Source organism: Parendozoicomonas sp. 209JJ7-1 (assembly GCF_058147085.1).
The window spans coordinates 1-57671 of the sequence record NZ_JBYVJU010000002.1; the positions used below are offsets into that span (position 1 = coordinate 1).

General features: G+C 47.1%; 52 protein-coding genes and 1 tRNA gene (1 of these 53 running past the window's edge). 27 read left to right on the forward strand and 26 right to left on the reverse strand.

What is annotated here, in order from left to right; genetic code table 11:
• Positions 1 to 265: 265 nt before the first annotated feature.
• The 4 genes from ACY2RQ_RS01995 to ACY2RQ_RS02010 form a co-directional block, all read right to left on the reverse strand.
• Positions 266 to 341 (reverse strand) — tRNA-Gly (locus ACY2RQ_RS01995).
• A gap of 68 nt (positions 342 to 409) precedes the next feature.
• Positions 410 to 1657 (reverse strand): UbiH/UbiF/VisC/COQ6 family ubiquinone biosynthesis hydroxylase, encoded by a 1248-nt coding sequence (locus ACY2RQ_RS02000; RefSeq protein WP_490111276.1) that lies wholly within the window; start codon positions 1655 to 1657, stop codon positions 410 to 412.
• 53 nt (positions 1658 to 1710) lie between these two features.
• Entirely contained in the window at positions 1711 to 2616 is a 906-nt protein-coding gene (gene cdd, locus ACY2RQ_RS02005) for a cytidine deaminase (protein ID WP_490111277.1), read from the reverse strand.
• A 117-nt stretch (positions 2617 to 2733) separates the two neighbouring features.
• Positions 2734 to 2907 carry a hypothetical protein gene (locus tag ACY2RQ_RS02010; RefSeq protein WP_490111278.1) on the reverse strand — a complete coding sequence of 58 codons (174 nt, stop codon included), beginning with the start codon at positions 2905 to 2907 and terminating at the stop codon, positions 2734 to 2736.
• Positions 2908 to 3019: 112 nt separating this feature from the next.
• Between ACY2RQ_RS02010 and murI the strand changes: the two genes are divergently transcribed.
• Together murI and ACY2RQ_RS02020 are read left to right on the forward strand one after the other, a co-directional pair.
• Positions 3020 to 3850, forward strand: coding sequence for a glutamate racemase (murI, locus tag ACY2RQ_RS02015; RefSeq protein WP_490111279.1), 831 nt, complete (start codon positions 3020 to 3022; stop codon positions 3848 to 3850).
• Positions 3851 to 3944: 94 nt separating this feature from the next.
• Positions 3945 to 4724: a hypothetical protein gene (locus ACY2RQ_RS02020; protein ID WP_490111280.1), complete on the forward strand. Its 780-nt coding sequence runs from the start codon at positions 3945 to 3947 to the stop codon at positions 4722 to 4724.
• 70 nt (positions 4725 to 4794) lie between these two features.
• Here the strand turns inward: ACY2RQ_RS02020 and uvrD are convergent, their stop codons facing one another.
• On the reverse strand, positions 4795 to 6978 hold the full coding sequence (gene uvrD / locus ACY2RQ_RS02025) for a DNA helicase II (RefSeq protein ID WP_490111281.1): 2184 nt from the start codon (positions 6976 to 6978) through the stop codon (positions 4795 to 4797).
• Between the two features lie 196 nt (positions 6979 to 7174).
• Here uvrD and ACY2RQ_RS02030 point away from each other — a divergent pair, with 196 nt between their 5' ends.
• The 3 genes from ACY2RQ_RS02030 (at position 7175) to ACY2RQ_RS02040 (ending at position 11423) form a co-directional block, all read left to right on the forward strand.
• Positions 7175 to 10063 (forward strand): putative bifunctional diguanylate cyclase/phosphodiesterase, encoded by a 2889-nt coding sequence (locus ACY2RQ_RS02030; protein ID WP_490111282.1) that lies wholly within the window; start codon positions 7175 to 7177, stop codon positions 10061 to 10063.
• A gap of 217 nt (positions 10064 to 10280) precedes the next feature.
• Positions 10281 to 11135: a transcriptional regulator HexR gene (hexR, locus tag ACY2RQ_RS02035; protein ID WP_490111283.1), complete on the forward strand. Its 855-nt coding sequence runs from the start codon at positions 10281 to 10283 to the stop codon at positions 11133 to 11135.
• A gap of 105 nt (positions 11136 to 11240) precedes the next feature.
• Positions 11241 to 11423, forward strand: a complete 183-nt coding sequence (locus tag ACY2RQ_RS02040; protein ID WP_490111284.1) for a PA3496 family putative envelope integrity protein — start codon at positions 11241 to 11243, stop codon at positions 11421 to 11423.
• On the opposite strand, the gene ACY2RQ_RS02045 is transcribed toward ACY2RQ_RS02040, so the two are convergent.
• Positions 11405 to 11923, reverse strand: a complete 519-nt coding sequence (locus tag ACY2RQ_RS02045) for a hypothetical protein (protein ID WP_490111285.1) — start codon at positions 11921 to 11923, stop codon at positions 11405 to 11407. The genes ACY2RQ_RS02040 and ACY2RQ_RS02045 overlap by 19 nt on opposite strands.
• Positions 11924 to 12017: 94 nt before the next feature.
• Between ACY2RQ_RS02045 and znuA the strand changes: the two genes are divergently transcribed.
• The 4 genes from znuA (at position 12018) to ACY2RQ_RS02065 (ending at position 15790) form a co-directional block, all read left to right on the forward strand.
• The gene (gene znuA / locus ACY2RQ_RS02050; protein ID WP_490111286.1) at positions 12018 to 13001 is read left to right on the forward strand and encodes a zinc ABC transporter substrate-binding protein ZnuA; all 984 of its coding nucleotides are present in this window, start codon (positions 12018 to 12020) and stop codon (positions 12999 to 13001) included.
• Positions 13002 to 13056: 55 nt separating this feature from the next.
• Complete coding sequence (locus ACY2RQ_RS02055) at positions 13057 to 13590, forward strand: hypothetical protein (RefSeq protein WP_490111287.1); 534 nt, start codon at positions 13057 to 13059, stop codon at positions 13588 to 13590.
• Positions 13587 to 14588 carry a hypothetical protein gene (locus ACY2RQ_RS02060; RefSeq protein ID WP_490111288.1) on the forward strand — a complete coding sequence of 334 codons (1002 nt, stop codon included), beginning with the start codon at positions 13587 to 13589 and terminating at the stop codon, positions 14586 to 14588. Before ACY2RQ_RS02055 ends, ACY2RQ_RS02060 begins: the two co-directional genes overlap by 4 nt.
• Before the next feature lie 149 nt (positions 14589 to 14737).
• Entirely contained in the window at positions 14738 to 15790 is a 1053-nt protein-coding gene (locus tag ACY2RQ_RS02065) for a pyridoxal phosphate-dependent aminotransferase (protein WP_490111289.1), read from the forward strand.
• Between the two features lie 81 nt (positions 15791 to 15871).
• On the opposite strand, the gene ACY2RQ_RS02070 is transcribed toward ACY2RQ_RS02065, so the two are convergent.
• Complete coding sequence (locus ACY2RQ_RS02070; protein WP_490111290.1) at positions 15872 to 16477, reverse strand: hypothetical protein; 606 nt, start codon at positions 16475 to 16477, stop codon at positions 15872 to 15874.
• A 47-nt stretch (positions 16478 to 16524) separates the two neighbouring features.
• Positions 16525 to 16872 carry a Lar family restriction alleviation protein gene (locus tag ACY2RQ_RS02075; RefSeq protein WP_490111291.1) on the reverse strand — a complete coding sequence of 116 codons (348 nt, stop codon included), beginning with the start codon at positions 16870 to 16872 and terminating at the stop codon, positions 16525 to 16527.
• 813 nt (positions 16873 to 17685) lie between these two features.
• Between ACY2RQ_RS02075 and ACY2RQ_RS02080 the strand changes: the two genes are divergently transcribed.
• Positions 17686 to 17880: a hypothetical protein gene (locus ACY2RQ_RS02080; protein WP_490111292.1), complete on the forward strand. Its 195-nt coding sequence runs from the start codon at positions 17686 to 17688 to the stop codon at positions 17878 to 17880.
• 1089 nt (positions 17881 to 18969) lie between these two features.
• On the opposite strand, the gene ACY2RQ_RS02085 is transcribed toward ACY2RQ_RS02080, so the two are convergent.
• The 4 genes from ACY2RQ_RS02085 to ACY2RQ_RS02100 form a co-directional block, all read right to left on the reverse strand.
• On the reverse strand, positions 18970 to 20178 hold the full coding sequence (locus ACY2RQ_RS02085) for a quaternary amine ABC transporter ATP-binding protein (RefSeq protein WP_490111293.1): 1209 nt from the start codon (positions 20176 to 20178) through the stop codon (positions 18970 to 18972).
• On the reverse strand, positions 20171 to 21070 hold the full coding sequence (locus tag ACY2RQ_RS02090; RefSeq protein WP_490111294.1) for an ABC transporter permease: 900 nt from the start codon (positions 21068 to 21070) through the stop codon (positions 20171 to 20173). The genes ACY2RQ_RS02085 and ACY2RQ_RS02090 overlap by 8 nt, the downstream gene beginning before the upstream one ends.
• Before the next feature lie 13 nt (positions 21071 to 21083).
• Positions 21084 to 22091 (reverse strand): ABC transporter substrate-binding protein, encoded by a 1008-nt coding sequence (locus tag ACY2RQ_RS02095; RefSeq protein ID WP_490111295.1) that lies wholly within the window; start codon positions 22089 to 22091, stop codon positions 21084 to 21086.
• 87 nt (positions 22092 to 22178) lie between these two features.
• A complete protein-coding gene (locus ACY2RQ_RS02100) occupies positions 22179 to 22658 on the reverse strand; it encodes a MarR family winged helix-turn-helix transcriptional regulator (protein WP_490111296.1) in 480 nt (159 codons plus the stop codon).
• 498 nt (positions 22659 to 23156) lie between these two features.
• Here ACY2RQ_RS02100 and ACY2RQ_RS02105 point away from each other — a divergent pair, with 498 nt between their 5' ends.
• Both ACY2RQ_RS02105 and ACY2RQ_RS02110 read left to right on the forward strand, forming a co-directional pair.
• Entirely contained in the window at positions 23157 to 23612 is a 456-nt protein-coding gene (locus ACY2RQ_RS02105) for a hypothetical protein (protein ID WP_490111297.1), read from the forward strand.
• A 51-nt stretch (positions 23613 to 23663) separates the two neighbouring features.
• Positions 23664 to 24119, forward strand: a complete 456-nt coding sequence (locus tag ACY2RQ_RS02110; protein WP_490111298.1) for a hypothetical protein — start codon at positions 23664 to 23666, stop codon at positions 24117 to 24119.
• A 287-nt stretch (positions 24120 to 24406) separates the two neighbouring features.
• On the opposite strand, the gene ACY2RQ_RS02115 is transcribed toward ACY2RQ_RS02110, so the two are convergent.
• Both ACY2RQ_RS02115 and ACY2RQ_RS02120 read right to left on the reverse strand, forming a co-directional pair.
• On the reverse strand, positions 24407 to 25216 hold the full coding sequence (locus ACY2RQ_RS02115; RefSeq protein WP_490111299.1) for an amidohydrolase family protein: 810 nt from the start codon (positions 25214 to 25216) through the stop codon (positions 24407 to 24409).
• 201 nt (positions 25217 to 25417) lie between these two features.
• A complete protein-coding gene (locus tag ACY2RQ_RS02120; protein WP_490111300.1) occupies positions 25418 to 26464 on the reverse strand; it encodes a hypothetical protein in 1047 nt (348 codons plus the stop codon).
• Between the two features lie 259 nt (positions 26465 to 26723).
• On the opposite strand from ACY2RQ_RS02120, the gene ACY2RQ_RS02125 reads away from it, so the two are divergent.
• Entirely contained in the window at positions 26724 to 27608 is an 885-nt protein-coding gene (locus tag ACY2RQ_RS02125) for a ParB/RepB/Spo0J family partition protein (RefSeq protein WP_490111301.1), read from the forward strand.
• Here the strand turns inward: ACY2RQ_RS02125 and ACY2RQ_RS02130 are convergent.
• Positions 27593 to 28918 carry a hypothetical protein gene (locus ACY2RQ_RS02130; RefSeq protein WP_490111302.1) on the reverse strand — a complete coding sequence of 442 codons (1326 nt, stop codon included), beginning with the start codon at positions 28916 to 28918 and terminating at the stop codon, positions 27593 to 27595. The genes ACY2RQ_RS02125 and ACY2RQ_RS02130 overlap by 16 nt on opposite strands.
• A 135-nt stretch (positions 28919 to 29053) precedes the next feature.
• On the opposite strand from ACY2RQ_RS02130, the gene ACY2RQ_RS02135 reads away from it, so the two are divergent.
• Positions 29054 to 30079 (forward strand): alpha/beta hydrolase, encoded by a 1026-nt coding sequence (locus ACY2RQ_RS02135; protein WP_490111303.1) that lies wholly within the window; start codon positions 29054 to 29056, stop codon positions 30077 to 30079.
• Positions 30080 to 30239: 160 nt separating this feature from the next.
• Entirely contained in the window at positions 30240 to 31001 is a 762-nt protein-coding gene (locus ACY2RQ_RS02140) for a cysteine hydrolase family protein (protein WP_490111304.1), read from the forward strand.
• A 357-nt stretch (positions 31002 to 31358) separates the two neighbouring features.
• On the opposite strand, the gene ACY2RQ_RS02145 is transcribed toward ACY2RQ_RS02140, so the two are convergent.
• Positions 31359 to 32684 carry a hypothetical protein gene (locus ACY2RQ_RS02145; RefSeq protein WP_490111305.1) on the reverse strand — a complete coding sequence of 442 codons (1326 nt, stop codon included), beginning with the start codon at positions 32682 to 32684 and terminating at the stop codon, positions 31359 to 31361.
• 481 nt (positions 32685 to 33165) lie between these two features.
• On the opposite strand from ACY2RQ_RS02145, the gene ACY2RQ_RS02150 reads away from it, so the two are divergent.
• Positions 33166 to 33921, forward strand: a complete 756-nt coding sequence (locus ACY2RQ_RS02150; RefSeq protein ID WP_490111306.1) for a hypothetical protein — start codon at positions 33166 to 33168, stop codon at positions 33919 to 33921.
• Positions 33922 to 34025: 104 nt separating this feature from the next.
• Here the strand turns inward: ACY2RQ_RS02150 and glmS are convergent, their stop codons facing one another.
• Positions 34026 to 35855, reverse strand: a complete 1830-nt coding sequence (glmS, locus tag ACY2RQ_RS02155; RefSeq protein ID WP_490111307.1) for a glutamine--fructose-6-phosphate transaminase (isomerizing) — start codon at positions 35853 to 35855, stop codon at positions 34026 to 34028.
• 55 nt (positions 35856 to 35910) lie between these two features.
• Positions 35911 to 37278, reverse strand: a complete 1368-nt coding sequence (gene glmU / locus ACY2RQ_RS02160; RefSeq protein ID WP_490111308.1) for a bifunctional UDP-N-acetylglucosamine diphosphorylase/glucosamine-1-phosphate N-acetyltransferase GlmU — start codon at positions 37276 to 37278, stop codon at positions 35911 to 35913.
• A gap of 249 nt (positions 37279 to 37527) precedes the next feature.
• Here glmU and ACY2RQ_RS02165 point away from each other — a divergent pair, with 249 nt between their 5' ends.
• Complete coding sequence (locus ACY2RQ_RS02165) at positions 37528 to 38268, forward strand: TrmB family transcriptional regulator (RefSeq protein WP_490111309.1); 741 nt, start codon at positions 37528 to 37530, stop codon at positions 38266 to 38268.
• On the opposite strand, the gene ACY2RQ_RS02170 is transcribed toward ACY2RQ_RS02165, so the two are convergent.
• From ACY2RQ_RS02170 to ACY2RQ_RS02190, 5 genes are all read right to left on the reverse strand, one after another.
• On the reverse strand, positions 38263 to 40176 hold the full coding sequence (locus ACY2RQ_RS02170; protein ID WP_490111310.1) for a cytochrome P450 family protein: 1914 nt from the start codon (positions 40174 to 40176) through the stop codon (positions 38263 to 38265). The genes ACY2RQ_RS02165 and ACY2RQ_RS02170 overlap by 6 nt on opposite strands.
• Positions 40177 to 40358: 182 nt before the next feature.
• A complete protein-coding gene (locus tag ACY2RQ_RS02175; protein ID WP_490111311.1) occupies positions 40359 to 42272 on the reverse strand; it encodes a cytochrome P450 family protein in 1914 nt (637 codons plus the stop codon).
• Positions 42273 to 42813: 541 nt separating this feature from the next.
• Positions 42814 to 43839, reverse strand: coding sequence for an adenosine kinase (locus tag ACY2RQ_RS02180; RefSeq protein WP_490111312.1), 1026 nt, complete (start codon positions 43837 to 43839; stop codon positions 42814 to 42816).
• 192 nt (positions 43840 to 44031) lie between these two features.
• Complete coding sequence (locus ACY2RQ_RS02185; protein WP_490111313.1) at positions 44032 to 44577, reverse strand: YaeQ family protein; 546 nt, start codon at positions 44575 to 44577, stop codon at positions 44032 to 44034.
• 265 nt (positions 44578 to 44842) lie between these two features.
• Positions 44843 to 44992 carry a hypothetical protein gene (locus tag ACY2RQ_RS02190; protein ID WP_490111314.1) on the reverse strand — a complete coding sequence of 50 codons (150 nt, stop codon included), beginning with the start codon at positions 44990 to 44992 and terminating at the stop codon, positions 44843 to 44845.
• Positions 44993 to 45172: 180 nt separating this feature from the next.
• Between ACY2RQ_RS02190 and ACY2RQ_RS02195 the strand changes: the two genes are divergently transcribed.
• Positions 45173 to 45790 (forward strand): MarC family protein, encoded by a 618-nt coding sequence (locus ACY2RQ_RS02195; RefSeq protein WP_490111315.1) that lies wholly within the window; start codon positions 45173 to 45175, stop codon positions 45788 to 45790.
• Between the two features lie 79 nt (positions 45791 to 45869).
• Here the strand turns inward: ACY2RQ_RS02195 and ACY2RQ_RS02200 are convergent, their stop codons facing one another.
• Positions 45870 to 46538, reverse strand: coding sequence for an isochorismatase family protein (locus ACY2RQ_RS02200; RefSeq protein WP_490111316.1), 669 nt, complete (start codon positions 46536 to 46538; stop codon positions 45870 to 45872).
• A gap of 366 nt (positions 46539 to 46904) precedes the next feature.
• On the opposite strand from ACY2RQ_RS02200, the gene ACY2RQ_RS02205 reads away from it, so the two are divergent.
• From ACY2RQ_RS02205 to uppS, 7 genes are all read left to right on the forward strand, one after another.
• The gene (locus ACY2RQ_RS02205; RefSeq protein ID WP_490111317.1) at positions 46905 to 47441 is read left to right on the forward strand and encodes an NUDIX hydrolase; all 537 of its coding nucleotides are present in this window, start codon (positions 46905 to 46907) and stop codon (positions 47439 to 47441) included.
• A gap of 304 nt (positions 47442 to 47745) precedes the next feature.
• Positions 47746 to 48453, forward strand: coding sequence for a TIGR04282 family arsenosugar biosynthesis glycosyltransferase (locus tag ACY2RQ_RS02210; protein ID WP_490111318.1), 708 nt, complete (start codon positions 47746 to 47748; stop codon positions 48451 to 48453).
• Entirely contained in the window at positions 48446 to 49507 is a 1062-nt protein-coding gene (locus ACY2RQ_RS02215; RefSeq protein WP_490111319.1) for a methyltransferase domain-containing protein, read from the forward strand. Before ACY2RQ_RS02210 ends, ACY2RQ_RS02215 begins: the two co-directional genes overlap by 8 nt.
• A gap of 14 nt (positions 49508 to 49521) precedes the next feature.
• Positions 49522 to 50427, forward strand: a complete 906-nt coding sequence (locus ACY2RQ_RS02220; RefSeq protein WP_490111320.1) for a radical SAM protein — start codon at positions 49522 to 49524, stop codon at positions 50425 to 50427.
• Between the two features lie 35 nt (positions 50428 to 50462).
• Positions 50463 to 50888, forward strand: a complete 426-nt coding sequence (locus ACY2RQ_RS02225) for an arsenate reductase ArsC (RefSeq protein WP_490111321.1) — start codon at positions 50463 to 50465, stop codon at positions 50886 to 50888.
• 50 nt (positions 50889 to 50938) lie between these two features.
• On the forward strand, positions 50939 to 51646 hold the full coding sequence (locus ACY2RQ_RS02230) for a glycosyltransferase (protein ID WP_490111322.1): 708 nt from the start codon (positions 50939 to 50941) through the stop codon (positions 51644 to 51646).
• A 181-nt stretch (positions 51647 to 51827) separates the two neighbouring features.
• On the forward strand, positions 51828 to 53111 hold the full coding sequence (gene uppS / locus ACY2RQ_RS02235; protein ID WP_490111323.1) for a polyprenyl diphosphate synthase: 1284 nt from the start codon (positions 51828 to 51830) through the stop codon (positions 53109 to 53111).
• A 42-nt stretch (positions 53112 to 53153) separates the two neighbouring features.
• Here uppS and ACY2RQ_RS02240 read toward each other — a convergent pair whose 3' ends face one another.
• Together ACY2RQ_RS02240 and ACY2RQ_RS02245 are read right to left on the reverse strand one after the other, a co-directional pair.
• Positions 53154 to 54485 (reverse strand): metallopeptidase TldD-related protein, encoded by a 1332-nt coding sequence (locus ACY2RQ_RS02240; RefSeq protein ID WP_490111324.1) that lies wholly within the window; start codon positions 54483 to 54485, stop codon positions 53154 to 53156.
• Positions 54478 to 55959 carry a TldD/PmbA family protein gene (locus ACY2RQ_RS02245; protein ID WP_490111325.1) on the reverse strand — a complete coding sequence of 494 codons (1482 nt, stop codon included), beginning with the start codon at positions 55957 to 55959 and terminating at the stop codon, positions 54478 to 54480. Before ACY2RQ_RS02245 ends, ACY2RQ_RS02240 begins: the two co-directional genes overlap by 8 nt.
• A gap of 140 nt (positions 55960 to 56099) precedes the next feature.
• Between ACY2RQ_RS02245 and ACY2RQ_RS02250 the strand changes: the two genes are divergently transcribed.
• Together ACY2RQ_RS02250 and ACY2RQ_RS02255 are read left to right on the forward strand one after the other, a co-directional pair.
• Positions 56100 to 56954, forward strand: coding sequence for a hypothetical protein (locus tag ACY2RQ_RS02250; protein WP_490111326.1), 855 nt, complete (start codon positions 56100 to 56102; stop codon positions 56952 to 56954).
• Positions 56955 to 57257: 303 nt separating this feature from the next.
• Positions 57258 to 57671, forward strand: the 5' portion of a protein-coding gene (locus ACY2RQ_RS02255) for a TetR/AcrR family transcriptional regulator (protein WP_490111327.1). Its footprint extends 216 nt past the window's final position; only the first 414 of its 630 coding nucleotides appear in the window; its start codon is at positions 57258 to 57260; its stop codon lies off the right edge, out of view.

The window sequence follows — 57671 nt, forward strand, 5'->3', positions numbered from 1 at the left end:
TGTTAACTTCTTGAAAATCAATCGGTTAGCCTTCAACGAAGAGTATCTCAACAGTGTTGCCGTTGGCCTTGGCCGGTGACAACGAGGAGCGCATTCTACAGCGTTCCGCTTTGCTGTCAATGCTTGATTCTCTGCAAAGAGAAGAAAGCGTATCGGCGCGTTTGCCTGAGACAGCGAGGCGGCATTATAGAGATATGTTTTTTGGGGTCAAGAAGACCCTTATAAGTATTTGTACAGATACGGGCGGCCTGATACGTGTTAATTATGGAGCGGGAAACGGGACTCGAACCCGCCACCCTCAGCTTGGGAAGCTGATGCTCTACCAGATGAGCTATTCCCGCTCGACGTAATAATTCTGAATAACCACCTGTTCACAAACAAATGACGGACATTAACAATGCGTGTTGATTCAGAAGCCTGGCTTTTCCAAACCCATGGCATAACGCATAACCTTCTTACGACCATAGAAAAAGTTGCCTGCCAGGGTAAGACCAATATTACGCACCAGTTTTAATGGCAGATGATTATTGCTGAACAGATAATAGAACACATCCATCACCCTCTGCATTCTCTGGTTTTCAGGTCGACGCTCTTTTTCATAGGCTGCCAGTACAGATTTATCACCTATTCTGTGACCGGAATTCCATGCATCAGTTATAATGCCTGCCAGATACTCCACATCCTGAAAACCCAAATTGACACCCTGCCCTGCCAGCGGGTTGATAGTATGGGCGGCATCTCCTACCAGTACGACCCCCTGTTTCAGATATGTAGAAGCATGTCTGCGTGTTAACGGGAACCAAGTTCTTTCTACGAGGTTAAGGATGTCCGGCAATTCTTCCGGAAAGTTGTTTCTGACTTCCTGAAGAAAATCTTCTTCAGGCAGAGACATTAACTGCGATACCCCCTCCGGCAGGTTATACCAGACTATGGACGCATAATGCTTTCCACCACAGGAAGCCAGTGGCAGCAGGGCCAAGGGTCCGACAGGAGTAAAAGCCTGCCAGGTGATGTCTAACGGTCCATCGGGGATTTCGATAGTTGCCACCAACGCCCGCTGTTCGTAATCAATGCTGGATAATCCTATGCCTGCGCTTTTCCGAACAAAAGAGTTAGCCCCGTCTGCGCCAATTAATAATTGCCCGGTCAGGGTTGTGCCGTTATCCAGCTCCAGAACCGGACAACCATTCTTTGTTTCGAGGGAGACAGGCTGGGCTGGAGAGATAAGAGTTACATTACCGATTGTTTCCAGCACGTTATGGAGTGCCAGCTGGGTTACCCGGTTTTCAACAATATTGCCCAGCTGTTCGGCATTAATCTCTCTGGCATCAAAAAGGGTCTGATTAAAGCGAGATGAAATCTGCTGACGGGAGAGAGGGTCTTCCAGTTTTTCCCATACAGCCATTCTGCGATAGTGACACAGACGCATGCCTTTTATATGCGTCCATGCGCCAAGGCGATCTAATAACTGCTCACTGGCAGGACTTAAGGCTGATACACGAATATCCGGAGCACTGTCTGCCTGAAAAGGAACAGGCTGAACCGGGTCAATCAACGCAACCTTTATCCCGGCCTGTCCGAGAGCACAGCCCAGCGCGGCCCCGACCATTCCGGCTCCAGCAATCAGAACATCGTACTGCCCGTTTTCATGCCCCACAGCGTTCCCCTTCTCCATGCGAGTTGTGGGCTAACTTTGCATCAGTCGAACAGTCAGCTCAAGTTCGCCTTATAAGTCTCTACCTTTACACCTTCCAGCAGGGAATCCAGTGAGGAAAGGTGACTGGCATGATTGACCAGAGACTCTGCCTCGACCAGAACAACCCTTTTCAACTTAATCTCCTTTCCCAGATTCATAAAGCGAAGCTGTGACCATGCGGAGGTAAATGGTTGAAGGCTGGGATTATAGGCGGCATTTTCTACATAACGTCCACACACGATCTGGCCATCGAGTGTTTCCAGGGCAACGCCTGCATAGCCACGGGTGTAAGGAGCATAACTGGCTCTGGCAGCGTTAAGAGCCTGCAGAATAACGCTATCTTCCGTTGAATACTGCAAATCCACTGGCTTGGCGGAGAGTATTCCTCCCTCTATCCCCAAATCGCCAGGACCAAAGGCTTCAGGCAGATAAGCCTTTAATCGGGCATGATGACCATAACCACTCTTACCAGCCACAGTGATATCTAGATGTTCTGAACAACCCAGCTCATGGAGAAACTGCCGACAATGCCCGCAGGGGGCGGCGTTAACCACCAGGCTCATCAGGCTTTTTTCACCATGCAACCAGGCATTATTTATCGCAGCCTGTTCGCCATGAAGGGTCAGCCCCAGAAAACTATCGCCGAATTCCAGGTTTGCTCCAAGGTACAAGGCTCCTGTGCCTCCACGGACAATAACTCCCACATAAAAGCCGGAAACGGCTGGCACTGCACAGGCTGCCGCTATATACAGAAGCTTTTCCGGAAGATCATCTGCAGACGCACTCAGAAGTGCCGCAAGTTCAACAGCCTGATCGGCAGTTAACATTCCGCCCTGGGTAAACAGCATCCTTTCCAAGAGCGGTCTGGTTTGTACAGGAAAACTATCCAGAACAGCATGGTCAAAAGAAAACAAAGGCATGAAAACAAAACCGGAGAGTTATCGAGAGTAATGAATTAACCGAGAAAACCCTTAAATGCAATAAAAATCAGATAGAAACAGCTCAACCCCAACCTCGGTTCATTTAGAGTTAACCGTTCATATTCCTTGCTCTTGGTTGACAGGCTCTGCCGGTGTCACCATCAGGTGTTTCACCTCCAGCTTTACACTGGCACCAATAAACGGAAAATGAAAGCGGACTCTCCCTGCCTGGACTTCCAGGCTTTCGGGCTTTCGGGCTTTCGGGCTTTCGGCCATCAGAGTTGTAAACATCCACAACTCCCTTGCTGGCAGGCTTGTCATTTTCAAAAACACGAACGGTGATACTATCCCCAAAGGGCACAGGGTATATAAGCAGATTGGCGATCAGGGAATCAACACTAAAATGAGCAGTTTACTTAACCGGACTGATGTTTCTGTGTCTTCAACTTTTCATCCCTTAATCATTATGGATTCCGGGGCCGGCGGCCTGACTGTGTTTGATGAGATCAATCGACTTATGCCCTGGATGCCTGTGGTGTATTGCGCCGACAACGCAGGTTTTCCCTACGGCCCTCGCAGTGAAGATGATATTGTTCAGCGGGTCAGCCATTATCTGGGGATTTTGCAGAAACTTTATCATCCATCCCTGATTATTCTGGCCTGTAATACCGCCAGTACCGCGGCTCTTTCAACCATCAGGGCTGAACTGCCGGTTCCGGTTGTAGGTGTAGTGCCAGCAATTAAAACCGCAGCACAATTATCAAAGAAAAAATGCATTGGCCTGCTGGCTACTCCGGGAACGGTAAAACGTTCTTATACGAACAGGCTTATCGAAAGTTTTGCCAGTGATTGTGAAGTGATTCGTGTGGCTTCAAACCGGCTGGTGCATCTGGCAGAAAACAAATTGATGGGGATTGCTCCTGAACAGCATGAGTTTGATACCATTCTGGAACCTTTCCTCAATGCTCCAGCTATGCCGGACCAAGTCGTTCTGGGTTGCACACACTTTCCTTTGGTGAGGGAAGAACTTAGCATCAGTGCTCCCGATATCAACTGGGTGGACTCCGGAGAAGCTATAGCCCGCAGGGTTATCAGTTTACTGAACAAACCATCTGTACCCATACCTGATGCCAGAGAACATATTGCCCTGCTGACGGCAAAGTGTGATAAGCAAGATGTTCTTGCCTTCTCAATCAAACAAAGAGGATTTGAAACTCTGGAAGTGCTGAATTAACAGCGGGAAAAAGCGGCTTCACTCAGCTAATGCGAATTCTACTGCAGCATCTTGTTTCCCATTGCAGATTGCGCTGCAGATAACTTCCCCATTTATGACTATCCTTCACAGGGCTGTGACTATGGCGGTGATAGTGATTATGAGTAATAACGTTAAACTTTTAACATCCGGAAAATTATCCGGAGCCAAATTAGCAATATGGGATCTCGTTGGCGGAGGCGACACTATTCACTTGCACTGCATAGGCGCACCAAGGGAAAAGTTTTTTGATATAAAAGGTACACTTACCATTGATATTCTGCGCCATCCTTCTGACTTTTCTCTTGATCTCTGCCTTGGTGGGGCCACCGCGACCGGGGATGGATCTTTTCATCGGGACTGTACCATTCCCTGTCTGGATTATGACCTCTACCCACTCCGCAAACTCCCAGGTGAGCTCAGCCCATTTAATGACAGACGGGTTGATGTTGTTGGACGTTTAACACGCACATTTGAAGAAAAGCTGGAACAAGCCAGTTTTTCCTGGGGGGGGAAGCGTGCTAACGGAGTCAACAGAAGGGAAACCCTTATATTTGACACGGTGTCATCATCGTCATATGCCACAGTTACCGGAGAAACCAGACTGTCAAAAGTTATTAAATTTATTGCCAGTAAAAAACCCCATGTGAATCAAGTCGTTGCTGTTCTTGAGTCACCAGGTGTAGAAACCGTATGGACTCAAGAAAGTCTAAAAGAAGCCGCAGATAAAGTAAGAGCAGAGTGCATGAAGATGGTAGTTAATGTAACCAGCTGGACCGGCACAGAGTACGATCCAGGGAATCTTCCCCCAGGGGTAACAACCTCTGATATTGATATTGGTGATGATAGTTTTTAGGGCTGAAAACTCTCAGCCCTAAAAGGATTTCAGACGTAAGTAAAAATACCCCGCTCAAAAGAAGGCATGTTTATGAACAAGCCTCCAGCCTGGCATAGGCCACCATCAGCCATTTACTGCCTTCCGTATCAAAATTAATCTGAACCCTGGCCTGGGCACCTTGCCCTTCAAAGTTCAGCACAACGCCTTCCCCAAACATTTCATGGAATACTCGCTGTCCGAGGTGTAAATCCGTTCCGGGAACATCGGCGCTGGCCATTCCCCGGGAGGTTGCTGTCACGGGGCGACTGATACTGGCATTCAGGCGCACCTCCTCCAGCAGCTCTGGAGGCACTTCCCGCAGGAAGCGGGACGGACGGTTTATGGTATCCTGCCCATGCAGACGGCGATTTTCCGCATAAGTCATATACAGCTGTTCTTTCGCCCGGGTAATACCTACGTAGCAAAGACGACGCTCTTCTTCCAGGCCATCCGGGTCTTCCATAGACATTTTATGGGGGAACAGACCTTCTTCCATACCGGCCAGAAAGACCAGAGGGAATTCCAGACCTTTGGCCGAGTGCAGAGTCATCATCTGAACACTGTCGGCAAACTGATCGGCTTGGGTATCACCGGCTTCCAAGGCAGCATGGGCCAGGAACGCATCCAGAGGGGAGAGCATTTCCTGCTCTTCTTCCGCAAACATATCTTCCGGATCAAACTCCCGGCAGGCGGACACCAGTTCTTCCAGGTTTTCTACCCGCGCCCGGCCTTTCTCACCTTTCTCTTTTTGATACAACTCTACAAGGCCGCTGACCTGAATACAGTGATCCGCAAACTCATGGAGAGGAAGGTCAGCACCAGAAGATGACAAACCATCCACCAGCTCAAGGAAAGACGCTACCGCATTAGACGCTCTGGCGGTAAACAGATTCTGGGTCACCATCTGCCGGGCTGCCCGCCACATGGATACATTCCCGCCACGGGCAACATCCCGAATGGATTGAACGGTTTTCTCACCAATACCCCGTGGAGGAATATTAATAACCCGCTCAAGGGACGTATCATCATCGGCATTACTGGCCAGACGCAGGTACGCCATGGCGTTTTTAATTTCCGCCCGCTCGAAGAAGCGCTGGCCACCATAAATGCGGTAAGGAACTCCGGAACGAAGCATGGCTTCTTCCAGAACACGGGACTGGGCATTGGAGCGGTAAAGAATGGTAATATCACTGCGGGCCAGACCTTTTTCTACACCATCCTGAATGCGGTCACCGATAAACCGGGCTTCATCCACTTCATTAAATCCGGCGTAAACCCGAATAGGCTCCCCTTCCACACCCTCGGTCCAGAGCTCTTTGCCCAGACGACCGGGGTTATTACCAATTAACGTGTTGGCCGCTTTCAGAATATTGCCGGTTGAACGGTAATTCTGTTCCAGCTTGATGGTTCTGGAATTAGGAAAGTCTGTGGAGAACTTTTGGATATTCTCAATCTTCGCGCCACGCCAGCCGTAGATAGACTGGTCGTCATCACCCACCACCATCAGGTTGTCTCTGTCGCCCACCAGGTTTCTTAACCAGGCGTACTGAACGGAGTTGGTATCCTGGAACTCGTCCACCAGCACATAGCGGAAACGGTCACGGTAATGGTCTCGCAGAGAAGCATTAGTGAGCCAAAGTTCATTGGAACGCATCAGCAGTTCCGCGAAATCTACAACGCCTAATTGTTTGCACTGTTCTTCATAGACGACATAAATGCCATGCATGGTTTTTTCGTACAGATCAAAACCAGGCTCGTAGTGATGGGGACGAAGTCCTTCATCCTTTTTGGCATTGATATAATACTGGGCCTGGCGGGGCGGCCACTTTTTATCATCCAGCCCCATGGCTTTCATAATGCGTTTTACGATGCGCAGCTGATCATCGGAATCCAGAATCTGGAAATTTTCCGGCAGGCCGGCTTCCTGCCAGTGCGCCCGCAACAGTCTGTGGGCCAAACCGTGGAAAGTACCAACCCACATACCCCGCACAGGCATATCCAGCATCTGCTCAATACGGCCACGCATCTCCGCAGCCGCCTTATTGGTGAAGGTCACCGCCATGATTGACCAGGGAGAAAACCCTTCCGTCTGCACAAGCCAGGCAACACGGTGCACCAGTACTCTGGTTTTACCACTGCCGGCACCGGCCAGCACCAGCCCGGAACAGGGAGGCATGGTGACAGCTTCACGCTGGGCATCGTTCAGAGAGTCAAGGATTGCAGTGACGTCCATAGATCCGGTTATTCACTCAAAGCGAAAGAGAACCCCAAGTGTAACGAAAACAGCACTGTCTGTTCATCCACTGTGGTTTCAACTTGCCATTACCTGCAGGTTTCGGCTTAATAAGTGTACGGATGCACGAAAACAGCAAGAAGGGTATGGATGCCCATGGTGATAACAAATACCCAGTGCACTTTTCCGGATACGAATGACTGAAGCAGCACAGCAATTCTCTACATCGTTCCCCGATGACCAGAATACGGGCCATTTTGATAACAGTTGGCTGACAACCCGGTTAAGGGCAGAACAGCTCAAATTGCTGCACCGTGGTTCCCTGCGCCTGTTTATTATCATTAGCCTCTGCGTATTCGCATCCTATACTCTGCTCTGGTATCCCGATATTTTTCCCCAAGCATTGTTTCTTCTTGGTGGTTGTATCTACCTCGGGGCTATGCACTCACTTATCAGCCGGACATTCGCCTTCAGCTATCTGGAGCTACCTGAACGACAAACCTTTTGGCTGTTGTTGTTTAACCTGGCAAACCTTGCCGGAAGCTGTGCCCTGACTGCCGGCATCATTCTTCTGGTTCCCCTGGAAACATCGCTGGACCTGATGGTTATCCTGACAGCGGTATCCATTACCATGTTCTCCTGCGCTATCCTTTATGCTAGCTATACTCCCGCATTTTTTACCTTTACCCTGCCCCTGACCTGTGGCCTGTCATGGTGGCTCTGGAATCATCCACAGCAGGACATAAAAATCTGGGCAACGACAGGGCCGGTTTTACTGCTGTTTATGGTTTACCCAGTTTTTTATGCCCACAGGGTTTCTTCAAAAGCCCTGAGTCGCCGGTTTCTTAACCATGCCCTCAGCCAGAAACTGACCACAGAAAACCGCCGCACAGACGACGCCAGACTTGAGCTTGAAAAAACCCGGCAGAATCTGGAACGCATTGTTACTGTCCGCACCCATGAGCTGAAACGAACCAATGAACGACTCAGTAACGAAATTGTCCAGCGGGAAGAAACCAGCAGGGCATTGCGGGAAAGTGAAGAGCGCCTGAGCCAGTCCCTGGAAGCCAGCCGACTCGGACTCTGGGACTGGAACCTCTCTTCCGATGAAATTTACCACAGCCGGTTCCAGGAGCTTTTTGGATACGATATTCAGCAGCTGGATGGCTTTAAAGGCCAACTTGAACATTTGATACATCCGGAAGATGCCGGCTATGTCCGTCAGGCTATCATTGACCACTTCCATGGCAAAAAGGAGTTCTATCTTACCCGTTACCGGATTCGCCATGCTCTGGGCAACTGGGTCTGGGTAGAAGACAAAGGACAGGTAGTAAAATGGAACAGCGAAGGCCGTGCTGCCAGAATGCTGGGCACTCGCAGGGACATCAGCCTGGAGATGCAGCACCAACAGGAAACCCAGCTGGCCATGACGGTGTTTGACAAAGCCAGCGATGCCATTTTCATTCTGAACCCAAAATTCCAGTTTCTTACGGTTAACCAGTCTTTTAAAAACATCACCGGATATTCCGATGACGATGTTATCGGTAAAACCACTCTCGATCTCAGCCCATCAATAGAAATACAGGATTATTACAAAGACTTCCTGGAAAACCTGTCGAGAAAGGGTACTCTGCAGATGGAAGTTATGGTGAAGAGGAAAAACGGTGAAACCTACCCTGTCTGGATTCAGATTAATGAAGTCCGCGACAGTACCGGACAACTCATTCATTATGTTGGCCTTTTCCGTGATCTGACTCAGCATAAGGAAACCGAAAAGCGCCTGAGCTATCTCTCAAACTATGATCCCCTCACCGGCCTTGCCAATCGCACGCTGTTTCAGTCCCGATTGCATGAAGCCCTGGAAATTGCGGCCAAAGAGAATTCTGAACTGGCCCTGATTATGATTGACTTGGACAGATTCAAACAGATCAATGACACCCTCGGCCATAGCACCGGTGATGAACTTCTGCGGCAGGTTTCACAAAGGCTGCTGCGCCATACAGCCAAGGCCCATACCACATCACGTCTCGCCAGTGATGAATTCGCGATAATTATCGACACTTGGACGGACGAGGAAATCCTTCAGGAACTGTCATCGGAAATTATCAAAACCCTGTCCACCCCCTACGACATTAATTCACACGAGCTACTGATTGGTGCCAGCCTTGGTATCAGCCACTATCCCAGCAATGGCCGTGAGATGCAGACCTTGATATCTCAGGCTGATACCGCCATGAACCATTCCAAATACCTGGGTGGAAATACTGTTCAGTTTTATAACGACACCATGCGCTCAACCTCACACGAACGCCTAACATTGGAGTCAGATCTGCGCAGGGCTATTGCGCATGATGAACTGGAAGTGTTCTACCAGCCCAAGATGGATCTGGCAGAAGGTTCAATAACCACAGCGGAAGCACTGGTACGCTGGAGACATCCAGAGAAAGGTTTGATTCTCCCCGATAAATTTATTGCTCTAGCGGAAGAAACAGGTCTGATTAATGAGATTGGTAACCTTGTCCTGAAACAATCTTGCCATCAGGCCAAAATCTGGCTGGATAAAGGTTGGGAAATACGAGTCTCTGTAAATATTTCCGTTGGTCAGCTACGTCATGGCAACCTGGCCGAAAAGGTTTATGAACTGCTTTCAGAGGCGAGCCTGCCCACCCACCTGCTGGAACTGGAAATTACTGAAAGCCTGTTGATGGAAGATATTGAAGAGACCATATATACGCTGACCCTTATTCGCGACCAGGGCATTACTATTACTATTGATGACTTTGGCACCGGGTATTCGTCACTGAGCTACCTGAAGCGTCTGCCTGTTGATACTCTGAAAATTGACCGTTCGTTCATTTCCCAGATCGATACCAACAACAATGACTCAGCAATCACTCGAGCCATTATTGCCATGGCCCACAGCCTTGATTTAAAAGTTGTTGCGGAAGGTGTCGAAAGACGTTCCCATATTCACTTCCTGCAGGAAAACCGCTGTGACGAAGTACAGGGATATTTTATAAGCAAGCCATTATCAGCTACCGAATTCAGTAAGTTTCTGAGCCAACGAATTGCTGTATCTGCCTGAGAACCTAACTCTTTAAAAGGCCTGATATGAACAAAACTAAAAATCTGCCCTCCGGATTTTGGTTTCATGTATGGTTGCATGATCGTCTTTGAACAACTGCCAGACAAAGGTCATTGATTTCACCCAGGAGGCCTGTAAAGGTATAGTGGTAAACTGAATTTTTATGTATAAATTGCGACCAGTTTTACGGCCTACGACACATGGTAATTGCAGGGCAATGCCAACAACAAACCTGCTTAAACAAATAGAAGATAAACGCAGCCGCCTGACACGCTCTGAACAAAAGGTCGCGGATCATATTGAAAAGAATCCGGCCCAGGTAGTGCGCACCAGTATCGCTGAGCTCGCCGCCCAGTGTGATGTGAGTGAGCCGACTATTGTCCGCTTCTGTCGTGCGCTGGAATGTTCAGGCTTTCAGGATTTCAAACTTCGCCTCGCCCAGTCCCTGGCCTCCGGCAATGAATTCTCACGGTTTGTTATTGCCGAAGATGACGATACTAACAACCTTACCCGTAAGGTTTTTGACGCGACCGTCCACAGCCTGCTGGATGTCCGTAACCGCATTTGCACAGAAACCCTCGAAAAAACCATCAGCATTCTCAGCAAGGCCCGGCGCATAGAATTTTATGGCTTCGGCGCTTCCGGCAATGTGGCCAATGACGCCCAGCATAAATTCTTTCGCCTGCAGGTAAACGCCTCGGCCTACTCCGATCCCCATATGCAGTCCATCTCCGCGGCCACCCTCGGACCACAGGATGCGGTTGTCGCCATTTCCCAAACTGGTCGCACCCGTGAACTGTTACACATGGTAACACTCGCCCGTAAACAGGGTGCTCAGGTAATATCCTTGTGCCCCGGAGACAGCCCTCTTGCCGGCCATACCGAACTGACAATTGCCGTAGATGTTCCAGAGGATACAGACATATATACGCCATTAACCTCGCGAATTGTGCATCTTACGGTCATTGATATTCTCGCGATGGGCGTGGCCCGCACACGTGGCCCAGAACTTGCAGAACAATTAGAAAATGTAAAACAGAATCTTCGCACCCTGAGAGTCAGTCAGTCGTAACAATCAGGTGCTAATGTACCTTCATGGATGTACGCAGTTACGGAAAGGACGCCAGAACCAGTAGCTCTGGCCCTACCAGGAAACAGCAATAACAGGGAATCAACTATGACCACTTTCGCAACTTCACAAATCAGCGATAAATATGATCTGACTCCCGGAGAAATTTCTGCCCAGATGCCTGAAAAAGCATCACAGCGCCAGCTTTACATTCGCAGAGCCATAGAAGACAGAAATGAAAAAAAACGTCTGAAGGAGATGTCCGAAGACAGCTACTGGGACAAACTGTAACGGTACACAGGGCTGCTCCACATATCTTTCGCCTGACGACAGTTTTCAGGTAACAACCCGGGAGCAGCAAAAGTATTACTGATCAGAACACACCCCGGAAGCGTATTTTGCAGCCGGGGTAATAATTTCTTCATCCCGCCGGGAAACAGGTAACAGTACACAAGACCTGCCAGAGAATAGCTTTCCTTATAAATACATCCTTTACACACTTCCAGATTATCCAGCCCTGATAACTTCGCTCGTATCCAGCAAAACAGCCAGACCAGAAGATTGTTTTCTATGGCAATCACTTTATTCTCAGGGTAACGCCGGGCCAGATAAACGGAAACACCTCCCCACCCAGCCCCAGCCTCTACAATTTGTCCCGATACCTGGTCGGGCAAAACCTTTATGACCTCATCCAACACTTTACGGGACGAAGGAACCGGGCCAATACCATTAAATACCGCGTAAACAACAATGGTTATTACCAGAAGAAACGACAGGGAAATTATAATCATGGGCTGGTTATCGACCAGTCATTACAAAAGCTAATTTGCAGCCTCCTAAAAAAGTAATAATATAACATTTCAAGTAATCCAGAGCAGAATCCCAATGCAGTTCCTCTCCCACCAGCGTTTTGGAAAACATATCCAACCCCTTGTTTTCATGCTGATAGCAGCCCTGTCATCCACAGCTCAGGCCAGCCAGAATACAGCGCCCAGGGTAATGACCAGTATCAAACCCTTGCAGTTGATTGCCGCCGCGATTACTGAAGGGGTGACCACTCCTGAACTGTTACTGGAACCGGGCGTTTCTCCCCATGATTACAGCCTTCGTCCTTCAGATATCAAACGTATCTCCTCTGCCAGTCTGGTGTTCTGGGTAGGTGCAGATCTGGAAAGATTTCTTGAAAAGCCCCTCGCTACACACAGCTCAGACAAACGGGTAATTGCCTTAATGGATTACCCGGGAGTACAGGTGGAGCCATTCTCAACCGCAGAGAAAGGGACTGACGACGAATACGACAGCCATGATTCCCACGGTCACGATGACCACAGCCATGGCAGCCACGATCCACATATCTGGCTCAGCCCAGACAACGCCCTGGTGATGGCTAAGGCAATGAAGGAAGCGTTAATCAAAGCGGATGCGCCCAATACCAACATCTACAAAGCTAATTACCGAAAGTTCCAGGATGCCTTGAAGAAAACCGACCAGAGCAACCAGAAGAAGCTGGCCTCTGTGCAAAATAAAGAGTTTTTTGTATTCCATGATGCCTGGGGCTACTTCACCCGGCACTACGGCCTCAAAATTGGCGGCGTTTTCACTCTGAACCCGGAGCAACAGCCCGGGGCCAGACATATGGTCGAACTGAGAAAGCGACTGACCGAAGCCGGTAATACCTGCATTTTTCGGGAGCCCCAGTTCCGGCCCGCTTACCTGAAAACCATGACCAGGGGGTTGCCGGTTCGCATTGGCGTGCTTGACCCCCTTGGCAGTGATATTGAAGTCAACGCTGGTGGCTATCTAACTCTTATTGAGCAGCTGACCACTGAAATCAGTGACTGCCTGAAAGCTACCAAAGCCGGACAATAAGTATTCCCCGGGATCTGCCGATGATCCTAAAAGATCAATGGCAGGTCCCGGCCCCATGCTTCCAATCACTCCATCTTCAATCGTCAGAACCCTCTGTGTCTGCATCACAGTTGTGATTTTGGGTAATGGCTGTTCCCACCTTCCCGGAAACTATTTTTCTTCTGACGACGGCCTGAAGGCCACCCTTGTGTATTACACCTTGAAAGGTGAGCGCAGGATTGCCGTTATCACCCCAAGTCAGGTCACCAGTGACCTTCCCCTGCCTGAGGAGGCAGATATCCCTCTACACCAGACCGGAAGACCTTTAATTCCCCTGAGCTTCCGGGCTGACGGTATTTATGCGGAATCCCTCAACGGCTCTCCTGTACACCTTATTCAGGGGAGAAATCTGACAGATCCGATTATGGCCATAACTCCCGACCCCGATACCCGGATTCTCAGCTACATCGCATTGCAGGGACGAAAACCTGTTCTCAAACTACGAACAATCCATAAGGGAGAAGTCGCTGAAAAGAGCGTGATTATGCACCTTGCAGCAGATATAGACAGTTATTACATCAGTGACTTTGAGCACCAGGAGGCCCCATGAGTTCACCAAACCCGCCAAATGGTCCTGTTGGCCCTTCAGCCCCCCCCCCTGCGCCCCCCGCGCCCCAGCCTCCAGGACATACCGGTGGCAAGCGCAGAGTCACTCCGGCCAACCCGAACCATGGACCAAGTGTTCAATCTGGTGTCCAGAATCCAGAGGGGCAACAACCCTCTGGCCAGCCCGTTAACCAGAGAACAGCGACTCCTGCCGCCAAACCACCGTTAGAAGCCGCCTATGACGAAGCCAAGAATGAACTTACTGATGTGGTCTCCCAACTCTGGCTCAGGGATCAGTTAGCCATTATCCAGAAAATTATTGATAACCCGGATATAAAACTGGAACTTCCCTGCAAGATAAAAATCCAGCTTCCGGGAACAAACAAAATTGTGCAGTTCTATCCGGCCAATGATGACATCGGACCGGATCATCGCCCCCAGTACAAAGATTTCCTGGAGTCTTCGTGCAGGAACCTCAGAAAGAGGCTTAAACAGGACGCTCCCCTCAAACAACTATACGACCTCTATAAACAGCGCCGTTCAGAGTTACTGGAAGCAGGCAAGGCTATGATGTACGACAAAGGCCAGTTCTTCCCCTGGCCACCCGAACCATCACCTTACTTTAATGAGATTATGACCAGTGCATTCAGCAGAACACTGAATGATAACGGGATAATCTTTTCCTTCTCCCGGGGAGAACCAGATCCTAACCTGGTCCGCCAGCAACCGTCCCCAGAGCCAGCTCCGAAAAAAGGCAAGAAAAGAAAGGTTAAAATACAGCCCGCTAAGACAACTCTGAAGAACCCCAGCACAGAACTTCGGGTCAATGTATCACCAGATGATCTTCGCAGACACGCAGAGCATGTCCGCCGGGCTGAGGAAGAGGCCCATAGAACAGCGCCCGTTCCTTTAGCTCCCAACTCTTCAGATTCCGAGTTAAGTGGTGATGAAGCGGGGAATCCGGCCAGGCGCAGACCTCCAAATCCCACAGGTGCCCGGTAGAATTCCCGGAACTATCCCATTGGGACCAATGAATATTCTTCCAGATATAGTGAAAAGACTCCTCTCTGGTGCATACTACCCGGGTCTGACTCAGGTTGTATGAGCCAGGCCTGTATACGGACCTTCCCAACATAAAAACGGACAATGGCATGAGCATTTTCAAGGCACATATCCGCCAGATGGGCGCCTATAAGCCACCTTTGGAAGGTCGCAGCCCCGTGCATCATCTGCTTCTGGATTTTAATGAGCGGACCCTGCCGGTCAGCAAGCCAGTTATTGACGCCCTGACCAATTACATCCACAGCGGACGTCTGCAAACCTATCCAAGTTACGGGAATATCACCGCAAAGCTGGCTGATTACTGTTCCGTTGAGGAAAATCAGGTGATGATCACCAACGGCTCAGACCAGGGAATAGACCTGATTATCCGTGCATCCTGTAACGCGGGAGACGAAGCGATTATCCCTGGCCCGACATTTGCCATGTATCACCAGTGCGCGAAGATTGAAAACCTGAATATTATTGAGCCTCAATATTCCCGGGGAGGCGGATTTCCTACCGAGGGAATAATTGCAGCGATTACGGAGAATACCCGGATTATTGTAATCGCAAACCCCAATAATCCCAGCGGCACAGAGGTATCCAGGGACGATATTCTGAAAATTGCGGAAGCGGCTCCAAAATGCACAATTCTTGTTGATGAGTGCTACTTCGAATACACCCGGGCAACCGTTGCCGATGTACTGAAACAATATCCCAACATTGTTATCACCCGCACCTTCTCAAAAACCTGGGGATTGCCGTCTATCCGGTTTGGCTATGTGCTTTCCACGGCAGACAACATTAACGCCCTGCTGAATGTAAGGGGGCCTTACGATGTTAACCAGCTGGCACTGGTGGCTGCGAGCACCGCGCTGGATCATCCAGAATACACCCATAACTACGTAAAAGAAGTTATGGAACAATCCAAACCGCTGTTGGAGAAATGGCTGCAGTATAACGACATCACTTTCTGGCCAAGCAGTGGGAATTTCCTCTGGATATTTCCTGACAATCCGGAAAAGATGACCGAAGTGCTGAAAAAAAACCATATCCTGATCCGCCCCAAAAATGATGCCCAGGGCAATAAAGGATTAAGAATCACCATAGGCACTCTGGAGCAGACAAAAGACCTGATTCAGGCTTTGGAGCAATCTCTTTGATTTTCCCTCTCTAACCCCCTGTTTTTTATTTCCCGATAGTGCCCAGCCCGATAGTGCCCAGGGGCATTACCGGGCCAGAGTTTACTCCTTATCTTTCAAATCATCCTGTAATGATGACAGTGGATAACCGTTACCGCTTGTCACCATAAAATAGAATGTCCAGCTATCACGGAACAGGCCACTGTTCTTTACCAGGAACAGATCAAGGTGACGTTTATCCCCTTTATATTTAATCCGGGTATGGGTGCCGTTCTGTACAGGAGTTGCCTCATAGACAACCTCCAGTTTTTTCTCAAAGCATCCTTTTACCCGATTGGTCACTTCCCTCATAAAGTTGATTCCGGCCTCTTTCAGAGGAAAGCTGCGGGTACAGATCAGGCTGTAATTGGTCCGCCCCCACTGCCATATCTGACACTCCTGGCCGGCAAGGGTCAGGGTGGTCTGCCAAGTGGTGACTTTATTAAAGAGCTGAGGAGAGTTTCGGTGGCCTTTAAAATCTGTATGGCTGCTTTCTACCACTTTCTTTAAATCAGAGCAGCCTCCACCTGCATTGGCCCATGCTTCCGGAACCATACCGATAACCAGTAAAGCGATAAAAAACGTGCAAAATGGCAGGATATAAAAACGGAAGGAGAATCTCATAAACAGGAGAGATAACGGAGCAGGACTGAAAACACCACGCAACATAACCATTGCCCCTCACAACAGAGTGACTTCAAGGTAGTGCAATCCCCTTACATTTTCCCCCCAATACCCAATAGTAATCCCATCATAAAAGCCAAAATAACAATGGCCGGAAGCATAACGCCCAGCACGGTTATTCTGGTTCTTAACTTTTCCTCTCCGTCTCGTCTGTTCCAGTGTTGAATGCTTATTCTGCGTTCATCATTCATTTCGGTCGCCAACCCACAACTCGTACAGTTCACCTGCCAGAGTTGATCATCCTTTACAGCAAACGGAAGGATTTCAGCCTGCCCACCACAGGACGGACATGCCTTAAGATACTTTTCCATTATTTTATTTTTCCCTTTCTTCTTCAGCATAGCGACCTGCACTCTCTCCACAATTGCAAAATTCCACAATCGTCCACCCTTGTGATTTTTGCGGGATAAATGTGATGAACAGAACAGCATTTCTATGCAGAGGTACATTTAGAAGTAAGGCTATATTCAGTGCGGCTCTCAAGGAAAAACACAGGACCGGTTATCTTTGATAACCGGAATGCTGCTTTTTAGCGGACAGTTTACGGCGCAGGATACTGAATACCGGAAAGGAGCACTTGGGAGTCGGATTGGTTTTTTTCTTTTTGTCAGGGGAAACAGACATATTCAACCTATTGTTAACTTCATCAGGGGGAACAGAGTCTGACAGTCCTATGCCGCCTCAGTTTCCCATCAATATCAGGGCTGTTATATATCGGCCCGCCTCTGCTGTTCTTGAGGGCTTGGCTGCATCTATCTGAAAGCTGCTACGAGCGGGCTTGCTTCGGCCTGCTGATTCAACAGGGAAGCACCATAACCGTTCAAGCTCTGTACAAAAGAGCCGGATAAAATCTTCCATAAACAAAACCCCGCATATGCGGGGTTCGGATTCTCGGAGATGCTGCCTTATTTTTATTATTCTGTTTTTTGTTCTTCTTATTAGATGTCTTGTTTTTACGGCTTCTTATTCTTGGATATTTCTTATTTTTATTTTTGGCCGCTTGGCAAGTTCTCTTCCGGAACCTTTTGCCTGTTTGCACAAAGATTATTGCAGCCTGCGTGCCAACTATAAGAATCCCTTTATATATAAGGGCTGCAGCATTTTCACTACATATCTCACAGGAAATCTCAGGTTACATATACGATCAGGTGTTACCTTTGAGTAACATCCCCACAGTTACAGGTAACACCTAAATGACTATAAAAACGCTTTGTCAGGAAATGCTCCGCCAGAAAATACCCAGCCTTCTGGCAGTGCTGCCGCTGGTCGATTACTCCACATTTTTCATAGTGATTGCCGGTACTGCCATTCTGGGCTTTGTGGCTCTGCGTTTTATGAAAGAGCCGGATTATTTACATCTACCGAGCCCATACATTATGAGGTCATAGCCATTGCAGCAATTTACTGTGCAGTAATTGTCACCGACAGTCGAGCAGACGACCCCTCTGCGCCAACAGTGCTGATAAAAGTTGTTCTTGTCCTTTATACAAGCGTTATCATCATACGGGCAGACCAGTTTGGTGAATTGCAGAACGTGGGAATATTTATTGGGGTAGGTAATATCATAAGCATATATACCCGCATCATAACACGATCCATTCGTACCCGGAGGTGACCAGCGAAGTCCGCTGCCACCGCCATAGTATTCAATATCTTGCCCGACATAGCTCTTATAAGGGTATGCATTGTCGGAATCATAGACTTTGCCACACCAGTCATCCCAGTTGAAGTGGGCGCAAAGGCGGTATTTGTTGGGCAATGCATAGGGACAGATAAGGGGAATGGACTCTATCGTGCCATAAACACAGGCGCGATTTTTATCCGGGAGAACCAGGCCGGAAACACTGTATGCGTCCGGGTTGAAGGTACCAAAGTCTTTCGCACTAAGGCTTTCACAGCTGTTGTTCTTATCAACACTGTGGCGGGGCTGCCAGAGAACACCAGCATTATCAAGATCGGAATGCCCGTCCCAATCGTGAAATGTACCACAGCTGGAACTCCACCCCTTGTGAATGCACAGGCGGTAATCCCTGGCTACCTCTGTCGGGATATCCGTGGCAACTGTATTCTGGCAAAAGCACAGTATGAGAACACAAAAAATATTATTTTTCATAGGACAAATGAGCACACATCAAGAAAAACACCTTCAGAAAAATAGCTTTGTTCTACAGAAAGGCAACCTGCCAGATGGTGCCAGACTACTGGCTGTTTACTGAGGACTCTGACGTTATAACGGTTATCAGGCGCTGACTATTACTGGCAAGTACGTTTATGATCTGAAGGCTTTTCAGAATAATATGTTCTCATTGTCGAACGTTAATTCTGTGCTGGTCGATGGTGGTTATACCGGCTGGCGGACACCCTTTCACTCTGTTCTATTACAGCTGACCTGAAATTGTCCCCTACAGAGCACCGCCCCTTTATTAAGTTAATAAAGGGGCGGGGGGTGTTATCCTCCATGACATCAAAAGGGAATCTCAGGCAGCTCTGGATGACAAATCAGTTTCGGTCAGCACACCAACCAATGAAGATCGTGAGAGCTCCCCTTGAAGATCGCCGTCTTCGTCCACCACCGGCAGGTGATAATCGGTTTCCAGAGTTTCCGGTATCACGGATTCAAGTACAGCATCAGGAGAAATGGCTTCCAGAGGCTCAACGACATCATCACACATAACAGCTTCTGCATTTTCTTCGTAGGCTTTCTCCAGAGTTTCCTGGAGAACCACCCCCTGATAACCATCGTCGTTAACATAATAACCGTAACTTTCCGGAAGCTTTTTCATTTGTGCCAGCGCACCACAGATAGTTTCGGCAGTAATTCTATTTACGGGAGGCTGCATAACCGTTTCCACTGTCAATGCCCGCGCCCGGTTCACATCTTTTACAAAGGCTTCCACATATTCGGTAGCTGGCTGCAGAAGAATATCTTCCGGTTTCCCGACCTGAACCAGCTCACCATCTTTCAGGATGACAATACGGTCCCCGAGTCTCAAGGCTTCATCAAGATCGTGGGTAATAAACACAATAGTTTTATGGAGTTTGTCCTGAAGCTCAATCAGCTGATCCTGCATTTCACTGCGAATCAGTGGGTCCAGGGCCGAGAAAGCTTCATCCATCAGCAGGATTTCAGCATCAGTACACAGCGCCCGGGCCAGGCCAACACGCTGCTGCTGCCCCCCAGAGAGTTGCGCCGGATATTGCTGTTCGTAACCTTTCAGGCCAACCGTTTCCAGCCAATGTGCCGCTTTGGCCAGACGTTCTTTTTTACTAACCCCCTGTATCGCCAGGCCATAGCTGACGTTATCAATCACCGTATGATGGGGCATCAGCCCAAAGCGCTGAAACACCATCGACATTTTGTGGCGACGAAACTGCTCCAGCTCTTTTTCTCCAAGGCCCATCACATCAACACCATCCACCAGAATTTTGCCTTCGGTGGGATCGATAAGACGGTTGAAGTGACGAATAAGGGTTGATTTTCCTGAACCGGACAGACCCATAATGACAAAAATCTCACCTTTGTTAATGGTCAGATTAATATCCTTCAAACCCAGGGTGTGGTTATGTTGAGCGAGCAGCTCATCTTTTCCCATACCATTGTGCACATGGCGCATGATTTTTTCAGGCTTTTGGCCAAAAACCTTATACAGGCTTTCAATCCTGATCAGTTCCTGTTTCTCAGACATGTCCCGCACTCCCTAAATACTTTTGGGATCGCCTGGCCCATGCCTGGGATACACGATCAAAAATAATAGCCAAGGCAACAATCGCCAGTCCGTTCAGCAGGCCAAGGGTGAAATATTGATTGGTAATGGATTTCAATACAGGCTGTCCAAGACCTTTCACGCCAATCATGGAGGCGATCACTACCATGGCCAGGGCCATCATTATAGTCTGATTAATACCGGCCATAATGGTGGGCATGGCCAGGGGAATCTGTACACCGAGCAGCCGCTGGGTCGGACTGGCACCATAAGCGGTGGCGGCTTCCAGCACCTCTTTATCTACCAGACGAATGCCAAGATTAGTGAGACGAATTACTGGGGGAATCGCGTAAATAATCACTGCAATCAGTCCGGGAATTTTACCGATACCAAGCAGCATAACCACAGGAATCAGGTATACAAAGGCCGGCATAGTCTGCATAACATCCAGCGCAGGTGTTACCAGCTTCTGGGTACGGTCCGAGCGTGCCATGGCAATTCCGACAGGAACACCCAGTACAATCGCCATCACCGTGCACACCGTAATCATACTGAGGGTGCGCATGGTATTATCCCACATGCCGAAGTAACCGATGGCCAGCATCACCAGCACAACAGTCATACCCATCTTCCAGGAGCGGCTGGCCCAGTACACAAGCCCGGTAATGGCTCCCAGTACCAGCCACCAGGGCGACTGCAGTAAAAGATGTTCAAACCAGATAAGAAAACTCAGCAGGGGGTCAAAAAACGCTTCAATGGTATCGCCAAACTCCCGGGAAAAGTCCCGATAGGCACCATCAAGGGTTTTCCGGATCGCAATGAGATCACTGCGATCCATCTGCGGGAATTCAGTCAACCAGGACTTATCCGCCATGATTCGGTTCCCCTTACAACCGGGAGAGGGACTTTTGTACTTTCTGAGCCACTGGCTCAGAAACCCACTTCTTCCAGATTTCCGGATAAGTGGTCAGGAAGTGTTCCATGGCGATCTCGCCATCGGCCTGTTCTTCTTCCATCCAGGCCAGCAGACGATTCATCTCTGCATTGGTAAAGGAGCGACGGGTCAGATAGTTGTAGGCTTCCGGGGTCCTGCTAGCGAATTCCTCGGTCGTTACAGTCTGTACCGGCGCAGGAGGATACATAGTGACTTTCGGATTTTCACAATCTTCCTGAACGGTACACCTCATGAATTCTTCCTTGTTGATACCACTGCCGAAATCCACCTTCACCATTTTGTATTTACCCAGAATGGCGGTGGGTGCCCAGTAATAACCAAACCAGGGTTCTTTACGCTCATAAGCTCTGGCCAGCGATCCGGACAAGCCGGCGCTGGAACCGGGATCAAGTAATTCAAAGCCCGCCTCTTCAAGGTTCAGAGCCTTGAAAAGGTTTCCGGAAGTGATCTGGCAGGTCCAGCCCGCCGGACAGCTGTAAAAACCGGACAGACTCGGGTCTTCCGGGTGTTTGAACAGGGAAGCATTCTTGATAATGCCCTGAATGGTAGCCAGTTCAGGTTTTTTTTCAAGAAGATATTCGGGGACCCAGAAACCTTCTTCGCCACCTTCAGAAAATGCATTGCCGGCATAACGCAGGCGCTTCTCAGCCACGCCCTTATCCAGCGCTTCTTTCAGGCCGTTGCTCCAGAACTCGGGAGCAATATCCGGTTCACCCTTTTCGATCATGGAAGTACCGGTGGGCATGGTATCACCGGGTATCAACTCGGCGTCACAGCCGTAACCGTGAGTAAGAATAAACTGATCCACATTTGCAATCAGAGAGGCGGAATTCCAGTTCATATCAGCAATAGTGACTTTACCGCAGCCACTGGCAGCCATGCTGGAACCGGAGAGTGAGATGAGTGCTGCGGCCCCTAAAATGCCGATGGCTTTAATCATGATAATTGCTTTTACTGCCCTGTTGTTGTTGGAATTTCGCGATATAGATTACAGCTCTAATAATAAGAGTTCAAATTATCTGCCCCGTTAAGGAGTAAGTGCCTCCATATCAGGCATAGATGTCACAGCCATATTTTCCGCGTCCATCATCACCGCAACCCGTTGCAGAGTGGAAAGTATCTGGGTCTTTTCCCAGTTCTCCAGGGCTTCAAAACGCTCAATAAACTTTTCGTGCATAAGCGGAGGGGTTTCTGCCAGAGTCGTACGTCCATGGTCGGTCAGCCGTGCATTCACAATTCTTTTATCAACGCTGCTGCGGACCCGCTCAATAAACCCCCGCTCCTCAAGCCGGTTAAGAATAGTGGTCACTGTCGCCTGACTCAGGGAAACATCCTGGGAGATACGCTTTACCGTAACGTCTCCCAGGCTTTCTATCGACCGTAACACTACAACCTGGGGAATAGTCAGCCCACACACTTTAATCATCTGTTTTGAGTACAGGTCTGTTGCCCGAATGATCTGTCGAAGGGAGACCAGCACATCATTCTGGTAGTAAAAATCGCTCATATATACCGACCTTCTGAAAGAGAGCTTGCTCACTGTCCGGATTTTTCTCACAGAATGTTTTTAAACTCAAGAGTAATTAGAGCTCTAATAGTTTCCAGGGGGTAATCATGGACACATCATGGTCACAACAGACCCGGCAGATCCACAAAGCAGCATTTGATTCAGGCCAATCCCATTAAATACGTGAATCAAATGGTCAGGGAAATCCAGGGCAATACGTTCGATATCGTACTGGATTTAATCCGTAATCTGGCTGCTTTACGGTAAAGCCACCTGTTTTTCTGCCAGCGCCCCTGTGCCTGATCCTGGCTGCCATTCATAGACTGGCGTTTAATAAGATCACTTTCTACACTGAGGAGCGCCTGATTGACTTGGCTGACATGAACAGGCCAGGAGCAGCCACAGCCAGGATCGCAACAGATACCCGCTGATAAAACCCGGTCTCCCGTAAATTTTTACGAACTCTCTTTACGATCTTTACGTAAAAGGCAATTCATCATGCGCTCTGTAACTTTATTCGTGACATTCCTGTGGGCCATTACATGGCAGACCACTTATGGCAAAGGTGCCGCCTGCTGGACAGATGAATGGGATAAAGAAAAACCCTCCCAGAAGCGATATGAGCTGAACACAATAAACATGGGAGGTTTTGTCCTGGAAGTGAAGGTCGTCTGCGAAGACGGACAATCCACTAGCCTCACAACGACACTTTTTTATACGTCCCAATACAAGATTCCTGTGGGAACAACGGTGTATATATGCCCCAAATGTGGTGATGTGGAATGTATCGAAGGTGAGGATGTTAGAGAAACATGCAGAATCACTATGCCGGCAGGCAACTACACCATAGAAGCCACTGGCTTATGCAGCTCCACGGCTACATTATCGGGCATGCCATCATGTGATCATTGTCAATATGAAAGTCATTTTAATCATGTTGATTGTCAGACGTAAATGATCAGACGTAAAAGGTAAAAGCATGTGGAAACTGCGAGGCCATTCGTTATGCGCTCTGTAACTTTATTCGTGACATTCCTGTGGGCCATTGCATGGCAGACCACTTATGGCAAAGGTGCCGCCTGCTGGACAGATGACTGGGATAAAGAGAACCCCTCCCAGAAGCGATATGAGCTGAACACAATAAACATGGGAGGTTTTATCCTGGGGGTGAGGGTCGTCTGCAAAGACGGACAATCCACTGGCCTCACAACGACACTTTTTTATACGTCCCAATACAGGATCCCTGTGGGAACATCGGTGTATATATGCCCCAAATGTGCTGATGTCTTATGTCCCGAAGGTGAGGATATTCAAGACTCATGCAAAATCACCATGCCGGCAGGCAACTACACCATAGAAGCCACTGGCTTATGCAGCACCACGGCTACATTATCGGGCATGCCTTCATGCAATGAGTGTCAGTATGGAAGTCAATTTAATCATGTTGATTGTCAGACGTGAATGATCAGACGTAAAAGGTAAAAGCATGTGGAAACTGCGAGGCCATTCGTTATGCGCTCTGTAACTTTATTCGTGACATTCCTGATTCGTGACATTCCTGCGGGCCATTGCATGGCAGACCACTTATGGCAAAGGTGCCCGCCTGCTGGGCAGATGACCGGGATAAAGAGAACTGATCTGAAGCAGTAGTTATGGCCACAACAGGCCCGGCTAATCCAAAGCAGCAATAGCCGGGATGTGAAAACCAAACAGGTTAACAGGAGTGAATTAGCCGGGGCGCTGCTGTTTTATGATAAAGCAAAAATCTTTTTGGCATTTTCAGAAAGAAACAGCGCCTTTACTTCATCATCCAACTGCAAAAGCTCGATCTCTTTTAAGCAGGCACCCGGTGTAATCATCGGATAATTCGTGCCAAACATCACCTTATGCCGACCATGGGATTTTATATACGCCACAAGTTCCGGAGGGTAGCGCTTTGGCAGATAGGCAGAAGTATCAATAAATACATTGGGGAATTTGGTGGCAAAGGCGATCATCTCATTGTGCCAGGGATAGCCGATATGACCGCAGACAATCTTCAGGTCAGGGAAATCCAGAGCAATACGTTCGATATGCAGAGGCCGGCCGGATTCTGAACTACGCAGAGGCCCGGTCAATCCCACCTGCAGGCAGACTGGTACATCAAGTTCAACACATTCGGTATACAAGGGATAATAGAGAGGATGAGTACAAGGCAGTTCCCAGAGCCATTGAACAATTCGTAACCCTTTAAAACCATACTCGGTTACATATTTACGCAGCTCACGAACAGCAGCTACAGGGTTCCTTAAATCCGCAGAAGCAATCCCCGCAAATAAATCCGGATACTGTCGGGTAATTTCCAGTACCTCTTCATTACTGATCAACGCGCCCTGCGGGCCGTGCCAGGCGGAAATGAGGGCTTTTTCCAGGCCCGCAGACTTCATGCAACTGACGGTGGTATCCAGGGTGATACCTTTGAAGTCGTTCCCGGTCCATTTTTTCAGGGAATCAAAAAACGGCTCTTTAAGAAATCTTTCTGTCGGGTGCTGTGCCCATACATCAATCGCGTTCATCATCCACACCTGTGACTTACTTTCATGAAAACCCCAGACAAAATAACAGAAAACGGGCAATCCAGAACTGGCCGGACTGCCCATTAATTCAGGGATATCAACCTGTCAGGTCTACCTTTGTATGTTTTTCTTAGAGTCCGTTCATGATCTTACATGCAGATATGCCTGCATATTTACCAGAGTGCCGCTCGCAATCAGACGATTCTATTCCGTCTTACGGGTTTTATGCCCGGTATAAGTTTCCTGTACCTCACCAACACTACTCTGCCCTCTGCATAATTTCAGGTGCCAGGCAAAGTTGAGCAGGCCCTTGTACGCAAAGCTATCCAGATCCTTGTACCCGGGTCTTCGCCTTGCCGCCTCCTGAGAATCCTGCCTTGCCTCAACAAAACTTGCACCTTTGTGTGCCATCTGCAGGCCGGAACAGACCATGCCAGTCCGATCAACACCATGGACACAGCTAATAACAGTGATCCGGGTTTTACCCTCAATGCTTTCGGCATTATCCCTCCAAATGGTGTCAAGCAAACGGGGAAAGTTGGTCCAGGTCATATAGAAGGGTATTTGTTGATATAACCTGTGCAGGGAACGAGGCAAACAGGTAAGAGGACCCAACAGAGACCCACTTACCGGTGATGGACGAAACGCGGCAGAACAACCCGTTTTGGCATTTAACTCTTCCACGCCATTTTTCATCATCATCCACTCCGGTTCCTCACACACACTATTGGTCAGGGTAATCAGATCCAGATGAGTATTTTCAGGGGTCAGGCGCTTCTCGCCCTGACGGCCCTGGCTCTTGTTGATTTCATTCAACAGCGGCTGATAAGCCAGTTTACCCTCTTTTGTCAGGGGTATATTGCTGCGCACAATAAGATTCCCGTTATCAGGATTCTTATGAACCAAACGGGTTCTTTTTGGGTCATAACCACCTGGTTCCATATTCCAGAGAAATGTTGCCAGATAACGCCGAAACCCCATCGTCTGTCCATACACTTTCTGGAAGGGTCCACCCCTCAGGGCCAGTAGTGGTGACAGGGCAAAACTGACTAGAGTCAGGCTATGGGCCAGGGTTCGGGAGATAACACGCTGCGCTAGAGAAAGCGGCTCTTTCCCTACCCCTTCAGGGGTTATCTGGAGAATTACCGCCTGACTGGAAGCCGCCACTGTATGGGAGCAGAATTTGTATAGTCCACCAATTTTGTTCCTGACCACATCTCCGCAATGAATCAATTGCTTAGAATAAGTCACTTCAGGCCCTGACATTAATCTGGAATCAAACATCGCATCACCTTACTTGCTAAATCCACGGGATGTCTGTTTGTCTACCAGATTGATATTTGGTTTCTCTCGCTGGTTTATATGACTGACAAGGTTGTCAAGACAGTGTCGGGTTAAGGTGACATATTCAGGGTTGTTGAAATGCCATTCACCCTGTTTTAATTGACGGGTTTCTCATGAGTAACGGATACAGAAAAAGTTTCATCCGTTCGCAAGGATAGAGGTCATCATGTCCGAGATTCCGACCACGGAAACCCTGTTTTCCGGCAAAGCAGTTCCCCGGTTGTTTGCCAACACCATGATTGAGCATGGTCGTGTCCCCGTAGACCTGTGTGACCGGGGGCGGTTCCAGCCCAGGCAGGACTTTCCTGAAGGCGAGCTTCAGGAGTTGGCTGACTCGATTGCGCAGACCGGCGGCAATATCCAACCAGTGATACTCAGGAGAAAGCGTGACCACCGTTACGAGATTTTAGCGGGTGAGCGCCGTATAAGGGCGATTATCCTGGCAGGGATGGACAGTGTCTCCGCCATCTTTGGAGAGTTTACTGATCATCAGTGTCAGGTCATCACTGTGGTGGAGAACCTGCAGCGCAGCGATCTCAATCCCATTGAAGAGGCTCAGGGTTTTCAATCCCTGCTGGACAGCGGTCTGAAACAGCAGGATGTGGCTACCAGTGTGGGCAAGAGTCGGGTGTTTGTGGCCAATTCGGTGCGGCTGCTGAAGCTGGATGTTGGGGTGCGGGACCTACTGCGGGCCAATAAACTGAGCCAGGGACACGGAAAAGCCATTGCCGGATTAAAGCCTGAGTTGAAATACAAAGAGCGGGAACTGGCCCGGACCACAGTCAAACAGGAATGGACGGTTCGCCGTCTGGAAGCAGAAGTTCAGGCCCTGAACAGCACCAAAAAGGCTCAGGTACCCGTCAGCAGAAATGCCAACCTGCGGCGGTTGGAAGAACTGGTTTCCGGTAAATTTGGTGCACCTGTAGCGATTCGCCCGAGCTCGAAAATGGCCGGGGGCGGGTTTATCCATATTCCCTATACCAGCGAAGCGGAAATGCGTACTTTGCTGCAAAAGATGAATGCCTGGCCAGAGGATCAGGACCGGGACTGATCCTGATCCTTTTGGGATAACGGAGGCTCAGAGGGTAAATGTCCTTTAAGAAGACGCTGGAGTTCGTCTTGATAGGCTGAGAGTTTTTCCTCCCCATCCCTGTTCTGGACAATAAGCTCCTTGAGTACGTTGCATTTCATTGTTACCAGGGTATGGGCATCCTGCCTGAACCATGTCTGGTCGGGCTTATTGAGTATTTCCCAAAGACGTCTGGCATATTCGTGCTGTTCAGGTGATCCACTGTGTCTCAGGGAGGGAAGGCTGTGAGCCCATACCACCAGAAACGTGCGGGCAACATTCTGGGGAAGTGTATCTAATGATCCTGAAAGTTCCCTGATCAGCGCTTTCAAAGCGTGCGCAACCGTCTCGGAAGTCCAGGTTTTGCCATACCACCCTGTCAGCAGACCGTAACAGCGAGCCTGCCAGCCGAGGTCGGTATCTCTCCATTGCGGATCTGGACGACGGCTGGCCTGTATAACCTGAGCAAAGCTGGTACGCTCCAGTAATCGGTTGGCCTGATGCCATTGATGGCTATCTCGGCCATGGCGGCCGGTGATCACAAGAAGCTCAAGATTATGTTTAAGTTCCAGGTATTCAAAATAACCATGCCCAAGGCACAGGGTAACAAGGTTATTGACTAATGCTTTATATTCTTCTTCATCCCTGTGACGGTTTCCAACCTGGAAGTATGTCTGGTGAATCATTTTATTGAGTGCGGTAACAATGCGTTTGCTGAGCCCTTTCTTTGCTTCAGGACGATGAATAAAACTGAGCGCTTTATGGGCTGTCAGGAGGTAGTTGCTGTACTGGCGAAGGGCATAGTAGTCATCACGGTTTATGAGAACCATCCAGTCAACATAATTCATAAGTACAAAGGCGGCATCCACCTGCTGACGGGGTGTCAGAGAGGGACCCTGTTCTTTCAGGTATATTTCAACCTCCGCAACACCGCGTTTTATATCCCGGTTATCTGCCAGTTCCTGGACTTTATTGACATGCTGAGAACCTCTTTTATAGGGTCTGTAGCTTTCCAGGGTCGCTTTGACAGAGTACAAACGATCGGGGAATACCGGGGGTATCCTGCAGTGGGGGGAGCGGGATCTGGCTCGTTCTGCAATAGGAGCAGGGTGAGGGGTGCTATTCCGGGAGACATCAGGCCGTTGACGGCGTACCAGTGATGGAGATTCTGAAGGTGTCCGTCGCTGGCGTGTTCTGCGTTTCCAGGCTGTACCAGTCTCATCCCTGGATATTCTTCGGGGGGAAGAAGATGATATTGAAGAACGGTGAGAGGTGTCTCTGGAAATATGCATAACGGAAATCTGCTGTGAATTTTATAAACTTTAAATAACAGACTGTGGATAAGGTCAATAATTCCCTGCACATTAGGTTTGGTTACCAGAAATGGCGATTCAGGCAGCATGGATAACAAAAACAAAGGCAGGGATATGAGTACGTTCATTATATCGAACCGTGAAACAGGCACCGATAAAAATGGCAGCCTGTGTTTCCAGGAGCAACCGAAAGGTGGGCAGAAAGCCAGTCATGATTTCCGTATTGCCGAATATCATACTGATGGCAGTTACACTGTTTTTGGGGATTTGAATGAATATGGTTACGAGGGTATCGCCTCTCATTCTCCGAACCAACTGACCGGAACCGCTCGTTTATTCAGTAACCTTTACAAAGAAAACCTGGGGAACAATGCTGGCGACATTCTGTTTTTTATCCATGGTTATAACTATGACCTAAAGGATAATCTTGAGCAGATTAAACAGCTGCAAGAGATTTATATGGGTGGCGATAGTCCGGTAAAGCATCTTGTGTATGTTAGCTGGCCATCCCGGGGGGAGCTTTTCCAGTATGAACATGATCAGGTTGATGCCAGGGAGACAGGCCGGGTATTGGGGCGTTTGCTGGAAAAATTAAAACGCTTTTTTATTGCCACCTTTGATATTGAAAAGAACTCGCCTTGCCGTAAAAAAATCCATTTGGGTGTTCACTCAATGGGGCATCAGGTTCTTTGTTCCATGCTGAACAGCCTGGAAACGTCCCAGTTGTTCCCGATTTTCACTGAAGTTTTACTGTTTAATGCAGATGTCCGCCATGATGTTTTTGAACCCGGCCAACCGTTTAGACTGCTGGAGCAGCTGGCGGAACGCACCCATATCTATATCCATAACAGTGATGATGCTTTGTGGACCTCTCACAAGGTGTATAACCGGCAGAAACGCTTGGGACGATCAGGGCCACAGTGTGCCAGCAACCTGAATGATGAAACCTTTGTTATTGATACTTCAACCATTACTGGAGGCTTTGGTACCGATGCAAGAGAGTTAATTGTTGATCACTGGGGGTATCTGCATCGTGAACCGGTGATTAGTGATGTGCGGCGGGTATTCCGTGGTCTTCCCCTGGAGGAATTGTCTTCAGAGCGCAAAGAACGAGAACGGCGTAATCATTATGCTTTATAGCAGAACGATGAGGAACAAAACCCTCAAACTGGTCTTCAAAAAAACCTTAGACTCTCTCAACTGATACTGCAGCGCCGAAATGCGAGGCACAAGATGTTATAGTTGTACGATACTGTCACACCAGTCTGGTTGTTTCCAAGCCGACACAGGTACGGGTTCTATGGTAGTCGTCAGTTCAACACTATGCTCTATGCTGGTCTTCTTCATGATCTCCGCGAGCTTTCAATGTCTGGCGGGATGGCCCGAAACTGTCGAGTACATCAACAAGCTGCTGAATCAAGACAAAAAGGTCGCTATTCTTGTGGTTGATATGCAGGAAAAATTTCAAACTATTGAGGGGGATTTCAATCTTTTTCAATATTACGCCGTACAACAGGCCACAGTGATCAGCCAGCTGCCTCAGGAAAAAGAAAACAGTCTTTTTTTTATCAGGGTAGAAACCAGAAGCTGGGGAAATACTATATCCGAATTAATGAAGGAAATACGACAAAAGAGACTGAGTTTCCAGTTCATCAAGGAAAGTAAAAACGCCTTTGAAGACGTCTCACTTCCGGAAGCCCCCCTTACACCGGTAGAAGACAACAGAATTATTGGGCGCCTCGAAAGCTTCTTGATAAAAAACGATGTCCATGACCTTGTTGTTATGGGGTGTTTCGACGCAGCCTGCATTCGTGAAACAGCCAGGGGGGGGCTTGCGAAAGGCTTTTCTGTTTTTGTTGATCATGACCTTAATTACCCCATTTCCGACCAGGTCTATGCCGATATTTTTCTGAGTTACAATGATTTCCTTCGACATTCCCAAGCTGCATGGCAACGCATTGAAGATGAGTACCCAAAGCTGAAAAGAGTCAATAAAAGGGAAGAAGAAGGAGGAGGAGCAACCGAAGGCAGGCAGAGACGACGACGCTGCGTGATTTTGTGATTATAAATAAAAGCCTTCTACAACCTCATCGAAGCCAGTAGAAGACTCAATTCTTACAAAACTTTAATGTCCTCCGACGACAACTGATGTTTCTGAACCCGGCCAACCGTTTAGACTGCTGGAGCAGCTGGCGGAACGCACCCATATCTATATCCATAACAGTGATGATGCTTTGTGGACCTCTCACAAGGTTGTATAACCGGCAGAAACGTTTGGGACGATCAGGGCCACTCGAACACTGGCCCGAGAATATTAATTCCCTGCGGGTGCATACACCGGCGGGGCTGGCGGGCATGCTGAGTTTTGAGAAAGGTTGAAAATGAATCTGACCCCTATTTGCTTTTCTGGACTCATGTTTTATATTCTCAAAATTTGTTCGTAGTGACTTGCTGATAACCTCAAATCGTGTGTGCAAAAATTCTCTAACATCTTAATGATTTTTTCTTTTGACTGAGGTTTGTCAGGATTATAAATTTCATATTTCACACATGCTCTGTTAATTTGATTTGTGTTTAAATGCTTAAGCCAGCCAGTTAAAAATTCATTTAAAAGTTTTACTTCGCTTCCATCTCTTGGTGTATTAAAAAACCTGAATTCAGCTGCTACACTGACTGGTCTTTTAACGATTTGCCCGCTTTTTGCCTTTGTGTTGTTTTCCTCATGTTTTGGTCTTGGTAAACGAACAGGAACAAATCTCCCGGCAGAACCTGTTAATGATTCCCAAAATAATATTAATTTATGTAATGAGGAGTGGAAATCTTCCTTTTCATGAACGTAGCCTTCTGCTAATAGTGAATTATACAGAGAAATTACTTTTTGTAAGTCATACACTCTTTTATCGGCGCCTTCATTTTGAGCTACATATCTAGTTGAAATTGAAGAGTATAACTGCATATCAAGTGCAGAACACAACCAAGCTTTATCTTCAGCATCAATTAGCAGACGAAATAAAAACTCGGTATTCCCCCCAACGGACTCAGAGAAATCCACATGCTTATGACCAGAGCTGGGTTCTACATTCATCTTTTTACAAATACTGAAAATAAAATAGTCAAATAACTCGTATGGTGTATATGTTATACCGTTTATTTGAAAAGTTTGATCCAGCCTGTATGGGGACGTATTAAATTCTAATAGCCCTTGATCATCCCAAGTGTCTCGGAACCCTTCACAATGCCAGTTTCCGACTTTTACTCGTATACTTTCACACAACCCTCTCACTCTTTCATAAGGGTCATCTTTGCTGTACTCGCTGCGCTCTATTGAAAGCTCTGAATCAGGAATACCAAGATCTTTAACCTTATCCCTGAGCTCTTTTTCCCAGAATATGAGCAAATCATGTACTGCCCACAATGAATCATAACCTGCTACTTTTGTTGGCCAGTACTCAAACTCTTCACCAAAAATGAATTTTTCTGGAATAATCTGGTAAGCATCGGGTACTTCAATTTCTTTTTTTGATAAATTTAAAACTTTTATAAGCTTTTCTCTTAGACTAGAAAAATGGGTTGTAGAATCTGTATTTTCTTCATGTTTTGTAAATTGATCACATATCCCAATCTCTTCAGTTAAAAGCGGTTTTACTTTGAATCCATCACTTGTTACCGCTCTCAGTTCTACATCAACAGCTGCAGATAATCTCATTTGTCTATTATGTTCTCCCTCAGCTCCTATTCGCTGCATGTTGAATTTCCTTTTCATAGTAATAATATTAATAGTCAGGCAATAAATTCAGTAAAAAGTTCCAGTTCTTTTATTGCATTAATACCATTTTCTTTTTCTACTGATATTAAGTTTATTTCCATTGTTGGCTCTTTATGGATTCCGGGGAGCTACCCCAACAGTAAGGAAAGCAGCCCATGAATTGCAGCTTTTCCCCGGCGTTTAATGTTGTGGAGACACTCAAAAAAGCTCTAATACAGGGGCAGTTTCTCTTGTGAAATTTCCCTGTGTGGACGTAGCCAGGAACGTAGAAGAGACCAAAACTTCAAGGGTTGGTGATGCCCCGAAAAGACCGATAAAGTCAGGTCATCAAAGCTTCAAAAAAGCCCTGGACTTTCTCAACTGATACTGCAGCGCCGAAATGCGAGGCACAAGATGTTGTAGTTGTACGATACTGTTATGCCAATCTGGTTGTTTCCAAGCCGACACAGGTACGGGTTCTATGGCCGTCGTCAGTTCAACACTATGCTCTATGCTGGTCTTCTTTATGATCTCCGCGAGTTTTCAGTGTCTGGCGGGATGGCCGGAAACTGTCGAGTATATCAACAAGCTGCTGAATCAAGACAGGAAGGTCGCTATTCTTGTGGTTGATATGCAGGCAAATCATCAAATTTTTGAGGGGGATTTCAATCTTTTTCAATATTACGCTGTACAACAGGCCACGGTAATCAGCCAGCTGCCCCAGGAAAAAGAAAACAGCCTTTTTTTTATCAGGGTAGAAACCAGAAACTGGGGAAATACTCTGTATGAATTAATGAAGGAAATACGGCAAAAGAGACTGAGCTTCCAGTTCATCAAGGAAAGTAAAAACGCCTTTGAAGACGTCTCACTTCCGGAAGCCCCCCTTACACCGGTAGAAGAAAACAGAATTATTGGGCGCCTCGAAAGCTTCTTGATAAAAAACGATGTCCATGACCTTGTTGTTATGGGGTGTTTCGACGCAACCTGCATTCGTGAAACAGCCAAAGGGGGGCTTGCGAAAGGCTTTTCTGTTTTTGTTGATCATGACCTTAATTACCCCATTTCCGACCGGATCTATGCCGATATTTTTCGGAGTTACAATGATTTCCTTCAACAGTCCCAAGCTGCATGGCAACGCATTGAAGATGAGTACCCAAAGCTGAAAAGAGTCAATAAAAGGGAAGAGAGGGGAGCAGCCGAAGGCAGGCAGAGACGGCGACGCTGCGTGATTTTGTAGATCATAAATAAAAGCCTTCTACAGCCTCATCCAAGCCTGTAGAAGACTCAATTCTTACCAAACTTTAATGTCCACCGACAACAACTGTGACCCACTACCCAGTGTTACTCGACTGTTACGCTCTTGGCCAAATTGCGGGGCTGATCCACATCAGTACCCTTAATCAGGGCTACGTCGTAGGAAAGCAGCTGCAGAGGCAGGGTGTACAGAATCGGTGCGACCAGTTCTCCAATGGAAGGCAGTGAAATCACGTTTACCCCTTCTCCATTTGTGAGTTTCGCCCCTGCATCAGCAAACACATACAGTTGACCGCCACGGGCCCGCACTTCTTCCATATTGGATTTCAGTTTTTCCAGCAACTCATTATTAGGAGCAACCACCACAACCGGCATATCTGCGTCGATCAGAGCTAAAGGTCCATGTTTCAACTCACCGGCTGCATAGGCTTCTGCGTGGATATAGGAAATTTCCTTCAGTTTGAGCGCGCCTTCCATAGCAATCGGGTACATAGTTCCACGTCCCAGAAAAAGGCTGTGATGTTTGTCGGAGAAGTCCTCAGACATCACAGTGATGTCGTCTTTCAGCTTTAGTACTTCGGTAATGGCCTGGGGAAGATTGCGCAGGTCATTTACCACCGCCTGCTCTTCTTCTGCGCTCATACAGCCACGGCTGCGGGCAATGGCAGTTACCAGCATCAGCAGAGACGTCAGCTGGGTAGTAAATGCCTTGGTGGAAGCCACACCAATCTCAGCGCCGGCACGGGTCATAAACGCCATATCAGATTCCCGCACCATGGAAGAACCTGGTACGTTGCAGATCGTCAGAGTGTTCATAAAGCCCAGCTCTTTTGCCATACGCAGAGCAGCGAGGGTATCTGCAGTTTCACCGGACTGGGAAATTGTTACAAACAGGCAGTCTTCCGGCACAAAAGCTTTCCGGTAACGGAATTCAGAAGCGATCTCGACACGACAGGGAATACCCAGATCTTCAAACCAGTTACGGGCAACCATACCGGCGTTGTAACTGGTGCCGCAGGCAATCAGCTGAATAGCCTTTACGTGGCGGAAAACTTCCTGGGCATTGTGGCCAAAAGCCTTAACAGAAACACTGTTTTCTGAAATACGCCCTTCCAGTGTGTTGGTTACAGAGTCAGACTGCTCAAAAATTTCCTTGAGCATGTAGTGCCGATAGGAACCTTTATCGGACACTTCATGATCCAGATCGCTGTCAATCAGTTCCCGTTCTACTGGCTGGCCTGAAGCATCAAAAATAGCCACCTGCTCACGGGTAATTTCTGCGACATCTCCCTCTTCCAGATACTGGAAACGATGGGTGACCGGTAATAGTGCCAGCTGGTCAGACGCCACATAGTTTTCACCAATACCCTGACCTACAACCAGAGGGCTGCCGGAACGGGCGACCACCATCAGGTCAGGTTCACGACGATCGACGACTACAGTGCCGTAAGCGCCTGCCAGCTGGGCAACAGTTCTTTGCAAAGCTTCAAGCAGACTACCACTTGTTTTACGTTCTTTATGGATAAGATGGGCAATCACTTCTGTATCTGTATCAGAATAAAATTCATAACCCATTTTTTCCAGACTGACTCTCAAAGCCTCATGGTTTTCAATGATACCGTTATGTACAACAGCAATATCATCGGAAACATGGGGGTGAGCGTTACGCTCACTGGGTTCACCATGGGTTGCCCAGCGTGTGTGGGCAATACCTGTGCCGCCCTGTACCGGTTCTGTCTGAAGCGCATCATTTAATTCTTTGACTTTACCTGTACGACGCAAACGCCCCATCACGCCGTCTTTGTCGAGAACCGCGAGGCCTGCCGAATCATAACCACGGTATTCCAGGCGCTTAAGACCTTCCACCAGAATGGGAGCCACATCCCTTTGTGCTACAGCACCAACAATTCCACACATACTTTATAATTACCTTTCCAAATCTGCGCTTAAACCAGCTATTGATACGGGGCGCTTATGTTTTTTTCACCGGCTTCTGCCAGCCTGGAATATTGCGCTGCCTGCCACGGGCAACCCCAAGGTTCCTATCAGGAATATCGACCGTTACAGTGGAACCTGCTCCGACTACAGCGTCCTTCCCTACTGATACCGGCGCGACAAGAGCCGTGTTGGAACCGATAAAAGCTCCATCAGCAATACTGGTTTGGAATTTATTGACGCCATCATAATTACAGGTAATGGTTCCAGCTCCGATATTCACGCCTTCTCCTACCTGCGCATCTCCCACATAGCTAAGGTGGTTTACCTTACTGCCTTCACCTATATGGGCTTTCTTGGTTTCCACAAAATTGCCGATTTTGGCTTTATTCTCAAGGCGGGTACCCGGACGCAGACGGGCAAAAGGACCAACATCACAACCTTCCCCAACGGCTGTGTCTTCAATAACAGAGTTCGCTTTTACCACTGTACCATCTTTAATGATGGCATTTTTAATATGGCAATTGGGGCCAATCTGAACACCATCACCAAGGGCAACTTCTCCTTCAAAAACACAATTAATGTCGATAATCACATCATGACCGGTATTCAGTTGACCACGAACGTCTATACGGGAAGGGTCCAGCAAAGTGACTCCATCAACCATTAACTGTTCCGCCCTGCGCTGTTGGAAAAGACGTTCGAGCTGCGCCTGCTGCATGCGGTTATTCACACCCAGAACTTCCATTTCAGAATCAGGGCGGGCATTCACAACAGGTGTGCCTTCTTCCACAGCCATCTCAACAATATCGGTGAGGTAATATTCCTCCTGGGCATTATTGTTGTTCAGGTTATTCAGCCACTCACCCAGACGGGAACCAGGAATGGCCATAATACCGGTGTTGATTTCAGTGATGGCCTTTTGTTCCGGGGTAGCGTCCTTGTCTTCAATAATGGCCTGGATAGAACCGTTGGCTCGGATAATCCGGCCGAGACCACTGGGATTGGCTAGGTCAATGGTCAACAGAGCCAGATTTTTCCCATCACAGGCAGCTGCCAGAGCGTTGAGTGTGCCAGCCTGAATCATGGGGACATCGCCGTATAGAACGAGTACCACATCAGAATCTGCGCAACCGGGGGCGGCCTGTTGCACAGCATGACCGGTTCCCAGCTGTTCTGTCTGCTCAACCCAGTTCACCGGATAATGGCTGAGCCGGCTCTTTACCTGCTCAGCTTCATGGCCCACAACAACGTGAATATCATCTGTGGATTCCAGCACCTGGGCAGCCGCGTTCAACACATGCTCAAGCATCGGACGGCCTGCGACAGGGTGAAGCACCTTCGGCAGAGAAGACTTCATGCGGCTGCCCTGACCGGCAGCAAGAATAATAACGCTGGTTTTCATAACAATGTTCCTGCAGCAAAGAGTATGAAGGCTGGCAGATGACGAATGGAAAACACCCGGAAGAGCCTGTTCCCTTTGCAGATATATGTACAGTCCTTGCAAAGCGCCCTAGCAGAGCACTGGATCTAGATCATGTCAGTATATAGATGACATTTTTGATTAAAAAAGACCAATTTAACCTTTTATAATTCTATGGCAATATATTTTGTCATTTATTTTTTGACATATAACTCAACAAGGGAAATCACTGTGAACCTGGAAGCTCTGCAACAGCTTGGTATGTCTGAGCGGGAGATCACTCTCTATGTTGGCCTGTTCCAGATCGGCCCTTCCTCTATTCGGGATATCGCCAGCCATACCGGCATCAACCGTGGCACAACCTATGAAAGCCTGAAACAGATGGCTTCCCGGGGGCTTGTCAGTTATGCCCCGAAAGGCAAGCGTCGTTTTTTTCGGGCAGAAGACCCGGAAAAACTCCTGCTCCTGGCAGAAGAGAAAAAATCGGCACTAGACAGCACTATAGATTCCCTGAAAACAGAGATTATTCCCAAACTCCACCATATGAAGCCGGACTTCTCTTCCGGAAATGTACGCTTTTACGAAGGGGATGATGGTATTGAGTTTGTCCTCAAGGATATTCTGGCAACGGTCAGCCAACAGCCGGAACGAGAATACCAGGTATTCTCAACCAAGAGCATTAGGCAACACCTTTATCGTCCGTTTCCTAACTACACCCTGCAAAGGGTTCGGCAGAAGATAAAAGTTCGGGTTATTGCCCTGGGGGAAGGTGGTGAGGATGCGGAGCTGTCTGAGCGGAAGTGGTTAAAAACCGATGGACCGGTAGATGCCAGTTATATAGCCATCTATCCGCCAAAAGTTGCCATGATCTCCATGGCTTCGGAGAACTACCCTGTTGCGACTGTGCTTGAATCTGCTGAGATCGCTCGATCTCAGCAGATAGTTTTTGATGCTTTGTGGCAGGTTTTATGACTCTGTATGTGTTAGTTCCAACTCCTGCACCTGCTTAGTAAAAGTGCTCATCTCTCCTTCACCTTCAGAGCCCTCATTCTTTTTTGAAGTGAAGGGGAGGAGTTTGAGATCTATTTTACTTCTAACAACCAGTGCACCTTTAAAAGTGAAATCATACCCTTCAAACGAACCATCAATTTCAATTCGATAACCAGAGGCAAAAAGTGTGAAAATAATTTTCTGGAGAATGTCCTTAGCAAATGCACGCCCTGGACATTCATTTGAACTCCCCCCTAAAAACGTAACCATTTTTTGAGCTCTTTTTTGTAAAGGGGCATTCTTAAGACTATCTGGGACAAACGGATTAGGGTTTCCTTTATAAGGATTCAAATAAAAAGATGGAAATGCAACTGTATCACCTTTCTTTAAATCAAGTCGGTAATAAACTTTTGGTTGTTTGATTTCAGGCAGGGTGCTACTACGATACCTTAACTGTTGATCTTCATCTTTAGAAAAAAGCTCTTCATCTGTATCAACAAAGTAAACTTTGGCATCTTCTGCAACTTTTCTTGCTGTAAGGGGTACTACAGGCAATTCCAGAAGAATGCTGTCAACATAGTCATACAATTCACTAAGCTTCTCTCTTTTAAAATCAGATCCTACAAGATTTTCTCGCCAACCGTCTTCTCCAATATCATACCCATGATCAGACAAAAATAATTCTACCTGTCCTCTTATCTTTTCTTGTAACTCACCATTCCTTGCCAATTCAGTAAACAACGTTGTAAAAAGCGATGCCCCAGTATCTGAACCTGCCACTAATGTGTTTGCAAGATCGGCAATATCATCCTTTGTTAAAGCTTCTTTTTTCTGACTCCATATTGCTTTGAACATTTTCCCTCCTTCCACGTCAATCCCTTCAGGTAAAAGAGACGTTTTTTGAGGATTCTGCAAATCTTCTACTGCTAATAAAGAAAGGCTCTCTATTGCAGAAAATAGTTTTTTTCCCTTTTCAACAATATCAGGATACATATACCTTAAATAAGCTTCTTTTGCGCCATCCGGAATATATCGATAAAGTTTATCAAGATTTGGATCTACAAATCTTTGTACGACTCCTGCAAGACCCTCAGAAATATCCTGCATCAAGTCGGCATTATTTCTTATATCAATACCAAAAACATTATAAACAATCAGAGGTACAATATAGTCAAAAGCAGCTTCTTTTAAGCCTCCAAGAACCTGTCTCTCAGAGTCATGCCATTTATTAATAAACTGTTCTGCCATAACCAGCGTTAAAGGAGTAATTTCACAAACATTTTTAGGGCTGAAGCTTTCTCTAAATATTCTCTTTCTCTCCGAGTGCTCTGAATTTCCCCCATCTGTTCCAAAAAGAGTACGCGGGCCAAGATACAGCCTCATAGCACCAAATAACTCTTGTTTTAATAACGCTTTTCCTATCTCCGACCTCATCAATCCAATACCAATACCTGTATCAAAAACCCAAAGATAATCTTTCAAAGGGTTATAATCGTAAGCCTTTGATTCACGGCCAAAGGGCCGTAATAAACTCCCCATACACCCCGCAGGCAATGCATTCAACCGGCAGACTCTTCCTGAAGCACGCTCCATTGCATATTCAGACAATGCTTTGGCCCCATCGTCTTTCGCTTTTTCCACCATCTCCCATACTTCATCAGGCTCACCAACAGGATCAATATTTATTACCTGTACATCCGCACCAGAAGGGACAGAACTCTCCTTAACCACCTGAAGACTCATGATTTTGGTATTAAAGTCCGAAGCCAGAGGAGTAATGCGGCGTCCTTTTTCGTCAAAATCCAACCCAGCCCAACTTAAACTGGCCCATATCACCAGGGTAATATGTAAGAGAATTGAGTTAAATTTCCTATTAATCGCAGTATGCATAACTAAGCAATCCTAAAATCAAGGCCTGTTTCGAACAGAAGAATAGAGTTTTTATAGAGACCTACCACACTGGTTTTAGTTAACCAGCACATTAGCGTAAGAAATACCCTGTTGCGACAGTACTTGAATCTTCTGAGATCACTCGATCTCAGAAGATAGTCTTTGATGCCTTGTGGCAGGTTTTATGAATCCTTAGTTGTTAGCTGTAAATCATTCATTGCTTTATGAATGTCATTGGTGTCTTGATCGCCTTCAACGTCATCTTCTTTTTTTGAAGATAGACTCTTAAGCTTGAGTGTTATTTTATTTTCAACTATCAGTGCACCTTTAAAGGAAAAGTTATAACCTTCAAACGCTTCACCCAGTTCAATTTCATAACCTGCAGCCTCAACCTTAAAAACCAGTTTTTGAAGCATATCCCGCGCAAAATGTTGTCCTGGACATTCATGCCGGCTTCTATTCGCGAAAGTTTGTATTCTTTTCGCTCTTTCCCGAATCAAAAGCTTCTTTGCGTCTTCTGGAATAAATGGATTTGGGTTACCATCATATTCATTCAAGTATATGCTTGGAAATGTCACTGTCTGCCCTTCCTGAAGATCAAGCCTGTAATACTTGGGGCGATGTGCACCATACCCTACTGAAGGCGAAAATTGTTCTGAAGGTGATGCTGCTCTGCGCCTTACTGCCGAAGCACCTTCAGAAACTGAAGCCCCCCACCCGCCTCTATCAACAAAAAATACTGTTAAGTCTCTAGCTACTTTTCTTGCCGTAACAGGAACAGGGGGCAGTGATACAAGAATATTTTCCACGTGTTCATATAATACCCCTAGCTTTTCCTGATTAAAGTCCTCAGACTCTAAATATAAATCTCTACCATTAACAAGATCATAACCTTTTCCATTCAATACAGCCCTCACCTGACCTCGAATTTCACTCTGGATACTTTTATCTCTAGCCAGCTCAGTAAAAAGAGTTATAAATAAGGCTGTTCCCGTATCGGTTCCAGCAACTAAAGGATTTGCCAAATCGGCTATATCTAGTTTTGTTAAATTCCCTCCACTTCTTCTCAATATTTCACGGAACATCCCACCTCCTCTTATGTTATTAAGGTGAGGAGCGTCCTCAAAACGGGCATACCCATCTGATTGTGAAGCCAAGTGAGAAATAGATTTCACACACTCCATAAGTTTTTCTGATTTCTTTCCTAGATCTGAATAAAACCAATTAAGGTACGGCACCCTCATCTTATCAGGCAGAAATGGAAACACCATGTCAAAGTTAGTATCAACAACTCTGGGTACAGCACCGGATAAGGCATCTCTCAAATCATCCATAATCTTCTGGTGCTGCCTTATATCTATTCCAAAAACATTAAAAACAACCAAAGGTATTAAATACCTGAAAGCTGCTCCTTTTACATCATCAAGAGTCCCTGTAGCTTCCCAGTCTTTGAGAAAAGAATCTGCCATATATAAAGTCAGAGGGGTCATCTTTTTTAAATTCTCACTACCAAGACTGAGTTTAAAAGTCTGCCTTCTTTCCATATGTTTACTATCAGCATCCGTAGAAAAAAGAGCAGTTTTACCAAGGTACAAACCCAGAGCAGTAAAAAGTTCCTGCTTTTTCAGGTCAACCCCCACAGCATCTTTCATCAGACCTCTCGCAATACCAGGGTCCAGTACCCAAATAGAATCTTTCACCCAATTCTTTTTATAGTATTCACTTCCTATAGGATAAGGTGCCAGAATTCTTTTCATACACCCATTTGACATAGCATTCAAATAACAGACCCGACTTGGTGCATTCTTCATCACATACTCGGATAAGTCTTTAACACCTTCTTCCTTGGCTTTTTGTACTAGTTTATATATTTCATCAGGGTCACCAACCGGCTCAATTACTAATGGTTCTATATGCTTTTTTTCTTCACTGGGTATTTCATCTGCTTCTATTATCGTGAGATTCATTATGGGTTGTGAAGGGCCTGATGCAGCACCTTTCTTATCCCTCTCTCCGGCATGGGAAAAACCAATCCACACTAGTAAGAAGATAACTAGAAGAAATGATGTAAAACTTCCATAAGACATTTTTTTCATGCCCTATTATTCCCCATTCAATAAACAAAACCCCATGGATAATAGAACCCTCTGTAAAAGTTTCCACTGTATGACGAAAAGATTCCTTCCCTTAAAACCAACGGTATACCCGAAATATTTCTAACAGGAATAAAGTTGCACCGATGAACACGTAATAGAAAAGATGGCTTTATAAACCTGAGAAAGTACATACGTACATGTTTTTAAACATTTACACTGTATGAAACAGCCAACTCACCGAACACATGTAAGAAATATCCTACAAATATAAACGGTTATAACGACTTTTTATGCGACATAATGTCCGTTTATCCTATGCATGCAGGATCGCTACTGGACGTGGCAAAGGGATGGTCAAGGATGGCCCCTGCGTTTATGGATATAAACGAGCTGTTGTGGACGACAGTTTCAGACTCAGGATGAGTCAGGAGATCAGGATGATCTTCTTCAGGGATGGAAGACAGGCATGTCTGAAATGGAATTTCAAAACGGGGTCATTGTTCGCAATGTCCCCGTTTTTATATTTAGCTGATGTTTCTTTTTAGCTAAGAGCTTCTGCTGCCATCACGTCTTTCAGAATCCTGCCATGCTTCTCAGCCTGCAGTCGCGGGCCATATCCTGAAACCACCTCCGCCGCAGCGGCACAGGCCAGCTCACCAGCTTTCTGGTAACCATATCCGGCCGTGATGCCGTGAAGGAAAGCTCCGGCGAACATATCCCCGGCACCATTGGTATCAACGGCTTCAACTTTACAGGGAGGAATATGCAGAAGGTTTTCACCGTTATAAACCAGGGCACCCTCTTCACCCAGGGTGATAACAAAAGTTTTGGCGATTGTTTTCAGGGTTTCTACAGCAACAGAAATATCTGTTGTGCTGGCCCAGCCCAGGGCTTCATCCCTGTTGGAAAACAGCAGATCAACGCCGTCGCCAATCATTGCTTCCAGCCCTTCCCGGAAGAATTGCACCATTCCGGGATCAGATAGACTGATAGCTGTTTTCACGCCATTAGCTTCTGCGATTTTACGGGCTTTGATGGCCGCCGGACGGCTGGCTTCAGAGGTGACAAGATAACCTTCAATATACAGGTACTCGGAGCGCTTGATGGCTTCTTCATTAATTTCCCGGGAAGACAGGGTTTCACTGATACCCAGGAAGGTATTCATGGAGCGTTCCGCATCCGGGGTAACAAGTACCAGACACTTACCGGTAATACCTTCATGGTTATCTGTCAGATCACAGGTGGTTACACCCGCTGCTTTCATATCCTGTAGATAAAAGTCACCATTTTCATCGCTGGCAACCCTGCTGGAGTAGAACACATCACTGCCAAAATAACTGGCCGCGATAATTGTGTTAGCTCCGGAACCACCACTGGCACGGCGTGAGAAAACCAGGTGATCTTTCAGTGCTTTCATCAGCTTGTACTGACGTTCCTCATCAACCAGGGTCATTAAACCCTTCTCCACACCATTCGCAGCGAGAAAAGCATCATCTACCTCAATTTCGGTATCCACCAATGCCGCGCCCATGCCATAAATATGGTAGTTTTTTATAGTATCTTGCATAAATGAAAAACAGGCAGGAGAAATGCTCCCACAATCTTCCTTTGTCAGAGAAAAGTTTTGCCAGTTAATTTGCGGCTACTAAAAACAGTAAATGGAATCCAGCCAGCTCATACTTATTATTAAAAACCGAAGTTCAATACAGCGGCAAACTACTAATGCTAGCACAAACCTTTCTTAGCTTCCTTTCCTGTTTTAATCTGCCCTTATCCAGCCTTCCGGACGCACATCCACTAAACCGCCTTCGCTGCTCAGCATAATTTCACCATCCTGAATGGTGCACTGAATGCTCATGGTTCGCTCTACCAAATCCGCCATGGCAGTGACCTGCTCTTCCGGTACAAATACGACCTTGAGGTTTTCAAAACGGGAAAACACAGATTTGTGCTGATCCCGCCATACCGGCGCTGCGTTATCGCCGTAGGCATACACAATCACCTGCTGGGATTGATGGCAAGCCTTGCGCAAACGTTTTTCATCCGGCAGACCGGTTTCAATCCACAGCTCTATATCTTCTATCAGGTTCTTTGCCCAAAGATCCGGTTCGTCATCTGTGCTCAGACCACGGGTGAACTGCAGGTTCTCGGAGGCATTCAGGGCAAAAGCCAGCACCCGCACCATCATTCTTTCGTTATTTTCAGAAGGATGTCTGGCAATAGTCAGGTTATGGCTTTCGTAATAGCCGCGATCCATATCGGCTATCTGCAAATCAACTTTGAAAATCGTGGCTTTAATAGCCATGGGAATCTCCCTGAAAGGGTGAAAAATTTGAACCGATGCAATGTACCTGACCTTCGGATGTGTCACTTCCACATGGCCCAGACAGTTCTCCGTCGCAGGAAACACAGGGTTATTACTGCCAGAAATGATGTCTGCGCTGGCAAGATACATCGCCCCTCCAGACCAGCGATGAAGTTTTGTAGCAGCAGTCTGTACGGGATAACTTATAAGTTCTGAACAGGGTTGCATAGAAATATTAATGAGCATTATGTCCATAATTACTGCTTCAGATCACCACCAAACGTCGTCGTTCGTCCTGGCTGTGGGCCAGCCCGAAGAAATCACCGTTCCATTTAGCCAGTTCACCCACATCCTCAGTGGAATACGCATATACAGCACGATATAGGTTATATGTCGTGCGACTTCCTGTCGTCATTTTCAGGAGAATGTGATCACAGTCATATCCGGCCGGGACAAGAGCAAACTCCTGTCACATTCGTTTATACGGGTGCAAGGCAGGTCAGAAAACCGGTTATCTTTCCTCAAATATCTAGACATTCTAATCTATAAAATTAAAATGACTGCTCCTAAAATGATGTTGTTATAAACAGGTTAAATGATGGATGGTTTTATAGGTCACCTGATCACAGTTTTCTTTGGATTTTTCGCTATTATGAATCCACTTGCTAATACGACTGTATTTGTCGGGTTAACAGGAGAATTAGAAGAAGATCAAAAAACTCGAATCGCTAGAAAGTCTTTAATACTTACTTTTTTTATTATTCTCTTATTCGCCGCCCTGGGTAAAACTCTTTTCACATTTTTTGGGATAACTTTACCTGCATTGAGAGTCACAGGCGGGATTTTAGTATTTATAATTGGTTACCATATGCTACAGGGTGAAGGTTCCTCATTGCATAGTTCAAAAAAAAGTGCGGATTCTTTAGCTGTTTCTCCTCTTGCAGTACCAATCTTAGCTGGGCCTGGAACAATTGCGACAGCAATGAACTTTTCAGCGAGCGGAGGCTGGTTTGAAATTATCTCAACACTATCAATATTTTTGATTCTGTGTTTTGTTACATATATTTGCTTTATTTTTGGTGATAAAATAATCAAAAAGCTTGGTGAAAGCGCACTTCAAATAATTACTCGTTTAATGGGCTTGATTCTATCGGTTATTGGCGTTCAAATGTTAATAGAAGGTATATTTGGTGCGATAAAAACCTTCCAGTAATCGAAAGATAACAATTAAAATCAGGTGTACTTGAGGCGCACCTGATTTTTACGTTATACGTCAAGAACAATAACAGTCTTCATTTCCATTCACACCATGAACCCAATTTACTTTCTGTATCATTAATAATATCTATTCCTGGATGTTCAATCTTTGCAAGGCGCCAGAAATCATTTATTTCTTCTTCAGTATAAGAAGATGGAATATTAAGATCTCTATCAACTTTAACAGGAAAACCTGATTCTGATGCCCCTATAGCTGTTCGCATTACACATTTAGCATCATAACACCCCACCGGGAAAACAGAGAAAACTCCCATACTATCAAGATAATCCACCAGTTTTCCATGGAGAGTTGTTTCAACATCTTCAAAGCTTTTTGTCATGGAAGCATCTGCAAAAGCATTATCTTTTAATTTAAAAAAACGTTTATAGTAAACATTCTTCCTGGCTTCAACATACAACTCATCAATTGTATTAGTATATTCATAGTTCTGCTTCGTTGGTAAGGATGGATTTTCAGAAGCAAATGGATTGACATTCACATCAACAACTACAACTCCAGTTCTATCTGCAAATGTCTTTAGCAATTCAACCTGAGCTTTTATGATGTCTTCACTGCCTTGGAAACCAGGCATAAAACCTTTTTGCATATCAATTATCAAAATAGCTATTATTCTTCCGCTCTTCAATTCACTTTCAATCATAGCTTTCGTTTGTTCAATATTTGAATAAACAAAACTACTCATAAAAATACATGTTATGAATAGAGATAGAATATACACAAGACAACAACCAATGAAGAAGTGTTGATGCAGTATAGATAAAAATATAGGGTACCATCCCGAAGTCCCTCATACTTTGAAAACACCAGTATGCCCTTGTAACCGGATCACAACCAAGTGTTCTTGATATTGAGCGTTCTATCTTTCTGGTTACCCTTGGAACATGGTATTGGGTGCTGTTAGCCTTGCCTCTGTCCCTTTATCTTTAAACTGTTACATTTTATCCGGTATTTAAACAGATAATTACGGAACTCATGTATACAGGCGGGGTCTAACCTCGCCAGCAGTCTCTGTGACTGAAAACCCAACAAACAAACCGGCGCTGGCGTAATGAAACTCACAAAGTTCCTCAAAGCTCTCCCCTTAAATCCCCCCCTCTTCAAGGCACTACCCTTACTGGCTTTCCTTGCTATGGCCACAGGCTGTCAGAAGACGCCTGCACTTAACTGCCCCTATAGTGCAGATCAGTCAAAGCCTGCCAATGCCGGGTGCCTGATAACCCGGGGAGATGAAGTTCTGGTTATAACCATGCGCCTGAGTGGCAAACAGTCTCTTCCCGGAGGCACCAGTGATAACGGGGAAAGCCCCCGCTGTACAGCGTTGAGGGAAACCCATGAAGAGACCGGGTTGAATGTGACTGTTCATGAACTACTCGGGACATTTGACAACAACTTCCATGTTTTCCGCTGTGAACTGGCTATCACTGAACAGCAACCCGACCCGTTGGACTGGAAAGAGGTCAGCGATGTGTCCTGGCGTTCCTGGTTGTCTCTAAATTATGACAACTGGCGTTATCCCAAGCATTTCCAACAGACCCGGGAGATGATAAAAAAACAGATTTCCGGTCTTAGCAAACAGATCGACTGACAGACCGAGCCAGGCTGACCTGGCGTAAATTCTGTGTAGATTTCAACAGTCTGACCATGATCACGGAAACCGGCACCAGTAATAAACTATAGGCTCTTTATGGATTCCGGGGAGCTTACGGCTCTTGCCGCTTTCCAGAACATGTCTGCTCACTTCAACGGTGCTCCGGACTTACCCTCCCAGGAATTATGTTATATTTCTCAAAAAAAAATGGTAATAGCTGCATCCATATAACGACAGAGTCCGTACAAAAGAACAAACGTTCTGTTGTTATTTCCATGTATTAATAACTATAAAACAGGCCATGAAGAAGCCAATCTCCCAGTTATCTACAGCCCTTGTGGTGGTGTGTAAAAAACCGGCTATTCACCATGGGAAACAGCGCATTGCCACCTCCCTGGGCGCAGATACAGCACTGGCTATAGCGGAGCGATTGCTCAACTGTACTCTGGAAGATGCCCAGCTATGGCCCGGGCCTCTGATTATTTCCCCTTCCCGTACTGAGGATATTGAATGGGCCGAAAGCCTGTTAAAACGGGACTACACAGTTATCCCCCAAAGGGAAGGCAATCTGGGTGAACGCCTTAACAACCTCGACAGAACCCTCCGCTCCCAGGGCTTAAGCAGATTATTGTTTATTGGCAGCGATGCCCCCTCCCTATCGGTCAGATCCCTTTTAGACGCGGCCCAGGTACTCAGGGAATATAAAGTCGTTTTAAGTCCTTCCCGGGATGGTGGTGTTGTGCTTATGGGTAACAGCGCCCCATGGCCATCTATGACATCCCTCCCCTGGAGTACCGAATATCTTGGCCAGGCGCTCTCCGGGCTCTGTCGTGCATCGGGTTTATCTGTGTGTTACACCTCCCCCGGTGAAGATATTGATACCGAGGAAGACCTGCTAAGGCTTCTTCCTGAGTTACACAAAGATTTACGACCAGCCAGGCAGGAACTGGTTCGGTACATAACATCAGTTTTCAACAGTTCAGACAGAAGGATTTCAGACCATGCCTGATTTCGTTAAAGAGCAGGTACAGGATTATTACGGAAAAACACTGCAGGGTTCCGATGACCTGCAAACCAACGCCTGTATGACAGACGGCAGCATGCCCAACTACCTGAAAAAGGCTCTGGCCAATATCCACGACGAGGTTCTGACCAGGTATTATGGCTGTGGCCTGATCCACCCGGAACAATTGAAAGGTGCCCGGATTCTGGATCTTGGCAGTGGTTCCGGTCGGGACTGTTACGCACTGGCCCAACTGGTGGATGAAGACGGTTATGTGGTCGGTGTAGATATGACCGATGAACAGCTGGATGTGGCCAACCGCCATATTGATTACCACAGAGAAAAATTCGGCTATGCCAAAGCCAATACCGAGTTCCGCAAAGGCTATATCGAAAAGCTGGATGAACTGAACCTGGAAAGCGACAGCTTCGATATTATTGTTTCCAACTGCGTGATTAACCTTTCCCCCGATAAAGAAGCTGTTCTGCGGGAAGCTTATCGTCTTCTTAAGCCTGGTGGTGAACTCTATTTCTCCGATGTGTACTCCGACCGCCGTGTACCAAAAGAGCTGGTTGATGACCCTGTTCTGTACGGAGAATGCCTGAGCGGCGCGCTCTACTGGAATGACTTCCATAACCTGGCGAAAAAAGCCGGTTTTGCCGATCCTCGGCTGGTTGAAGACCGTCCCATCACCATCGATAACAAAGACATTGAAGAGTTCATCGGACATATTCGCTTCTTCTCAGCCACCTATCGCCTGTTCAAACTTCCGGAGCTTGAAAGCCATTGCGAAGATTACGGCCAGGCGGTGATCTACAAAGGCACGATAGAGCACCATCCCCAGGTATTCTGGCTGGACAGCCACCATAAAATCGAGAAAGGCAAAGTCTTCCCTGTCTGCGGCAATACCTGGCAGATGCTCCATGAAACGCGATTCCGGGAACACTTTGAGTTTATCGGTGATTTCTCCACCCACTACGGCATTTTTGAAGGCTGTGGCACCAATCTGCCCTTTGAAACGTCCGCAGCCACCACCGATACCGGCGGTGGCTGCTGCTGACAGGAGACAAAGGCATGGAAAAAAGTCAGTCATGGTCATTTACCCCGGATGGTTCGCCCCGGGGGTATATACAACCTCACCAACTGAAAGAGTTGTGGTTCCATACCGGAACCCGCTGCAACCTGAGTTGCAGCTTCTGCCTGGAAGGTTCTACACCTTCCAGCAAGCGGCTGGATGCGCCGACACTGGAAGAGGTAAAGCCTTATATTGATGAGGCCATAGAGCTGGGTGTTGAACAGTTCTCTTTTACCGGCGGCGAGCCTTTTGTAATCAAGGATATTATTAAAATCCTTGATTACGCTTCTCAGAAGCGTCCCTGCCTGGTGCTGACCAATGGCACAAGGCCGTTAATTAAGCGGCTTGATGATCTGCTGCCTTTACAAAGTAATCCTTTTCCAATTTCTTTCAGAATCAGCCTCGATCACCCCGACGCCAGGACCCATGACGCAGGCCGTGGAACAGGCAGCTTTGCCGATGCCCTGGCAGGCATGAAGCTTCTGCACCAGAGAGGTTTCTCAATCTCCCTTGCCCGCCACATGGACAAGGACGAGAACAAACAGGAAGTTGAAAGTCAATTCAGCGATCTTTTTGCCCTGAATGGCCTCCCATCGGACCTGAAACAAGTGGCCTTCCCGGACTTTCTACTGCCCGGCTCCCTGCCTAATGTTCCCCATGTGTCCACAGACTGCATGACCCGCTACCAGACAGAAGAAAGTCGTCGTGAGTTTATGTGCGCTTTCTCAAAAATGATTGTGAAACAGCGCGGAAAAATGCGGGTATATGCCTGCACACTGGTTGATGACGATGAAGAATATGACCTGGGTGATAACCTGCAGGAAAGCCTGCACGAAACCATCAGCATGAAACACCACCGTTGCTACAGCTGCTTCGCCTTTGGCTCATCCTGCAGTGAATTGTGAAACAAAGAAGAAACCAGTAATTCAGGACGAATATTATGAAGACAACAAAAATACTGTTTCTGTGCACCGGCAATTCCTGCCGCAGCCAAATGGCCGAAGGATGGGCCAGAACCCTTCTGGATGAACGGTTTGAAGTATTTTCCGCTGGTATTGAAGCCCATGGACTGAACCCGTCCGCCATTGCGGTTATGGAAGAAGCGGGGGTGGATATCAGCCAGCAACACTCCCAGACATTAACCGAACTGGATTACGATAATTTCGATTACATCTTTACTGTATGCGACCATGCTCGTAAAACCTGCCCGATACCCAGACAGGGCAAAGTGGTTCTTCATCAATTTGATGATCCACCAAAATTGTCAAAAAATGCGCCTACGGAAGATGAAGCACTGAACATCTACCGTCGTGTACGTGATGAAATCAAAGTGTGGGTTGAACAATTGCCAGCGCAAATCTGCTGAAATCAATGCTTTTAAACCCAATGCTTTTGAAACCAGTACTTTTGAAACCAATGCGCGATAAAAGCACTCCACTTCTTTCGGTCATTATTCCCATAGGGCCTGATGAATCGGAATGGCCAGCACTGCTGGACCAGCTTCACCTTCTTCCCAAGGGCAGTGAGGTTATTCTGGTGGGCTACTCCCGGGAGCTGCGCCCAGGCCAGCTGGATAATATTCCCCAAAGTCTGAGTCACCTTCACTGGCACTGGTGCAGCAGTAAACAGGGCCGGGCAATACAACTCAACACTGGAGCCAGCATAGCCTCCGGTGAATATTTATGGTTTCTCCATGCTGATACTTTACTGGTAAAAGACAATATAAAGACACTTCTATATTCAATAAGTCAGTTCCCAGAGCATCTGTATTATTTTGATCTCTGGTTTCACGATAAACACACCACACTGCTGGTAATAAATGAGTGGGGAGCCAGATTGCGCTCCAATTTGCTTGGCACGCCTTTTGGTGATCAGGGCTTTTGCATAAGCAGAAATCAATTCGCTGAGCTGGGGGGATACTCTGTTTCAGCCTCCTACGGTGAAGACCATTTACTGGTTTGGAAGGCCCGACTGCAAGGTATCAAACTGCGCCCCTGCCACTCCAGGCTGGCCACCAGCGCCAGAAAGTACCTGCAGGCCGGGTGGTTAAACCTCACTCTGAAATATCAGCGTTTATGGATAAGACAGGCTTTACCAGAATTTATGCGCCTTTTAAGAAAGTGATACTGGCTGGTAAATAATAGAATCGCAGCTAAACATATTCTTCCTGACGGAGGGTTTTATGTTTTGCTTACGACAATACATATTTAGAAGCTGGTTTATCACTCGCCCCATAATCTGGCTGCTTGTTTGCCTGCCTCTATCATTTTTTCCTCCATCATTTAAAGCTGCCAGTCCAAGCTACTTGCCATTAGAGGAACAGTTAAAACAGCAACTGCAGGAGCGTACTTTTGACAGCAGTTTTCTTTCGGATGACCAATTACTCTATCGCCTTCACACCTACGGTTTTCTTAGCACCCCTGACCTGATCCAGACTCTCACTTATCCTCCGGAATCCAGAGAACATCTGCTTGAACAGCTGTTACCGGATATACCTATGGCAGGGCTGTTGCTTGTCTCCAAAACCGAAAATCCTGAGTCTCTGCACCAGTGGTATAAATCCCTTCAGCCAGAGCAGAAGAAAGTTATACGCTCCCAACCAGAGTACTGGATATCGGCGGATAAATACCTTCCCGGCCGTATGCTGGGACATTTGAGGGAAGGGCTACCTGAAAACATCATAACCCGGATTTTACATCAGTTTGGTCTGCCTGTTGGAAACAAACACACCAACCTGATAACCCTTTTAAAATATCTTCCTGAAAATGCAACACTGACGACAAACCTCGCGACAGAACTCTCCGCCACCAGCCAGCCACTTTTAAAGAAACTGTTTTCCGGCCTTCTTCCCCCTGTAGCAGGGATTATCCAGCCAAAATCCCTGGTAAAAAAACCGCAGCATATTGCCATCATCATGGACGGGAATAACCGCTGGGCCAGGGAACATAACCTGCCAACCTATGCAGGTTATATCGCTGGTTTCTCAGCCCTTAGAGAAACCCTCTCCGTTGCCTTGAGTTATAATATCCCGGCTATCACCGTGTTCGCTTTCTCCCGGAGAAACTGGAGCCGCCCTCCTGAGCAGGTCAATATTATCCTTCAGCTGAATGAGTATTTTGTCCTGCAACAGCAGGACGAACTTAAAGAACTGGGGATAAGACTGCGCTTTATCGGGGACAGAACATCCCTGCCCTCGTCTTTGCAAAAAGCCATGGCACAGGCAGAACAGGTTACCTCCGGTGGCCAGAAACTCACCCTGACTATCGCCAATAATTACACCGCCCGATGGGATATACTACAGGCTGCCAGCCAGACTCTTCCCGGCGAAAAACTGACTGAACTATTGTTTTCCCAAAGGCTCTCAACCGCTTATTTACCAGATCCGGACCTGCTTATACGTACAAGCGGAGAGCAGCGACTCAGTGATTTCCTGCTTTGGGAGGTTGCCAATACAGAGTTCTGGTTTACCAGAAAGTACTGGCCTGACTTTACCGCGAAGGATATGGAGCAGGCGCTGGAGTCCTTTGCCGGACGAAACCGCCGTTTTGGACAAAGCTCATCGTCACCTGTCAACACAAAGGCTTTTTGATTTTTCAGGAAAAATCAGATCAATAACAAGAAAAAATCCATGTCAAAAAGTGAATGTCATACCATTAACCAGCGCGCCGGGTAGAACATAGTTCCCCGGCTGACGCAAACCAAAAAACACAGGGTCTGCCAATGTATCCCTGTATCGAGTTAAAGACGCCAGCTTATACCCGAATATGCTTAACAGGCTGTCATTAAAGCGCATAGGAGATATTGGCTGTGTCATCTCACCATTTCTCACTTCAAAACAGGCGTAGCGGGTCATACCTGTCATACGGGCAGAATTTTTCTCTGACCAGTTCAGGTACCAGAGGTTGCTGATATAAAGCCCGTCACCAATTTCTCTGCAGATATCCTCCTGCTCCAGGGTTCCTTCTTTCATGACCAGGTGATCCGGTCTGTCGGCCAGATCCCAGTTTTCCGTCTCTGCCCCCCCCGTAAAAGGAACATTATATTTTCCTGCGGTGACCGGGCCGGCAATCAGGGATTTTCCCATTCCGTTTTCTACCAGTGACAGGGTTTCCGGGCGGATATATCCCTGCTTCTGGAACTGTGGCACCACACCTGCGCCACAACTCTGGAACAAAGACACCAGACTGTTCATAACCGGCTTATCACCATAAAAGCCATCCAGCCATGTATCCTTTTCTTTATATCTTCGGGCACTGAAATCAGCCCCTCGGAACAATTCATAAACTGCAGCCGGAGCGAGATAAACCCGGTAATCCCCACGGTCAGGCGTTGTTATTGGGCGGGATAACAAGGCTCCCCGCTGTTTGACTGAGTGAAAACGCTGTTGAAAGGAATCAGGGTTCCAACGGGAGCCGGAGAACTGATCTTTAACCGCTTTCCCCTCACCAAAGTGAACGGAGTAATCCAGGCAAAAGCTGTGGTTCTCAAACCAGTGATGATGTCCGAGTGAACTGCCAAAAGCATTGAAGATCCAGCCACTGAGGAGTAGTCCCACCATATCTGTTCCTTCGACACAGGCCAGAACATCCCTGACTATCGCCTTACTGCAAAAGCTTTTTTCCGGTGATATAGAACGACTGCAGAAAGGCTCCTGGCTGAAACTGAACTCCGGATCTGGCGGTACAACCTCCAGCCGGCTTCTGAGCTTTCGTATCAATTTAGTGATATTGAAACGATCCTGTACCGGAACCATGGAGAGTGTCAGTGTTTCCGATGCATGGCGATTTTGCTCGGTCAGAGTGACCGTCAGCTGGGTTCTGTCTATATCCCCGCACTGACGAATCAAACCATGATTAAAACGGCAGAAGTCTGTTTTCTCCCCCTCCATCCAGGCAATCCAGCTCTCTTCCCGTGAAATTATTCCATCCAGAAACCGGCAGAGGGAGGAAAAATATTCAACCATGCCCCCCTCCAAATGTTTCGACGTCAGTGAACAGACAGGCAGGTACAGAATGGCCAACGGCAATCACCTGTCCTGGCTCCGATTTACCACAATATGGAGAACCGAGAATTTCAACTGTATCTCTGTTTCCTACGGCTTTCAGGTTTCTCCAGAAGATCGCTGACGTGCCCCTGTACCCGGGATTTTTTACAATCCCCTTTCTTTCCCCGTTTTCAATCAACTCCCCCCACTCACAGCCAAACTGGAACTTGTTACGGGAATCATCAATGGACCAACTGCGGTTAGTCTTCATCAATACACCTTTCTCTACACTCTGGAGCATCTCATCAAAACCAGAAGTCCCCGGTTCCATATTAATATTGGCTATGCGATCGACAGGCGGCCTGTACCAGCTTTCTGCACGACTACAGGCAACTGTTTCACCAGTATTATTGTTTTCCTGATGTTTCCCAAAACGGGCACAGGAAATACGCCCTCCCAGAAGCTTCTTTAGTATTCCCTTTTCAATTAACAGCTCTTTTCTTGCTGGCTCTCCATCATCATCCCAGCCATAACTGCCCGATTCTGTTTTGTCTGCAGGATCAAAGGAGATATTCATTAACTCACTGCCGTAGCGGTAAGAACCGATCATATCTCTGGTTATAAAACTGGTTCCCGCCATATTCCTCTCGTCCCCCAGAATACGATCAAGCTCCAGGGGGTGCCCGACAGATTCATGAACCTGAAGCACCATCTGGTCGGGCATAAGCACAATATCCTGTGTAGTCTCCGGGCATTCCGGTGCCTCCAGCAACTGTAGAGCTTCCTCAGCTATACGAACGGTTTGGTCCGGCGCGTTATAAATATGCTCCAGACCACCTTGCCGGGCATGGAGGCCAGAGTGCCCGCTTCCCATTGAACGAATCTGGCTTTCACCTTGATGATGGGCCAGCACGGAAAGCCCGGGAATCAGCCAGCTTCGGTTCTGCCTGCATATATTGCCGTTGGTGTAAAGGAAAGAAGAAGTTTGATTAATATAATTCAGGCTGGCAAAACGCCCGATAATTTTGCTGTTAAGCTCCATTGTTCGAGTTTCACTGATGAGCATGTCCAGCTTCTCTTTTAAGGACCAGGATAACCAGGGAATCACCTCCTGAACCTCAAACTCCTCTGCCGGTCGGGGCATTTTAATATTCCGGTAATCAAATACGCTTTGCTTCCGGCTTAACTCTGCCCAGTCAGAAGCTCGTTCAATGGCATACCTGATTCCTTCCCGGTCCAGTCTCGAAGTTGCCGCATACCCCAGACCACCTTTATGCATCACTGTGATCATTATTCCTGCATCAACATCTGTGTGATGGTGATCAAGCTTATCGTTCTGGACTTTTATTGACTCCCTGCTGGTAGAAACATGGCGCAGGGAGCAGAAATCCACCGCCGGGGCACAGGCAAGAAAGCTCTTTTGAATATGTTCCGGAAATAACGTCATTTGCATTTATGGGAAATAACACCTGAACCAGCATAGCAGCCGGATTACAAACCGAACCTACTGTTACATATCCCAACAGTTTTCTCCCTGATCTTTCCATAGAACCAGCTACTTTTACTCCCGTTTCGATGCTGAAGGGGTGTGCTGTGAATTGTTTTTTTAACCGGGGACTTACCGTAACCATCTACTGCTTTACCATTTCTGTGATTTTTAGCTCCTCCTTACATGCCTCAGACAAGAGCACAGAAAAACTCCTCGATTGTATTTCTGATACGGTTTATACCCGCAAGGCCGATCCTGCTTCTTTGATCAGTCTCGCATCCATGCTCTCAGATTCGCTGAGGGGAAAGGGCAACCAGGATGAAATAACCGGCGATATAGCCCAGTGTCAGGATATTCAGGAAACCAGCAAGGGTTTACCTGTCCAGGATATTAATCTCTACCTGGCCCGGATTACTGATCTGCCGGTAAGTAAAGGAATAAGAAAACTTCTCACTGGTTTTGCCAATCCCACCTTTACCTGCAGGCAGGCTGAGTTAAGCAGAAGCCTTAAACCAGCCATTTACGGACTAACAATGAGCTATGGAATAGGCCTTTGCAAAAGCACACTGGGTACGCAATGGATAGAATTTCGGCCATCCTTTGAACTTCAAGCTGGATTAGGTGTAAACAAGTCAGTCTCTATTAACTATGGCTGGGATAAACCGAAACCTTACAGCGACAGTTTTCTAAGAATCACCCCAAGAGCCTCAATTGAAGCCGCAGCCATGGCCACTGTCCGACTGTCCAGCAGGGGGCAATATATGCCCAACACTTACGGTCTTGGCCTGACCATAAATCCGGATGTAGCAAGATCTCCTGCAGCCCAGAACGATAAAAACGCGGCTCTGGCAACCGTTTTTAAACTGGCCGCTGGGGCCGGAGCGCAACTCAACCTAACCGTTTACAACCTCGATAAGGATTACGACTATCTCTACACATTAATGCACGGTTCCATATAGCAATAGCACGGGTTCAATAATAAGTCGCTCACTCTAAACAGTGTTCACCACAAACCACTGAACACTGTTTTTCTTACCTGATAACTGAACATTGTTCCGTTATAAAAACAGCAAACAGTGTTCAGTACATTTCCTGTTTTCTGGACACTGTTCAGTTCTTTTTCCTCAGGTTTTCTTGACGTCCCCGGTATAGAGCCTCCATTCTGAATAAAACAGTGTTCAACAGGTTTTCCTGAACACTGTTTTCCAAAGTCGTTGTAAAACTGAACATTGATCAAAGTATTCAGAAGGACGGCCAGGGATATGGCAAGAAGAAATGAGCACTCCAAAGAAGAACTGCAACAGCTTGCGTTAAAAGCTACCAAAAACTTTCTTAACCATTATTCCCCACAGGAACTGAGCCTGCGAAAAGTCGCCAAACTGATCGGTTATTCTCCCGCGACAATTATCAATAGTTTTGGCAGTTATGCTGAATTACTTCAGGCAGCGAACGCAGAAACCCTGGATGAAGTACATCAGCTCTCCCGTTTAGCGATAAAAGACGAAAATAACCCACAAGCAGCTCTGCGTAAGCTGGCCCGGATTTATCTGGGATACGCAAGAAAATACCCCCATCGCTGGCACTTGGCTTTTGAGCACCGTATTCCTGAACAAACATCAGTTCCAGAATGGCAGCAGCAGCGTATTAACCGATTGTTTGCCTTGTTTACGGAACAA

Bases quoted from the DNA above. Each gene is read 5' to 3' on its own strand.
- cdd (WP_490111277.1), bottom strand. From the start codon at position 2,616: ATGCCTTTGTTTTCTTTTGACCATGCTGTTCTGGATAGTTTTCCTGTA.
- ACY2RQ_RS02010 (WP_490111278.1), bottom strand. From the start codon at position 2,907: ATGTTTACAACTCTGATGGCCGAAAGCCCGAAAGCCCGAAAGCCCGAA.
- murI (WP_490111279.1), top strand. From the start codon at position 3,020: ATGAGCAGTTTACTTAACCGGACTGATGTTTCTGTGTCTTCAACTTTT.
- ACY2RQ_RS02020 (WP_490111280.1), top strand. From the start codon at position 3,945: ATGACTATCCTTCACAGGGCTGTGACTATGGCGGTGATAGTGATTATG.
- uvrD (WP_490111281.1), bottom strand. From the start codon at position 6,978: ATGGACGTCACTGCAATCCTTGACTCTCTGAACGATGCCCAGCGTGAA.
- ACY2RQ_RS02030 (WP_490111282.1), top strand. From the start codon at position 7,175: ATGACTGAAGCAGCACAGCAATTCTCTACATCGTTCCCCGATGACCAG.
- hexR (WP_490111283.1), top strand. From the start codon at position 10,281: ATGCCAACAACAAACCTGCTTAAACAAATAGAAGATAAACGCAGCCGC.
- ACY2RQ_RS02040 (WP_490111284.1), top strand. From the start codon at position 11,241: ATGACCACTTTCGCAACTTCACAAATCAGCGATAAATATGATCTGACT.
- ACY2RQ_RS02045 (WP_490111285.1), bottom strand. From the start codon at position 11,923: ATGATTATAATTTCCCTGTCGTTTCTTCTGGTAATAACCATTGTTGTT.
- znuA (WP_490111286.1), top strand. From the start codon at position 12,018: ATGCAGTTCCTCTCCCACCAGCGTTTTGGAAAACATATCCAACCCCTT.
- ACY2RQ_RS02055 (WP_490111287.1), top strand. From the start codon at position 13,057: ATGCTTCCAATCACTCCATCTTCAATCGTCAGAACCCTCTGTGTCTGC.
- ACY2RQ_RS02060 (WP_490111288.1), top strand. From the start codon at position 13,587: ATGAGTTCACCAAACCCGCCAAATGGTCCTGTTGGCCCTTCAGCCCCC.
- ACY2RQ_RS02065 (WP_490111289.1), top strand. From the start codon at position 14,738: ATGAGCATTTTCAAGGCACATATCCGCCAGATGGGCGCCTATAAGCCA.
- ACY2RQ_RS02070 (WP_490111290.1), bottom strand. From the start codon at position 16,477: ATGTTGCGTGGTGTTTTCAGTCCTGCTCCGTTATCTCTCCTGTTTATG.
- ACY2RQ_RS02080 (WP_490111292.1), top strand. From the start codon at position 17,686: ATGACTATAAAAACGCTTTGTCAGGAAATGCTCCGCCAGAAAATACCC.
- ACY2RQ_RS02085 (WP_490111293.1), bottom strand. From the start codon at position 20,178: ATGTCTGAGAAACAGGAACTGATCAGGATTGAAAGCCTGTATAAGGTT.
- ACY2RQ_RS02090 (WP_490111294.1), bottom strand. From the start codon at position 21,070: ATGGCGGATAAGTCCTGGTTGACTGAATTCCCGCAGATGGATCGCAGT.
- ACY2RQ_RS02095 (WP_490111295.1), bottom strand. From the start codon at position 22,091: ATGATTAAAGCCATCGGCATTTTAGGGGCCGCAGCACTCATCTCACTC.
- ACY2RQ_RS02100 (WP_490111296.1), bottom strand. From the start codon at position 22,658: ATGAGCGATTTTTACTACCAGAATGATGTGCTGGTCTCCCTTCGACAG.
- ACY2RQ_RS02105 (WP_490111297.1), top strand. From the start codon at position 23,157: ATGCGCTCTGTAACTTTATTCGTGACATTCCTGTGGGCCATTACATGG.
- ACY2RQ_RS02110 (WP_490111298.1), top strand. From the start codon at position 23,664: ATGCGCTCTGTAACTTTATTCGTGACATTCCTGTGGGCCATTGCATGG.
- ACY2RQ_RS02115 (WP_490111299.1), bottom strand. From the start codon at position 25,216: ATGATGAACGCGATTGATGTATGGGCACAGCACCCGACAGAAAGATTT.
- ACY2RQ_RS02125 (WP_490111301.1), top strand. From the start codon at position 26,724: ATGTCCGAGATTCCGACCACGGAAACCCTGTTTTCCGGCAAAGCAGTT.
- ACY2RQ_RS02130 (WP_490111302.1), bottom strand. From the start codon at position 28,918: ATGCATATTTCCAGAGACACCTCTCACCGTTCTTCAATATCATCTTCT.
- ACY2RQ_RS02135 (WP_490111303.1), top strand. From the start codon at position 29,054: ATGAGTACGTTCATTATATCGAACCGTGAAACAGGCACCGATAAAAAT.
- ACY2RQ_RS02140 (WP_490111304.1), top strand. From the start codon at position 30,240: ATGGTAGTCGTCAGTTCAACACTATGCTCTATGCTGGTCTTCTTCATG.
- ACY2RQ_RS02145 (WP_490111305.1), bottom strand. From the start codon at position 32,684: ATGCAGCGAATAGGAGCTGAGGGAGAACATAATAGACAAATGAGATTA.
- ACY2RQ_RS02150 (WP_490111306.1), top strand. From the start codon at position 33,166: ATGGCCGTCGTCAGTTCAACACTATGCTCTATGCTGGTCTTCTTTATG.
- glmS (WP_490111307.1), bottom strand. From the start codon at position 35,855: ATGTGTGGAATTGTTGGTGCTGTAGCACAAAGGGATGTGGCTCCCATT.
- glmU (WP_490111308.1), bottom strand. From the start codon at position 37,278: ATGAAAACCAGCGTTATTATTCTTGCTGCCGGTCAGGGCAGCCGCATG.
- ACY2RQ_RS02170 (WP_490111310.1), bottom strand. From the start codon at position 40,176: ATGCATACTGCGATTAATAGGAAATTTAACTCAATTCTCTTACATATT.
- ACY2RQ_RS02175 (WP_490111311.1), bottom strand. From the start codon at position 42,272: ATGAAAAAAATGTCTTATGGAAGTTTTACATCATTTCTTCTAGTTATC.
- ACY2RQ_RS02180 (WP_490111312.1), bottom strand. From the start codon at position 43,839: ATGCAAGATACTATAAAAAACTACCATATTTATGGCATGGGCGCGGCA.
- ACY2RQ_RS02185 (WP_490111313.1), bottom strand. From the start codon at position 44,577: ATGGCTATTAAAGCCACGATTTTCAAAGTTGATTTGCAGATAGCCGAT.
- ACY2RQ_RS02190 (WP_490111314.1), bottom strand. From the start codon at position 44,992: ATGACGACAGGAAGTCGCACGACATATAACCTATATCGTGCTGTATAT.
- ACY2RQ_RS02195 (WP_490111315.1), top strand. From the start codon at position 45,173: ATGATGGATGGTTTTATAGGTCACCTGATCACAGTTTTCTTTGGATTT.
- ACY2RQ_RS02200 (WP_490111316.1), bottom strand. From the start codon at position 46,538: ATGAGTAGTTTTGTTTATTCAAATATTGAACAAACGAAAGCTATGATT.
- ACY2RQ_RS02205 (WP_490111317.1), top strand. From the start codon at position 46,905: ATGAAACTCACAAAGTTCCTCAAAGCTCTCCCCTTAAATCCCCCCCTC.
- ACY2RQ_RS02210 (WP_490111318.1), top strand. From the start codon at position 47,746: ATGAAGAAGCCAATCTCCCAGTTATCTACAGCCCTTGTGGTGGTGTGT.
- ACY2RQ_RS02215 (WP_490111319.1), top strand. From the start codon at position 48,446: ATGCCTGATTTCGTTAAAGAGCAGGTACAGGATTATTACGGAAAAACA.
- ACY2RQ_RS02220 (WP_490111320.1), top strand. From the start codon at position 49,522: ATGGAAAAAAGTCAGTCATGGTCATTTACCCCGGATGGTTCGCCCCGG.
- ACY2RQ_RS02225 (WP_490111321.1), top strand. From the start codon at position 50,463: ATGAAGACAACAAAAATACTGTTTCTGTGCACCGGCAATTCCTGCCGC.
- ACY2RQ_RS02230 (WP_490111322.1), top strand. From the start codon at position 50,939: ATGCGCGATAAAAGCACTCCACTTCTTTCGGTCATTATTCCCATAGGG.
- ACY2RQ_RS02240 (WP_490111324.1), bottom strand. From the start codon at position 54,485: ATGGTTGAATATTTTTCCTCCCTCTGCCGGTTTCTGGATGGAATAATT.
- ACY2RQ_RS02245 (WP_490111325.1), bottom strand. From the start codon at position 55,959: ATGCAAATGACGTTATTTCCGGAACATATTCAAAAGAGCTTTCTTGCC.